Here is a 54,304-nt window from a genome sequence, read left to right on the forward strand (position 1 = left end):
GCTGGTGCGGTACTGGCGAAGGTGTCTGTTCCGAGTACGGGTGGTTGGGGGACGTACCAGTCGATCCATGCCCAGGTGACGTTGCCGGCGGGCGATCAGCTAGTCACGCTGTTCTGTGAGACGGGCGGCTTCAACGTCGACTACCTACGCCTGACTGTCTGACTGGGTCCACCACTCGACGAACCGTGACCATTTGGCCTCCGCGGTTTCGTCGAGTGGTGCCCAGGGGGTCAGGGTTGGTGGGGTGTCCTTGCGGTAGGTCCAGTGGGCGACTACGCGGCCGTTCTGGATGAGGCTGCCTGGCATTCGCTGGGGGGTGAATCTCGGGTCGCGCTTCGCTTGGTACAGGTCGCCGGTCGTCGATCGCCTGCAGTAGAAGAGGTTGTCGAACTCCGGGAGCACGTGGATCGGAGCTTGCTGGTGGGTCGTTGTTGCGGGCTCGAGCTGGTCGGCGAAGGTTTTGGCCTCGGACTTCTTGATGCCTGACCAGTAGGAGAAGTCGTCGACGGTGGCCGGGCCGAATGCCTTCGCAAAGGATTGCGCGAGGTCGCGCAGTCCAGTTGCGGCGTCGACCGGTTCGGGGATCGTTGGCGGGAGGCGGTACGTAGTACGGGCTGGTTGCCAGGCGTTGTCCGGGGCTGATTCGACGATCGGGAGGATCATCCGCAGGGCGAACCCGAGGTGGCGGGGTTCGGCGTCGGGGAAGTGTTTGGCGGCTTCGTCGCCCAGCTCGGCCCGGGATCGCGGGCGGCCGTCGGACATCAGGTCGAGGCCGAAGGCGTGCAGTTTGTCGTAGTCGACCGAGTCCCAGATTCCGCGACAGAAGCCGGCGACGATTCTTCGCAGGGTCGGCTCCAGGGCGGTCCGCCAGAGCCAGTACTGCCGCAGGGTGAGGAGGTGGACGGTGCCTCGCATGACGTTCGACTTCACCAGTTCGTACGACTGCATCCGGTCGGTCAGCTCGGCGAGATCGCTCTTCTCGCCACAGCGGGCCCAGATCGCCACCGGGATCGCGCGAGCGGTCTGCGCGTTGATACCGGCGACCCGCTCGACCAACGCGACAAGGTCCCCGCCGAACGGCTCACCGAGCGCTTGCCCTTGCCACGGGATCGTCTCGTCTTCGTCTGGCATACCTGGATACTACGAACGATGGATGACAGCCCGCGCGATCTGAAGCTGTCGGCCAGGTTGTGGACGTGGTTGCCGAATGGTGATCTTTGGGGTCCAACCTGTGGGTGGGGGAGTGCGTCTCATCAGCGTCGGGAAGTGCTCGATCGGAGGGGAGCTGTCATGAGGGGTTGGAGAATCGGCGTGGCCGTCTTGGGGGTGGCCGGGATGATGCTCGGGGTCGGGGCGCCGGCTGGGGCGGCTACTCAGTCGGGTGTGGGCAGTAGCAAGGTTCAGGCGACGGTGTATGCGCAGCGGATGCTGGCGTGTACCTCGCCGGATTACTGCAATGGCGTGGTGACGGTTCCGCGGGCGTGGCGGCAGGTGAAGACAGCTAGGTGGCAGGACCGGTTCGTGGACCCGTCGGCACCTCGGATGATCCGTTTCGACCTCGATCAGCAGCACCGGATCACGCCGGCCGCAGCAATGAAGAAGCGGGAGGCAGCGCTTCGCGGTACGCCGGGGCTGAAGGTCCTCGGACGTGCGACGAGCACGTTGACGACCGCCCGAGGCGGCAAGGTCAGGATGGCGACGCTCGTCTACACCTACCGCTCCGGATCCACCACGCGCTGGGTGGCGAACCGCTTCGTCAGCCTGTACGACATCCCGGACCAGGCCGTCGAACTCACCGTCGCCGGCCGCCTCGCTGACAAAGCCGTCCTCACCACCACCCTGGCCCAGGCAACCAGAACCTTCACCTTGGTCGGCTGACCGAGGCGGGTCAGCTGCGGATTAGCTGCCATTGCTGGCTGGCGTCACCTGTGTCTGCGAGCTGGACCAGGTTGGCGCCGTCGGCGGTGGAGGCGTCTTGGACGGAAAGCAGCAGACCGCTGCGTACGTTGACGATCTTCGAGTAGCCGCCACCGGCGTCCTCGATGCGCCACATCTGGCTGTCTCCTCCTGTGTCCGGCCATTGCGTGACGGCCGCGCCCGGTGTGGTGACCCCGCCGCCGATCTCGGCCAGCAGGCCGGAGCTCACGCTGGTGAGGTGGTACCGATGGTCACCGAGGTCGGTGAGCACCCACTGCTGGTTCGCCGCACCGCTCTTGCTCCATTGGATCAGCACGGTGCCGGGGACAGTGGAGGCTCCCGGTACGTCGATCGCCTTGCCGCTGCCGCGGTTGACGATGAGAAGCGGCGACTCGTCCGGCTCATCGTCGTACGTCCGCGGCGGCGGCTTGAGCGTCACCGGTTTGCCCGGTGTGACCCGGACACGCTGATTCCATGAGCCATAGCGGACGGTGGTCTCGCGGCCGCCGACGCTGTGGATCGTCGCCTTGGTGACCTGCCGGTCCGACCAGGTGAGATCGATCGTGAAGCCTCCGCGTACGCCGATGCCGGTCGCCGAACCGTTGCCCCAGGCATCTGGTGCGGCAGGGAGCAGTTCGACCAGCCCTGGCCGCGAATAGACCAGCATCTCGAGCATCGCGGTCGGCGTCCCGAGGTTCGCGTCGATCTGGAACGTCGACCGGTTGCCGAAGCTGTACATGTCGAACAGGTTGATACCGGAGCCGTTGCTGTGAGCAACGGACGGCTTCAGGACCGTCAGGACCGAGCGGTAGGCCCTGGTCGCGTTCTTCAGCCGGGCCCAGCAGAGTCCGCGCCAGGCCATCGCCCACCCGAAGCTCGCCATCCCGCGGGCGGTCAGCAGCTTGGTCGCACCCTCGATCAGCGGCGCCGGCGAGGTGTCGGCCGCGATCCGGTCGCCGGGGTACAGACCGATCAGCGGGGACAGGTGGCGATGCGTGGTCTCGCCGAGGTTCTCGTCCGTCATCCACTCTTCGAGCCAGCCTGTCGTCGGGCTGACCTGTGGCAGATAGAGCCGCTCCTGGAGTCCCTTGACCGTGGCGGCGTAGCCGCGATCACGGCCGAGGTCCGCGCACGCGGTCCTCAGGTTGGCGAAGAGCTGCCAGACCAGCTCCTGCGCATAGGTGATCCCCTTGGCATCGGTCGGGCCGTGCTCGGCGGACCAGTCCGCGTCGTCGATCAGGACCTGGCGGGCACCACCGGTTGCCGGATCGGTCACCGTGGTGGTGAGCAGCCGAGCCCGCCAGAACTCGCAGGCGCCCTTCAGCAGCGGATAGATCCGTTCCAGGAAGTCGCGATCCCCGGTGAACTCGTAGTGCTCGAACAGGGTGTTGCACAGCCAGGCACTGCCGGTCGGGTTCCACCACCAGCCACCGCCGCCGTGGACGTTGGTGCTGATCGCGACGGTCCAGCCGGCCACTCGTCCGCTGCTGTTGCGGAACCCGTTGCGTGAGTCCTGGAACAGATCCGTCGTCGTCCGGCTCCACGAAGGGAACTGGCCCAGGCAGTAGCTGGTCAAAGCCTCGTAGCACGCACCCAGACCGGCGCGATCGGTCAGCCAGTAGTTCATCTGGAGGTTGATGTCGGTGTGGTAGTCCGCCATCCAGTCCGGGTCGTTGCGGTCCAGCCACAGCCCCTGCAGGTTGATCGGGACGCTCGAGCGGGAACCGGTGATCGTGAGGTACCGGCCGAACTGCAGGTAGCCGGCCTCGAGTTCGGGATCCGGTACTGCGCCGTACGTCGCGCGAAGAGCGAGGCGTGCCGGAGTGTCGAGCCCCCGCTGGGCCGGCGTCGACGTGCCCAGTGACACCGTCATCGACTCGTAGAGCCGGCGGTAGTCCGCGACGTGCGCAGCCAGCAGCGACGCCCCTTGGCGGTGGATCGCGCGGCGCGCCTTGGCCCGCGCGATGTCGAGCGGGTTGCTCTGTGGATCCCGGTAGCCGCGGGTCGGGTCGGGGAGATAGTTGGTGCCGCCCGAGATGACGATCAGTACCTCGTCGCAGTTCTCGAACACGACGTCGATGCCCTGCGTACGAACGGATCCGCCCACCGAAGCCGCGGAGACCAGACCGGCGTACTTGAGCCCGTTGCCGAGTGCGCCGCTGAAGCCGGCTTCGGTGCCGCTCGCGCTCGTCGGCTCGCCATGGGTCCCCGCCAGCGCGATGCGTCCTGAGTAGGTGCCACCGCCTGACTGGGTGAGGTGTACGACAACGACATCGTCGGGGTGGCTGCAGTAGACCCGGCGACGGTACTCGACGCCAGCTAGCTCATAGCGGACGCCGGTCAAGCCGTTGCTGAGGTCGAGCTCGCGCTCGTACCCCTGCACGGACGACAGGTTGTGCCCGGTGACGCTGACGGTTGCCTTCGCGAGCATGGACAGTGATCCGAAACGGGTCGTGTCGTACGGGAACTGCCCGTCGCCGTCGAGGACGTCGTTGAGCCCGCCGGTCCACAGTGTCGAATCGGTGAGGTACAGGGTGTCGTTCGCCGGGTCTCCCGTGACCAGGGCGCCGATGCGGCCGTTGCCGATCGGCAGGCCCTCCTCGATGATCCGATCCTCCTTGCCGGGCAGCGAGTACCACAGTCTGGTCGCCTCGGACGGAGGGACCAGCTCGGGTCCGGCCGGCGTGCTGTCTGCCGCAGCGGTCTCGGCGAAGACAGGCAGGCCGGCCAGCGCCAGTACGGCGGTGAGCCCGCCGCCGTACCGGATGACGTCGCGGCGAGATGGCTGGACGGAGTCGCCGGGCGAGAGGCGATCGGTCATGGCACTCCTTGAGGGCGGGGGGAGTCCGACTTGCAGCACCTCAATGAATAAAACAGTTCGTTACAGCTGTCAATGAGCAAGTTGTTGCAGCTTTGCTATCGCGGTCATCGGGAAATCACCTACTGCCGCGGCCTTGACCGGGCCCGTGCAGGTGGGTGAAGATCCGGGCACCTCGCACAAATTCAAGCGCATTCCAACAGTTTTCGACTCCTGCCTTCCCGCCCCGATGGATGGAGCATCATGCGACGCGTCCTCAGTACGTCCCTAGGTCTTGCCCTGCTAGTGACCGGCCTCGTTCCCGCGACCGGAGCGGCGGCCGCCGACCCACCGCTGGGAAATCTGGCTCCGACCCCGCCGATGGGCTGGAACTCCTGGAACACCTTCGGCTGCGGCATCAACGAGCAGCTGATCCGGGGGATGGCCGACACGATCGTGTCGTCCGGGCTGGCGAAGGCCGGCTACCAGTACGTCAACGTCGATGACTGCTGGGGTGAGAAGGACCGCGATCCGGCGACTGGCCGTTACGTCGCGAGTCACCAACGGTTCCCGAGTGGGATCAAGGCGCTGGCCGACTACGTGCACGGCAAGGGCCTCAAGCTCGGTATCTACACCAGTGCGGGTACCGAGACCTGTGCGCGCACGATGCCGGGAAGTCTCGGTCACGAGGAGCTGGACGCGAAGACCTTCGCCGAGTGGGGCGTCGACCTGCTCAAGTACGACAACTGCAACGACCAAGGTGTGCCGGCGAAGGATCGGTACCAGGCGATGGGTGACGCCCTGAAGAAGGCGGGCCGCCCGATCCTCTACAGCATCTGCGAGTGGGGCGCCAACCAGCCATGGCTGTGGGGTTCGAGCGTCGGCGGCCACATGTGGCGCACCACTGGTGACATCAGCGCCTCGTGGGGGAGTGTGACGTCGATCCTCGACCAACAGGTCGGGCTCGAGGCGTACTCCGGCCCGAACGCCTGGAACGATCCGGACATGCTCGAGGTCGGCAACCCCGGCCTGAGCTACGCCGAGAGCCGTGCGCACATGAGCCTGTGGGCCTTGCTCAACGCGCCGCTCATCGCCGGAAACGACCTGCGCTCCATGTCCGCGCCGGTCCGAGGGCTGCTGACCGATCCTGACGTGCTGGCCGTCAACCAGGACTGGGGTGGGCGCCAGGGCGCCAAGCGACGCGACGACGGCGACCGGGAGGTCTGGACCAAGCCGATGTCGGATGGTTCGGTCGCGGTGGTGCTGCTGAATCGCGGGTCGTCCCAGCAGACGATCGCCACCACCGCAGCCGAGCTGGGGTTGCCGAAGGCAAAGGCATACACGGTGCGCAACCTCTGGACGAACGCGGTGGCGGCGTCCGGGGGCACGATCCGCGCACAGGTCGGGTCGCACGATGTCGCCATGTTCCGGGTCGGGACCGGCGCGGGTGCGTTGCCGCCGCTGGTCACCGTCGAGGTCGCGCCTGCGAAGCCGTACACGGAAGGCAGCGACCCGACGAAGGTCGCCGTACGGATCTACAACGACGGTACGTCGTCAATCTCCCGCGCCAGGCTGGGGCTCGGAGTCCCTGCGGACTGGTCGACTGTCCCGTCTGGTCCGACCCAGGTCGCCACGGTACGGGCCGGTCAGAGCGGTACTGCGACCTGGTCTTTGACCGCCGACCGCCCCGATCCCGGCCCGGTGGACCTGCGGGCGACTGCGAGCTGGCTGTGGCACAACACGGTCTACGACGGGACCAGCAGCGGACAGTTCTCCGTCGTGACGAGGCCGCCTGCCGGGCAGTCCCAGCTGTCGGATCTCACCTGGTTGTCCGCGCAGAACGGTTGGGGTCCGGTGGAGCGCGACACGAGCAACGGAGAGTCCGCCGCCGGAGACGGTAAACCGATAACCATCGCGGGGACGGTCTACCCGAAGGGCCTGGGCGCGCACGCTCCCGGCGTGATCGGGTACTACCTCGGCAAACACTGCAGCTCCCTGACCGTGACGGTGGGGATCGACGACGAGGTCGCCGACAGGGGCAACGCAAGATTCGAGGTCGTCGGCGACGGCGCCACGCTCGCCTCGGCCGACGCGACCGGTGCCGGTACCGCCGTACCGCTCAGCGCGAACGTCGCCGGTGTCGACCTGCTCGAGTTGCGCACCGCCGACATCGACGGACCAGACTCCGACCATGCCGACTGGGCCGCGCCGGTCCTCACCTGCAGCTGATCGTGGCTCGGTAGCATGCCTCATGGTCAGCCTCATCCAGCTCGAGGTTCTGGTGGCGGCCATCGACGGAACGAAGCTCAGCACGCTCTGAGGTCCAAGCAGAACACGAAGGCCCGAGAACAGATTGCGACGTCTGCCCGGGCCTTCGTGTTTCCTCGACTTTACCCCTCAGGCACGAAATCGCAGCATCGCCCCCACGGCCGACCGACCAGACGCAAGGGTGATGGCTGGTGGTTTCAGTAGTCGGTCGAGGTGGTGACAGCGGCCCACTGGGTGGCCTCGTCGGCCCGCGACGTGGAGGCCTTCGCGGCGAGGTCCAGGGCGTCCTTGCCGAGCAGTAGGCGCAGGGGTGGCTCATTCGCCGCGACGATGCCGACGATTGCGCGGGCGGCCTTTGCCGGGTCGCCGGGCTGGGTACCGTCGGTCTCGGCGCGGTACCGGTTGATCTGGCCGACGGTCGACTCGTAGTCCTCGCCGACCGGGTGAAGAGTCATCGAGGAGCCGCCCCAGTCGGTCCGGAAGGCGCCGGGCTCGATCATCGTCACCTTCACGCCGAACGGCTTCACCTCGTTGTGCAGAACCTCGGAGAAGCCTTCGACCGCGAACTTCGCCGTCTGGTAGGCGCCCATCCCGGGTGTCCCGCCGGCCCGGCCACCGATCGAGGAGAACTGGAGGAAGTGTCCGCCGCGTTGTTCGCGGAACAACGGAAGGGCTGCCCTGGTGACGTTGACGACGCCGTACAGGTTGGTCTCGATCTGGGCGCGGAAGTCGTCCTCGGCCATCTCCTCGATCGGCGCGCTGTTGGCGTAACCAGCGTTGTTCGCCACCACGTCCAGACCACCGAACACATCCACTGCGGCCTGTACTGCGGACCGCGCGGCGGCCGGGTCGGTGACGTCGAGGGCGAAGGTGTGGATCGCCTCGCCGTACTCCTTGACCAGGTCGTCGAGCTGGTCGACGCGGCGGGCGGTGGCCAGGACACGGTCCCCGTTGTCGAGTACTGCCTTGGTCAGCGCGCGGCCGAGGCCCCGCGAACTACCGGTGATCAGCCAGACCTTGCTCATGATGATGGACTGCCTCCTTCAGTTGATCTGTCACATCACTGTAGCACTTAAGGACGAAATTGCCTCAAGGGCGATAGTTACATGGCTTTACTGCCACGCGCGGTAGCTTGGTGCTGTGAGAGCCGATGCAGCGCGAAACCTCGAGAAGATCCTGAGCACCGCCGCCCGGGTACTGGCCGCCGATCCGGCCGCGAGCATGGTGCGGATCGCGGCCGAGACGGGAGTCGATCGCCGGACCGTCTATCGCCAGTTCGAGTCCCGTGAGGCGCTGCTTGCCGCGATCTACGCAGCCCGGTACGACGCGGTCGAGTTGGTCTTCGAGAGCGCCCGGCTGACCGAGGCGCCGGTGGCGGTGGCGTTGCACCGGTACGTCGAAGGCATCATCGACGCCACTCGCCGGTGGCCGGTGGCGTTCGACCGGATGATCGCCGATCCAGCGACCGCGGTCCGTCGCGAGCAACTCGGCGTACGGCTCGATGCCTTTATCCAAAGGGCCATTGACGAAGGACTCTTCCGCGCCGACCTGCCCGAGGGGTGGGTCGAGGCCTTGCTCCGGCAGGTCATCCGGGTCGCCGCGGAAGACGTCCCCCAGATCGAGGTCGCCCAGGCAGCAGACCTGGCCGTATCAGCCCTCCTCCAGGGGGTCGGCCGGACGGTCTCACCAGTTGCTCGGGGTTGACGGTCAGTCCTCGCCGCCGTCGTCGAATTTCGACAGCGCGGCCCGGATCCGGTCGCGTCGTCGATGCGGAGCCGGTACGCCGTTGTCGTCCGTCGCCGGCGGCAGTTCGTAGGGCTCGCGCTGCTCGTGGGCGGTCAGCGCGTAGGCCTCGTACACGGAGATCGGGGTGTGCTTCTCGACGTACCCGCCGTCGGGTAGCCGCAGGATCACTCCGGTCTCGAGTCCGTGGATGACGCGCTCGCGATCAGCGCGCTGCAACGACAGCGCGATCCGGCGGGTGATCCAGAAGGCGATCGCTGGGCCGAGGAAGATCAGTACGCGGCAGACCCAGGTGATCGTGTTGATGGACAGGTGGAAGTGGGTCGCGACGAGGTCGTTGCCGCTGTTGAGCCACAGCACGCCGTAGAAGGTGATGATGGCGACGCCGATGCCTGTCCGGGTCGGCCGGTTGCGGGGCCGGTCGAGGAGGTGGTGCTCGCGTTTGTCTCCGGTGATGAACGCTTCCAGGAAGGGGTACAAGGCAACGAATCCGATGAACAGCGGTGGCATCAGCAACGCCGGTACGACGATGTTCCAGCTGATCGTGATTCCCCAGAAGTGCGACTCGACGCCAGGCATCAGACGGACGGCTCCGTCGAGCCAGGCCATGTACCAGTCAGGCTGGGATCCGGCGGTGACCTCGGCCGGGTTGTACGGGCCGTACAGCCAGACCGGGTTGATCTGCAGCAGCGCGCCCATCATCGCGAGCACCCCGAACACGACGAAGAAAAAGCCGCCGGCCTTCGCCATGTAGACCGGCATTAGTGGGTAGCCGACGACGTTCTTCTCGGTGCGGCCGGGACCGGGGTACTGGGTGTGTTTGTGGTAGACGACCAGGAACAGGTGCACGGTGATCAACCCGAGCAAGATGCCGGGGATCAGTAGTACGTGCACGGTGTAGAAGCGGGAGACGAAGTCGTCGCCGGGGAACTGCCCACCGAAGATGAAGAACGACAGGTACGTACCGATCACCGGCGAGGCGAGGACGAGGCCTTCGGTGATGCGCAGGCCGGTACCGGACAACAGGTCGTCCGGCAGGCCGTAGCCGATGAAGCCCTCGATGATGCCGAGGAACAGCATGACGATGCCGATCAGCCAGTTGAGCTCGCGCGGCTTGCGGAACGCGCCGGTGAAGAAGATGCGGAGCAGGTGGATGCTCATCGAGGCGACGAAGAGCACCGCGGCCCAGTGGTGGATCTGCCGCATCAGCAGACCGCCGCGGATGTCGAAGGAGATCCGCAGTGTCGATTCGTAGGCCTCGGACATGTGCAGGCCTTTGAGCAGGCTGTACGAGCCCTGGTACTCGACGTCGGCCATCGACGGTTTGAACCACAGCGTGAGGAAGATGCCGGTGAGGATCAGGATGATGAAGCTGTACAGGGCGATCTCGCCCAGCATGAAGGACCAGTGGTCGGGGAAAACCTTGCGCAGGTTCTTGCGACCGATCTTGGCGATCCCTACCCGGTCATCGATCCAGCGCACCGGACCGGGCAATTCCTGTTGAGCCATCCGTCACCTCGTTGGCTGCCGTGAAACTTATGCATAATTGATGCACTGTGGGGCGTGGCTGTAAAGCTCCACGCCTGCCGTGCATAAGTTCTGGACGGTTTTGGCGGCAGCGGATCAGTGCCGGCGGTGGCTCAGCGCCGGCCTGCGACCGGCCGGGTGACGGTCAGCGCGTCAGCGGCCTGGTCCAGGCCGGAGAAGGTGCGAACAGATCTCGGCCACCCTGGCCCGGCCGCGTCGACGCGGTGACCACGGGCTGACAGTTGGGAGCGCAGGCGAGCCTGGCCGGGCTGCCGGCGTACCGACCACAACACCACCACCCGCGGCGACAGCCGGTCGGCTGCTGCCACCACCGCTGTGTGATCAGCGTCCGGCCCCAGGATCAAGGCAGGCTGTGAGCGCTCCAGGAGAACTGCGTGCAATGCCGCGAGAGGAAGGGTGTGCCGCTCCTCCGGGCAGCACACCAGTAAGACCGGATCGCGGCCCTCCATCCGCAGCTTGCGTCCGCTCACGTAACGCTCGATGGCGTCTTCGACCGCTCGGCCCAGCACCAGCTCGATGTCGGTGCAGTCGCCCAGGCGGGCGAATCGCTGCTCGAGCGACCGAAAGGCCGGTACCACCAGGTCCGACCAGGTCCGGCTTACGCCCGATCGTGCGAGCGACGCATCCAGGAGACGCGCCAGCGTTGCCACGTGCAGCCCCTCCGCCTCGCGCAGGACAGCTTCCAACCCTGGGAGTTGTTGCCCTTGGCCCAGTTGGCTCAGCCGGGCAGCGTCCGCCGGCGCCATTCCTTGCTGGATCAAGGCCTGCATCCGGCGCAGCCGATCCAGATCCGCCTGCGAGTACCGCCGATGCCGACCCGCAGTACGCAGCGACGGCGCGATCCCGTACCGCCGCTCCCAGCTACGCAGCGTCAACGCCGAAACCCCAAGCACCGCCGCCACCTGCCCCACCGGCCACACGGCATGGCTGAGTTCGACGGCCCGCTCGCTCATCCCCCAACGATGACACGCCCCAGGCCGACCGCCCACAATTGCCGAACTTCGTCTTTGACAGCGGTGCGCTGCGTGCATCCGTGGGACGGCCTGGTGGGGCCGTCCCACGGATGGTTCAGGGCGAGCTGTTAACTCAATGCCACATCTGCATGGCGTAGCCGATCATGATCGGTCCGATCGGCTGGAAGAACGTGGTGCCACCGGCCGAGCAGTTGCCGCTGCCGCCGGAGGTGAGCCCGAGCCCTTCGGCCGCCCCCGGTGTACTGAGTTTGTACAGCGGGCCACCGCTGTCGCCGGGCTCGGCGCAGACCGTCGTTTTGATCAGCCCTCCGACAGTTGTTCCACTGGGTGTTCCGTCGTGGTAGTTCACGGTTTCGTTGAGTGAGGTGACCGTGCCACCGTGCACGCCGGTCGTGCTGCCACTCCGCTTCACCGACTGGCCGACTACGGCGTCGCCCCAGCCGGTGACGGTCAGGTCGGTGCCGGCCACCGTGCGGAGGACCACGATTCCGGCACCCTCGTAGTGAACGAAACCGAAGTCGCCTTGCAGGCCGAAGAATCCCCCCGCACCGCTGCCGAGAAAGCTGGTCCTGGCTTGATCGGCGTACCAGGTCGAGCCAAGGGCCGTGCAATGCCCGGCGGTGAGGAAGTAGTGGTCCAAGTTCGCGTCGAGGACGTTGAAGCCGAGCGAGCAGCGGCCAAGGCCGGTGTAGATAGCCGTGCCGTTCTTCATGACAGGGGTGGCCAGCGTGCTGAACCTTCCCTTGACAGCTTCGACCCTGACGACCGTACCCAGCTTGCCGGCAACGGACTTGAGCTTGGCCAGAGCGGGTCCGTTGACGGACTCGTCCACCGAGACCAGCACCTGGTTGGTAGCCGGGTCGACCCCCCAAGCTGTGCCGGCGATCCGGGCTGAGCGGTCGAGCTGTTCGGTCGCTCTCGTCAGGTCGGTGCGGCTATGAGCGACCAGGCGCGGGATCGCTCCGGCGGCCCGTACGCTCTGGGCGGCGGAGCCGTCGGTGATGGTGACGACGAGCTTGCCTGTCGCCTGGTCGAGATATGAGCCGGCGCTTCGGTCTCCCAGGCTCTTATCGAGCGTGGTCGCGAGCTTGGCCACGTCCTGCTGGCCGATCGACGCGACCGGTTCCGGCGTTGCAGCCTGCGCGCCTGGCGTGATGGCCGCCAGGGCAGCCATCACAGCAATGGCCAGCCCGCCTGCCAGCTTTCGCCGAAGACGGATGTACGGGATGGAATAGTCGCCCTGCATCGTGGTGCCTCGCTCTCACTGTGCGACAGCCCCCTGCCATCGTCTGGATCAGGCTCGCGACAGGGCCTGAAGCCGCGCTGAAGCGACGCTGAAACGCGATCGGCCCTTGTCCGGAAACCCTCTGTGTCCAAGGCCCGGTGTCCGTTAGGCTGATTCCGGGGGAGGGGGCGGGCGATGCTGATTCGGCTGCTCGGAACAATCGACGTCGTTCTCGACGGTGTGGTGGTACCGGTACCAGGCCTGCGGCGGCGCGCGCTGCTGGCAGCGTTGGCCTTGCAGCGTGGGGCCGTGGTCGACAAAGACCTGCTCGTGAGCATCGTGTGGAACAAGGACGCGCCCTCGACCGCAGTCAATACTCTGCAGAGTCACGTGTCCTATCTGCGCGACCTGCTGGGGGACCGGGGCGTGATCCAATTCCGCCGGCCTGGCTACATCTTCGACGCGGACGGCGCCGAGACCGATGTCGAGCTTGCCGAGCGACTCTTCGATCAGGCCATGGGCACCTCACAGCTCAGCGATCGTGTCCGGGATCTGCGCGCGACTGTGGAGCTGTGGCGAGGCCCCGCGCTGGCAGATGTCGCCGGTCTGCCTTGGCTCGAGGAGCACGCCGGTCGGCTTCAGCACTTGCGTGCACGGGTCGGGCACGCCTTGCTGGAAACGCGTTTCGCGCTGGGCGAGCATGCGCGGCTGATGCCCGAGCTGGAGCAGCATCTGCGAGACAACCCCTTCGACGAGCAGATGCACGGCCATCTGATCCTCGCGCTGTACCGCGCGGGACGGCAGGCCGATGCGCTCGCGGCGTACCAGCGACTGCGAACGACCCTCGCCGACGAGCTGGGCATCCAACCCAGCCCGGACCTGCGCGAATTGGCGACAGCGATCCTCCGCCAGGACCCCGCATTGCTGCGGCCGCCAGAGTCACTGGAGCTAGCGGGTCGGCCGGTACCTGCCCAGCTACCCGCTCCGGGCGCCACCTTCACCGGTCGGCGAGTTGACCTCGACCGGCTGGACACTCTGCTTGCCTCAGACCGGGGCAGTCTGGCTATCGGCACCATCGCCGGTACTGCGGGGGTCGGCAAGACCACCCTGGCCCTGCAGTGGGCCAACCGGGTTCGTGACCGGTTTCCCGACGGCCAGCTCTTCGCCGACCTGCGCGGCTACGATGCCGGGCCGGCCGTGCGGCCGATCGATGCGCTGACCGGATTCCTGGCGGCTCTCGGTGTCCCGGGCGATCAGATCCCGGTGCGAGACGACCAGGCCGCCGCCCTCTATCGGACGTTGATGACAGGCCGCAGGATGCTGGTTCTGCTGGACAACGCTCACACCGCGGACCAGGTACGTCCGTTGCTGCCGGGAGAGTCAGGGAGTCTGGTTCTGATCACAAGCCGGGATCGGCTGGGTGGTCTCGCCGCCCGCGAAGGAGCCCTGCCGGTACCTCTGAGCGCACTTACTGAGGCGGAGGCGTACCAACTGCTCGCGCATGTGCTCGGAGAGGCCAGAGTGATCGCCGAGTCAGCCGCCACTGTTGAGCTCGCCAGGGCTTGTGCCTTCCTGCCGCTGGCGTTGCGCATCGCTGCTGCGAACTTGTCCTGGCAACCGCAGCGACGCATCGCCGACTACTTGACCGAGTTGCAGGTCGACAGCCTGCGGATGCTCACCGTTGACGGTGATCCCGAGCAAGGGGTGGCAGCCGCACTCGACGCGTCGTACGAAGCCCTGCCACTCACAGCTCGCCGCCTCTTCCGGCTTCTCAGCCTGGTCCCCGGCCTCGACCTCAGCGTCCCGGCCGCTGCGGCCGTCGGCGCACTCGACGCCGGCGACGCGCGGGTTCTGGTCGACCGCCTGGTCTCGGCCCACTTGCTTGCCGAGCGAGCCCCCGGCCACTACGCCTGGCACGATCTGCTGCGCGCCTATGCCGCCGACCGCTTGGCGGTACAGGATTCGGACGAGGACCGCGGAGCGGCAACTCGACGCCTGTACGACTGGTGCTTCGAGGCTGTCGCCGCTGCAGCGGATCTGCTGTACCCGCACATGCTCTGCCTGTCGCGGACCGCAGGTGAAACCATCTTCGCGGACCACGCGGCGGCGCTGGCTTGGCTCGACACCGAACGCGCAAACCTGGTCGCCGCCGTACGGCACGCCGCCGTACCGGAAACGGCCTGCCTGCTGGCCGATGCCCTGCGTGGCTACTTCCACCTACGGCGGCACTCGTCGGACTGGCTCGTCGTCGGCGAGTCCGCACTGAAGACCGCCACTGCTCTCGGCGACGTCCGAGCCCAGGCCGCGGCGCGGCACAGTCTCGGGACGGCCTACCGCTGCCTGGGAGATTCGCCGACCGCGTTGCACCACTATGACGAGGCCCTGCGACTCGCACGACTCTGCGGCTGGCAAGAGGCTGAGGCGACAGCCCTCGGCAACCTGGGCATCGTGTACCAAGCTCAAGGGCGGTTGAAGGCAGCCATCGGCCGGCTCACCCTCGCCATTGAGCTCGATCGGCGTATCGGCCGGACCGCGGGCCTGGCCAACAACCTCGGCAACCTCGGTGCCGTCTACCTGGATCAGGGGACCTTGGGCGCTGCCGTCGATTGCTTCGACGAGGCGCTCGAGCTGAATCGCCGCTCGGGCAGTCGGCACGGTCAGGCCCTCGCCTTGACGGGTCTCGCGCAGGCGTACCGCGAAGCAGGCCGGGACAAGGACGCGATCGGCCGGTTCACCGAGGCCATGCTGCACTGCACCGAGATCGGCGATCGCGACGGACAGGCCATCGTCCACATCGGACTCGGCGAGGTGGCCCGGGACCTGGGGCAGACCGCTGAGGGTTGCGATCATGCCCATGCGGCACTGGCGCTGGCGCGCGACGGCGGTGATCCGCGGACCGAGGCGCTCGCCCTCAACCTGCTGGCCTCGGCGGTGGCTGATCCGCGGGAGGCATACCGGCACAACACCCGTGCGCACGAGCTCGCCGAGCGGACCACCGTGCCGCGGACCCAGACCCAAGCCATGATCGGGCTGGCGACCGCCGCGCTCCAGCTCGGCGACCTCGATCAAGCCGCTCACCACGCCGAACGCGCCCTGACCCTCGCGGCCCGCTGCGGCTACCGCCTGCTCGAAGGAGAGGCCCGCGCGACCTCGACGAGGATCCACCGACGCCGCCGCAAAACCCAGCAGGCAACCGGCTAGGACGCGGGTTCGCCGGGTCGTGCCGGACGGGCTCAGCGGGCCATTGCGAGTACGTCGCGGACCAGGCGACGGGGGTGGTCGTCGTCGAGCGGCAGGGCGAAGATGACGTTGTAGTACAGCGGCGCGACGATGTGGTCGAGGATCTGCGGGATGGTCGGTGTCTTCTCGCCGCGTTCGGTGGCGCGCCGCACCATCTCCGCTGCCTGCTCCCGGCGGGCGTCGGTGACCGCGCAGTTCGCGACGAGGTCGGCGCGGGCCGCCACCATCGCGCGCAGGTAGCGGGCTCGCTCGGGACGGGTGATGTCGCCGGCGATGATGGTCGCCCACTCCGTCAGGTCCTGCTCGAGGGATCCGGTGTCGGGTACGGACTCGCCGTCCCGCGTCAGGGCTGCGACGGCGACGTCCTCGAGCAGTGCGTGGACGTCGGGCCAGCGCCGGTAGAGCGTCGTCGGGTTGACCCCGGCGCGCTCGGCGATGACCGGAAAGCTGATCTTGTCGGCGCCCTGGCCGACGAGCTCGCCGACGGCGGTGTAGATCGCGGTCAGCACCCGGTTGCTCCGCCCGCCAGGGCGACTCGGTCGGTCAGGCATGCCGCCATTCTAAGCAAAGAAGTTTGCTTTTACGAAGATCCGGGCGCTAGTGTCCTTAGAGCAAAGATCATTGCTTTTGGATGGAGGTTTCCCGTGTTCAGTCGCTCAGTCTCGTTCGTCGTCGCCGGGGCCGCCGGCGCCGCGACACTGACCGCCGCGTCGGCACCGTCGCCGCTCTATCCCGTCTACCAGCGTCTGTGGGGGTTCTCCGCGTTCGTGCTGACGGTCGTCTTCGCCGTCTACGTTTTCGCGTTGCTCGGCGCCTTGCTGACCGTCGGCTCGCTCTCCGACCGGGTCGGTCGTCGCCCGGTCGCGTCCGGAGCGCTGGTGCTGCTCGCGCTGGGCATGGTGCTGTTCGCGATCGCCGGAGGTACCGGTGGCCTCGTGGTCGCGCGCATCGTGCAGGGCCTTGCCGTCGGCGCTGCCACCGGTACGACGACGGCCATGATCATGGACTCGGCGCCGAACTCACGGTTCGGTTCGGTCGTCAGCAGCGCGGTACCGTCCCTGGGCATCGTGATCGGAGCCGTCCTCGCCGGTGCCCTGGTGGAGTTCGCGCCGCTGCCTCGCCAACTCGTCTTCTGGATCCTCGGCGGGGTCTACCTGGTGCTCGCAGCGCTCGTCTGGCTGATCCCTGAGGGCGCCCGTCCGAAGCCGGCCGCGCGGGAGTCGCTCTGGCGGTCGCTGCGGCCGAGCGCCGGGCTTCCGCCGGCCGTGCGGCCGGTCTTCTTCGCCCTGGTTCCTTCGATGGCCGCGACGTGGGCGCTCGCCGGGTTGTACCTGTCGCTCGGGTCGTCCGTGCTCGGCCACGTCCTCGAGGTGCACAGTCATTTCGTCGTCGGCATCGTGCTCGGAGTGTTCTTCGCCGCCGGCGCGGTCGGCACCGTGGTCTCGTCAGTCTCGACGCGTTGGCGCGAGTGGCTCGGGTACGGAACACTCGCCCTCGGCGTTCTGATCACGATCGCGGCGATGCTGCTGACTACGTTGCCGATCTACGTGGCCGGATCGGCAGTCGCCGGACTGGGCTTCGGCGCGACGTTCCACTTCGCCGTCCAAGCACTCGGCGACGCGGCGCCGGACGGCCGGCGCGGGGAGGTGTTCGCGACCATGTACATCGTCAGCTACATCGCCTTCAGCGTGCCCGCACTGGCCGCCGGGCTAGCCGCCGAACGCTTCGGCCTCGAACCGACAGCCGTCGCGTACGGCGCCCTGGAAGTCGCCCTGATCCTGATCGCGACAGCCGCCGGAATCATCCGCGCCCACCGCCAGTTCAGCGAGAACGAGCCACTGACGGATCAGGGCATCCAGTCAACCAAGCTCCACTGAACCAGTTGAGTCTGTAGGGCTGAGGGCGTTGATCTGGCCGTGGTCAGGCGATGTAGTTGACTTCGGCGCGGTCTCGGCTTTGGTAGAGGTCCCAGTAGGTGGCGGCGATGGCGTCGGGTTCCGCTTCGGGAGGGCCGGAGCCGATCCAGGCGCTGATGGCCAGGTGCGCCGCGTAGACGCCGCTGCCGTCCAGGACCTGGTGGAGGTTGAGCACCCAGCTGCGCAGCGCGGCCGCGGCGGCGTTGACGTTGCCCATCGCCGGATGCGGATTGATCGAGCCGCCGCCCGTGGTGAACAGCAGAGTGCCGGTGCCGGCCTCGCGCATGGCCGGCAGCACTTGGGCGGCCGCCGTGACCGCGCCGTACAGGTAGTACTCGATCTGTGGCTGGAGGTTGTCCGGCGTGACGTCGAGCGGTCCGGCCATGTCGAGCTCGCGGGTCGCGGGTGAGTACTCCAGGACGTCGACCGGGCCGAAGACCTTGGTGATCTGTTCGAAGGCAGCCACCAGCGAGGGCCGGTCGGTTACGTCGGCGGTGAACGCCGCGGCGCTTACTCCATGGGATTTGAGGTCGGTCACGAGCGTGTCGAGCTTGGCGGCGTCGCGGGCGACGAGGGCGACCTCGAAGCCGTGGCCGCCGAACAGCTTGGCGATGGACAGCCCCATGCCGGGGCCGGCGCCGACGATGGCAATGACAGGCATGTTCGGTGGTTCTCCTCAGTTGACGTGACGGCGAGCTCGCCAGGGCAGCTAGATCAGAAGTGGAAGAGCCTTTCCAGTTCTCTCTCGACCATACATCAACTGGATAGGCCTATCCAGTTCGGCGTAGGGTGGGGGCATGTCCGCTGACGGTGCCGCCTCTGTCCAGGTCAATGAGGCCGGGCCGTTGCGCCGTGATGCGGAGCGCAACCGTGAGCGCATCGTGGCCGCGGCCCGCCAGGCGTACGCCGAAGCCGGCCTGGAGGTCTCGATGGCCGAGGTCGCCCGTCGCGCGGGGGTGGGCATCGCCACCTTGTTCCGCCGGTTCCCCGCCCGCGAGGACCTCATCGACGCCGTCTTCGCCGACCGCATGGACGCGTATGTGGAGGCTGCCGACAGGGGCCTGGCCGATCCCGACCCGTGGAACGGTTTCGCCGGCTTCGTCGAAGCCATCTGTGGGATGCAGGCCGCCGATCGCGGGGTCGCAGACCTTCTGACAATGACCTTCCCCGCCGCCGAAGCGCTGCAGGTCAAACACGCCCGCGCGCTGGAGAGGTCGATCCAGCTGATTGATCGTGCCAAGGCCGCAGGACACCTGCGCGCCGATTTCACTCACCAGGACTTGGCGATCCTGCTCATGGCCAACGCCGGCGTCGTCGGCGCCACCGGCCAAGCCGCCCCGGATGCCTGGCGGCGTCTGGTCGCCTACATGCTCCAGGCCTTCGCCGCTTCCGGCTCCGCAGCTCAGAACGCAGAACTACCACCAGCACCGACACCAGCCGCCCTGTACCAGGCAACGCTCCAACTTGGAAGCACCAGCCGCCGAGGCTGATCGATCGTTGCTCTGTCACGCCCACTGCAGTACGTCGTCGTGCGACAGCCGGGGCAGACGGGGGAGCCAGGGGGCTTTGCCCGGGTGTCCGATATTCACGACCAGGATCGAGTGCAGCCGACCGTCGGGAAAGAACTCGCTGTCCATCCCGGCGGCGTCGAACCCGCCCATCGGGCCGGCGGCCAGGCCGTGCGCGCGGACCGACAGGATGAAGTAGCCGGCCTGCAGGATCGCGTTGAACTTCGCGGCCTCGGTGCGCAGCTCCGCGTTCGCCGCGAAGGTGTCCTTCAGCTCCGGCCGGAACGGCAGCACCGCCGGGATGTGCTCGTGGAACCGGGTGTCGGTCGCGAGGACGGCCACCGCCGGCGCGGACGCGGTCTTGGCTTGGTTGCCTTCGTTCATGTGCTTGACCAGCCGGTCCCGCGCTTCACCCGGATGCACATAGAGCACGCGCAGGGGCTGGGTGTTCGCCGAGGTGGGACCCCACTTGGCCAGCTCCCAGATGTCGCGCAGCTCCGCGTCCGGCACCGGTGTGTCCGCGAAGGTGTTCGCGGTCCGGGCTTCGGTGAACAGGACGCGTTTGGCCTGCTCGTCCAGCCGGCCGAGCCGAAGCTCGTCCGGATCCGTGTAGTCCGTGTAGTCCTTGGGGTTCATCGTTCATTGCCTTTCGACGTCAGGAAAGTGGGCGCTCGACCAGGTTTCGCAGCACGAGCGCGTTGGGGGCCTCGATCAGCCGGCCTCCTTCGGCCAGGCGTCCCAGTTCGACCGGCGACAGGCCGAGAGAGTCGACGAGCTTCGCGATGCGTTCGCCGGCCTCTTGATCGTCGGAGGCGACGAAGACGACGCGCCGCCCGACGGTGGGGTCGAGCGCTTCGGACAGGACGTTGGCCGGCAGCTGGTTGAAGGCCTTGACCACCGTCGCGCCGGACAGCTGTGCTGCGACGTACTGGGACGACAGCAGGCCGCCGAGGATGTGCTCGGCGTCGGATGCGTAGTGCGCGTTGGTCGCGTCGACGACGGTCTTGCCGGTCCAGTCCGGCAGCGAGCGGCCGAACTCCGCGATCGCCGGGAACGGGATCGCCATCAGGACGACGTCGCTCGCCAGTGCCTGGTCGAGCGGCACGGCGTGGACGCCCGCGCCGAGCTCGTCGGTGAGTTCACGGAGCGACTCCGGCCCGCGGGTGTTCGTGATGCTCACCTCGATACCCGCCCGGGCGAAGAGCCGGGCCAGCGCCGAGCCGACGTTCCCGCTGCCGACGATCGAGTACCGCGGTACAGCAGCCATGATCTCCTCCATGTAGTTAACATGTGAACTAAACGTAGCACGAGTAGTTCACATGTCAACCAAGTTGTGTACGATCGTCTCGTGACGACGACACGGTGGCTGGACGAGCGGGAGGATCGGGCCTGGCGGAGCCTGATGGCGATGCAGGAAGGTCTGGCCGAGTACCTCGACCGGCAACTGCGGACCCGATCCAGCCTGTCGACGCCGGACTACCAGGTCCTGGCGCACCTGTCCGAGGCAGTCGACGGCGGGCTGCGTCCGTTCGAGTTGGGCCGATTGCTGCACTGGGAGAAGAGCCGGCTCTCGCAGCACTTGAGCCGGATGGAGAAGCGCGGCCTGGTGGCGCGCGAGCGCTGTCTCACCGATCAGCGTGGCGCGGTCATCGTGATCTCACCGCAGGGCCGTGCGCTGATCGAGGCGGCCGCTCCGCTGCACGTCGCAGAGGTCCGCGCCGCGGTCATCGACCACCTCACGGCCGAGGAGCTCGAGACCCTCACTGCCATCGGAGACAAGGTGCGGAAGCGGCTCGAAGAGCTCGGCGCCGAGGACTGAGGTCAGAGGCCAGACCTGTCCTGTCAGAAGTCCCAGGCGGCCCGGATTGCTGCCACTTCGCGTTCCGCCTGGCGCTTGCCGATGTGGAGAGCCCGGCCGGCGGTCTCCGGGTCAAGCATTTTGACCGGCGTCTCGAGGTCGCTGAAATCGGGCTCCACGGCTACCAGTCGAGTGGTTTCGCGCAGTTGGGCGACCTCGGCGTCCGCTCTGATGGTCGAAGCGGATCGATTGCTGTCGGCTCCGCCTTCCTGGGCCCCGAGAGGCAGACATGAGACGACCACGAGAACGTCGCTCGGTGGCGCCGCTGTGGCGTTCAGGTGGCTGACCAGACCGCCGTCCATGTAGCGGTTTCCGTTGATGGTGACGGTGGGGAACAGCATCGGTACGACGCAACTAGCGGCAACCGCGTGCAGCAGCGGCACACGGGATTCTTCGCCCCACACGACAAGCTCGCCGGTGCCGGTGTCAATCGCCGTGCATCGGAAACCGGCGGGCCAGGCGACGCCGTCGAGTATTTCGAGCAGGCCGAGGTAGTCGCCTTCGTCGAGGGTGGTCGTCGCTTCCTGTGCTGCGGAGCCGATTGCTCGCAGCGCTTGTCGCGGGTCGGCGGCGAGGCTGGCTTGGCGCGACGCGTTGAGGAAGTTTTCAGAGCCTGCCGTCAGGCTGTCGAAGTCGAGTTTCTGCCCCACTGCCGCCAGCACGGCGAGCGCATCGGTCACGTCGCGACCGCTGGACAGCAGCGCGCCGACCAGGGATCCCGCGGAGGTTCCCACGATTGCCGAGGCTCCTGCCAAATCGACGCCGGCGTCGCGCAGCCCGGTGAGCAGACCCGTCTGCCAAGCGACACCGACGGTTCCGCCGCCGCCGAGAACGACCGTGCGCGTGGGTGAACCATTTCGCTGAGAGGTCATTGCTGTTCCTTCATGATGCGAGGTCGATACCGAAGAGCGATCAAAACCACGGCGGGCCTTCCGGCCCGTGTAAACCTTCTGCTCAACGCTGTTGAGTGAAACCATACACGAGTCGCTCAACGCTGTAGAGTGAAGTTGTGAACGAGACCTCCCGTGACGCCAAACGCGCCCGTACCGCACAGCGGATCCTTGCTGCCGCCAGGCAGGAATTCGCGACCCGGGGTTTTGACGGCGCGACGATCCGGGGCATCGCCGCAGTCGCGGGAGTGGATGCCTCGCTGGTGATGCAGCACTACGGCTCGAAGGCGGCCCTCTTCACCACTGCTGTTCAGCTGCCCAGCGACGACGCGGAAAGCGCCGCCGAGCACCTCCTGGAGGTACTGGCCAACCGACTGCGCGAACTGCCCCCGGAGACGAGCGCACTGGTCCAGTCCATGCTCACGGTGCCGGAAGCCGCCGACTCGATGCGGGCATACCTCGACGAACGCGTCGACAACCTCGCCAGATCCTTGGACGGCGACGACGCACACTTGCGCGCCCTGATCACCGTGAGCGGCATCCTCGGCCTGACGATCACGCAACACTTCCTGAAGTTGCGCGCCTTCGACGACGCCTCCCACGAAGCGTTGCTGCAGGCCGCGCGCGGCTGGACCGCATACCTGTCGCGCGACTCGTAAGGCCGATCAGCAGCACGGCTCACCTTGCCCGCCTGCTGAAAGCGGAGCGGTTTCCGCCGAGCTGAGTGGTGCTGCTACTCGCCGGGGTCGATTTCGTGGCCGGGCTGATCTGGGCTGACCCGCCGTTGCTTCATCTCGGCTTCGGCGAGGTGTCGCCGGCCGCCGGTGAGCTGGTCGCGGGCCGTCTTCTCGAGCTGGGTGAACAGGTCGTAGTAGTTGTCGTCGTACTCCTCGACCAGCTGGAAGGTCCACCGGCCGGAGATCACGTTGCGGCCGATCAGCTCGGTACTGATCCGATCGGCGAGCGCGGTGTGGCCGGCCGTGCGCAGGAACTCGACCGCCTTGTCCAGTTGCAGATCCGCGGACCCGGTCAGTTGATGGAAGGCATAAAGCTGACCCCGTGCCCGGATCACCGTCTCCAACGCCTCCGTGAGCTTGCCGACGGCTTCGACGGTCAGATCGTCAACCCCCGCCGGGCGCTCATGCCCTTCCGCCACCGGAACCCCGTGCACTTCACCGAACTGACTCATGCACCCGAGGTACCCAATTCGAATCGTCCCGGCGACGATTTCGAAGGGGGGACCACCACCCCGGCGCCGCGAACGCGCTACTCGACCGGATCGTTCGGCGTCACCGCGACCATTAGTTCGTTGCTGGCTGGGCTTGCGTTGGCTGGATTGGGAAACGGCGTGGGGGCGGAGGTTTGAGTCCTCGTCTCGGGTGGGTACCGGGTGAGTCGCTCGTCAGGCAGTGCGCGAGTCGGTACGTGCTGACCGGCCGGGAGTGAGGCACTGATGGTGATGGACGCGTATGACAGAGCAGACGCGCGTGGGGAGTCGGTGCGGTGGGAGTGCGATGCGGACCTCGTGCGAATCGTCGTCGGGGGTGTGCTGACCGATGCGACCGCTGCCAGTGCGCGGGAGATGCTGCTGGACGCGTGCGAGCGGCGTACGAAGGGCATAGTCCTGACCATCGAGGCCGAGTTCGACCCGATGAACCCCGACGTGCTCGGGCGACTGATGGATATGGCTCAGAGGCGTTGCTGGGCAGCAAGTCGCCGGCTCGAAGTCACGGCAACGGACCCCATGATCTGTGAAGCCTTGGCAACCATGGGCATCTGGCCTTCGCCCCAGTCCGGATCGCTGGCGTGAACCCGCAGCCTGGTTGCCCTGCGGTACCCGCGCGTGCTCATGATCGGGTCCTGTTCCGGTGGGAGCGGTAGCGGGCGATCACGACTCCCGCGACGACCACGGCGACGGCGAGGACTCCGATCAGTACCAGCGGTGTCCCGGTCCAGTCGTTGGCGTCGCCGTCGGTGTCTCCGGCGGGAAGCGGACTTGGACTCACCGCTGTGAGCCAGTTGCTGACGATCGCTACTGCGACGTACATGGCGACCAACCTTCTTCCTTGACGCGACGCCCGATGTCGTGGCGGTAACCGACCGCGCCCTGGTCGAAACCTACGCAGCAAAACTTATGCACTGGGTCTTGAGCACACAGCGAGCACCGAGAGGGGATTGGACGTAGCTGCCGGCGCGCGAGCGGCGAAGGGGCCGGTTGCGCCTCGTGTCCCCTACGAGCATTCGCCGTCGGCCGCCTCCGCCGCAGGTCCCCGGCCCGGAGGTGAAGCCGACCGAAGACAGTTGGCCGGTACCCGGCGATCGTGATCGGAAACGACCGTGCAGGTCGGATTCTGTTCAGTCGCTGGTCTTCAGGGACGTGGTCGCCGGGCCGTCGAGGACGTTGCCATCGGCATCGAAGCGGGAGCCGTGGCAGCTGCAGTCCCAGGTGGTGTCGGCGGTGTTCCAGGTCAGCGGACAGCCTAGGTGTGTGCAGACAGGGTTGGCTCTGCCGTCGTGTTTGAGGAGCCGGGCAGCGTGGCCGGTGGTGAAGTCCTTGCCGACTTTGAGGTTGTCGGCGATCAGCTTGGCAATGGCGCGAGCGTCCCCGATCCGGCCGGCGTCGTAGAGGCCGGCGGCGGGATGATGCCGACCGGCGATCAGGTCGTTGATGATGCCAGCGGCAACAGTACCGTTGCTGAGGCCCCATTTGTGCATGCCAGTGGCAACGAAGATGTTGCCGCTACCGGCTGATCTGCCCACATAGGGCAGAAGATCGGGGGTGCTGTAGTCGTGGGCCGACCACCTGTACTCGGGCTCGACCGCTGTGTTCCAGGTCGAACTCACCCAGTCGGCCAGGGATCGATAGATCGCGGCGGTGTCCTCCGTCGATCCGACTTCGTGGTCGCCGCCGACCACGATCAGTCCGGTCGGTCCGCCGCCGGGCCAGGGCCGGGTGGACCTGGTGGGGGAGTCGATCGAGATCGCCATCCCGACGGGTGCCTCGACCGGTAGCCGTACTGCGATGCCGTGCGACTGCCTCGGCCGGGTCCTGGCGAAGTACGCGCCGGTGATGCCGATGGGCAGCAGGGTGGCCAGCACCGCCTGGTACGCCGTGATCATGCCGCCCGCCTCGGTCAGGACGTGCACCGCGCCGTCCTTCTCATCCACCTTGACGGCGCGAGTGTGTTCGAAGATCCGTCCACCGGTCCGCTCGACCGCCGTCGCGAGACCGGCGAGATAGCGGGCCGGATGCAGCTGTACCTGATTGTCGAACCGGATGGCGGCTGTCGCAGGCACTCCGACCTCACCGCCGTCGACCAGCTGGGCGGGCAGACCTAGACAAGCAACTGCGGCTGCCTCGTTCTCCAGGGTTCCGGTGGACTCGGTGGAGTAGACGAAGGCTGGTGTCCTGAGCAGCTCACAGTCGATGTCCTCGGCATCGACCAGCGCGGCGACCTGGTCCACGGCTGCCTGGTTCGCCGCGGCGTACTGACGAGCCTTGTCAATGCCATGGCGATCGATCAGCGGGGCATAGCAGGCGCCATGTTGCGAGGTGACCTTGCCGGTCGTGTTCCCGCTCGTCCGCGATCCGATCCGCTGCGCCTCGACCACGACCACCTGTGCGCCGTCGCGCGCCAGCAGCAGCGCTGTCGTCAGACCGATCCAGCCACCGCCGACCACGACGACGTCAGCTGTCGCGTCACCGGCCAAGGCGTCGTAGCGGGGCATCTCTGCCGTTGCCGTCCACACTGAGGTCATGTGGCGCCGGTACCCGCCTGCAATCCTGGCCTGCAGGGAGCCGGCCAGACATACCGTAGGCCGACAGGTACCTGCACCTCGCGGCGGTTGGGTGCCGGAATCGGCGGGTACCCGCCGGAAATGACTGACTCTGCGATTGCGGTTCTCGATATCGACGGCACGCTGATCGATTCGAACTATCACCATGCGCTCGCTTGGTACCGGGCCCTGCGTTCAGTGGGAGAGATCTATCCGGTGTGGCGGCTGCACCGGTTGATCGGTATGGGTGGGGATCAACTGGTCACGGCTGTCGGAGGCGAGGAACTGGAACGCAGGGTGGGCGACCAGGTCCGGGAAGAGCAAGGCAAGGAAGTTGACGCGCTGCTCGAGGAGATGGCGCTGTTGCCTGGTGCTCGCGATCTTCTGGTGGCCATCAAGGAACGCGGGCACCGGCTGGTACTGGCCAGCTCTGCGCAGGAACGTCACGTCGACGTCTTCCTGGACAAACTCGATGCTCGCGGCGTCGTCGACGACTGGACGACCAGCGCTGACGTCGAGAAATCCAAACCGGCGCCGGACCTGCTACAGGTGGCCTTGAAGAAGCTGGGTGTGCCGTCCGACGCCGCGAGCGTGGTGATCGGGGACTCGGTATGGGACGTCAAGGCGGCCGGCAGAGCAGGGATGCCGGCGATCGTCGTCCGCTCCGGCGGGTTCGGCGATGACGAACTGCTCGACGCCGGCGCCAAAGCCATCTACGACACGCCCCGCGACCTCACGGAGGCCCTGGACACCACTCCGCTGGCCTGACTGTTTCCGCCCCGTTCGCGCACTTTTCGATCGCCTGGAGTGGGCACCGGGGCTCAGCGAGAGGTGGTCAACGCCTTGGTGGCCGTGCGCAGGTCGGCGAGCGGCTGGGCCGATGGTGGCCAGCCTGGTCCGGCCGTCATGGTTGTGAAACCGGTTGCGGTTACCAGATTGCGAAGGCGGAGTTGCCCTGGGCGGCGGGCGGTAGCCCACAGGACGACGGTTTGCGGAGCGGCCCGCGGTACGGATTGGAGAATGGCTGCCTCCGTCGCCTCCGGACCGAGCAGCACAACCGATTGGCCTTGCTCCAGAAGGGTCGCGCGCAACACGGTCAACGGCATGGTGTGCCGTTCCTCCGGGCAATGGACGAGCAGGGTCGGCCTGGATTCGGTCAGCTGCGGTCGCCGGTTCTGGAGATAGCGCTCCACCGCGGCTTCGACGGAACGAGCCAGGATCAGTTCGATGTCGGTGCAGTCGCGTTGCTGTTCGTACCGTGACCCCAGGGCCCTGAACGCCGGGGCGATCAACTCGGTCCAGGCACGACTCACGCCGTACGTCGCCAAGCTGCCGTCCAGCAGGTCCGCCAGCTCGGCCAAGGCCAGGGTCTCAGCGGTATCGAGCAGCCGCTGACCGGAGTGATTCGGTGAGGTCGCGTGGTTCGCTGAGTCGGGCTGCTCACTCAACCGGGCTGCGTCGCCGGCGGAGATTCCGGCCGCGATCAGGCGTTGCATCCGACGGAAGCGGTCGACGTCGGCGAGCGTGTAGCGCCGATGCAGGCCGGGCGTTCGCCCCGACGGCTCCAGCCCGTACCGCGCCTCCCAGCTCCGCAAGGTCACGGTTGGAATCCCCAGCAGCGTCGACACCTGCCCGACCGGCAGTACCGCGGCCGTCAAGGTGTCCCGGGGCGACGCGGCCTCAGACATCATCCCTCACCATGGCACGGCGACGACGATCAGCGACAACTGCACAAGTTTGGCTGGGCGGCACTGTCGAGGCGCATCGACTCTCGGGGCGAGAGTGGCGTCGAAAACTTGTGCACGTATTCGAACGGTCTTCGGCTGGGCACTGAGACCTGGACCAGGTTCGACGTGAATCTCACCCTAGGAGTTCATCGACGTGACTACCTTGACGACGCACCGGCCGGCACGTGGCATCGCGGCGTTGGCACTGTTCATCGCGGCGGTGATCGTGGTCGCACTGATCGGGGTGCTCGGCGTGCAGGACACCAGCGGGACATACCAAAACCTGCAGCAGCCCGGTTGGGCGCCACCGAGCTGGTTGTTCGGCCCGGTGTGGTCAGTTCTGTACGCCATGATCGCGATCAGTGGCTGGCTGGTCTGGCGCCAGACTGGCTGGTCGGGCGAGCTACTGCCCTACGCTGCCCAGCTTGTGCTGAACGCGATCTGGACGCCGTTGTTCTTCGGAGCCGGCCACCGTGGTCTCGCCTTGATCGAGATCTGCATGCTGTGGCTGGCGATCGGATGGACCATCGAGTCGTTCCGACGGGTCCGCCCGCTCGCCGCGCTGCTCCTCGTCCCGTACTGGGCGTGGACCACCTTCGCACTGGGCCTCAACGCAGCCATCTGGCACCTCAACCGCTAACGGTCATCCAACGGGCGACGCCTCGGCCACCACCAGTTCAAGTCGCCGAACCAAGCCACCAGCGCCGGGGTGAGTACGCTGCGGACGAGGGTTGCGTCCAGGGCGATTCCGAGCGCGAGGGTCGTCGCGAAGATCTTGACGTCGATCACCGGCACCGTGGACAGCGCGACGAACGCCAGGAAGAGAATCAAGGCAGCCGAGCTGACGAGCCGTCCCGTGTAGCTGAGACCTGCCACTGTCGCATCGGCGGTGGACAGCCCGGAGTCGTGTTCCTCCTTGATCCTGGCGAGGATGAACAACTCGTAGTCCATCGACAACCCGAACAAGAACGAGAACGCTGCCAGCGGTACCCAGAAGGTGATCGTGCCGCTGGCTTCCGCGCCGAACAGTGCCTGTGCGCCGAAGCCCTGTTGCCAGATCAGCACGGTCAGTCCGTAGGCGGCGCCGATCGATACGACGTTCTGAACCAGCGCCTTGATCGGCAACCACACCGAACGCAGTGCCCTGGCCAACAGAAGTACGGTGACCACGACGACGAGCAGCAGTACCCAGCCGGCGTTGCCGTAGATGGCCGTCACCGAGTCGGCGTCTTCTGCGGCGCTGCCACCGATCGTGGTGTCCGGCGCGACCGTACGAATCTCCTCGACGGTTTCCCGGCCGGCAGTACTCGAAGGATCGCTGGAAAGCAGGACGGCCGCGAGCCGCTGATCGCCATGGGCCCAGGTCTTTCCAGTCGGAGCTGCTACCGCCGTCACCCCGCCCACCGCTCGGACCGCGTCGAGGACCTTGGCGTCATTGCTGAGGATCTCGACCGGCCGGAAGACGCCTGGACTGATACCGGCGTCCGTAGCCGTGCGGTAGGCCTTGGCGGCAGGATCGGTACCGGCCGAGATGGCTGCGAGTTCGGGGGAGCCCAGCCGTAGGCCTAGTGCTGGAGCGAACATTGCCGCCAAGGCGGCTGTCGCGAGCAATGCCGCGACGATGCGATGGCGCACCACCAGATTGCCGATCCGTTGCCAGAGTCGGCTTTCGGCCTTGTGTTGCTTGCGACGCGGCCATTCCAGCCGCGGGCCGATGGTCGAGAGGATGACGGGCAGTAGCGAGAGCGCGATGGCCACACTGACCAACGGGATCAGCAGGCCGCCGAACCCAACGCTGCGCAAGAAGGGCACCGGTACGACGACCAGCGCGAGTAGTGAGATGGCAACGGTCACGCCGCTGAACAGGACCGACCGTCCAGCGGTCACCATCGCCATTTCCACGGCCTCGTTGTTGCCGGCGCCGGCAGCCCGTTCCTCACGCCAGCGCATGACGATCAGCAGGGCGTAGTCGATCGCTACTCCGAGGCCGATCAGCCCGACCAAATACTGCACGATGAACGACACGTCCGTTGCTGTGGACAACGCAAGGATCAGCAGGAACGTCGTACTGATCGCCGCCGCGGCCAGCAGCAGCGGCACGATCGCCAGCAGCGACCCGAACACCAAGGCCAGCACGATCATCGCCCCGCCGGCGCCGAACGCTATCTCGACGATGATCGGCCGGTCGGATCCACCGCCGCCCTCGCGCAAGGCCTCGACGCCGGTCACCTGCAACGGTTGCCCGGCCACCTTCACCGTCGCCATTGTCGACGTCAACTGCGGAAGGGCCGCTGCGTACGCCGCGGGTCCCGGCAGCACTGGCGGGTACACCAGCGCGACCGTTGTCCGCCGATCCGAGCTGGTCAACGCGTTCCGCGATGCCGCCTCGGCGGTACCGCCTGAAGTCCCGGCGTCGAGAAACGAGACGACTCGCCAGCCTTCGTCGGGCAACTGGTTCAATGCGCTCGCGAATTGGGAGCGGACTTCGGGGTCATCGACCGTGGCCGGCGCCGGTACGGACAACACCACAGCCAGCGGATCGATCGCGCCGCCGTTGCCGAACTCGGCCAGGATCCGTTCGTTCGTCTCGAAGGCGGGCTGTCCGGGCAGGCCGAAGTCGTAGCTCAGCCGGTCGATCGTCTTCGGGGCGAGAACGCCGCCGACCACCGCGACGGCTACCCAGCCGACCACTACAAGCCATCGCAGCCGCAACACCCAGGTGGTCCATCGCCGCATGACGCTCACTCCCTGAGGAAGGAATCTGACCTCCGGAGCGTACGTGCAATCGCGCCCAAACCTCGGCGAAACTTATGCAGACTCGCCTCGCCAAGGAGGTCTACTTTTCGTCATCGGTACCGACTTCGCCGACACCCTTGCACCGGTCGTGGCCCAGCCGGCCGGGCAGTCGACGCCCCGCAGTAAACTCCCGCGGCGGAGGGATCGACACATGGTGATGGGGATTCAGGACATCGGCGCCTGGGACGCGGAGTTGCACCGTTCCGGCCGAGTAGTCTTCGCGGTCCGGCGCGCACTGGCCTTCGGTGGCCTGGTCGTCGTGCTGGCGCTGGCCTGCATCCCGATCGTCTCGGTCGTCCGGGACCTCGACACCCGCGACACCTGGTTCACGATCCGGTTGGCCGTCCTCGCCATACTGCTCACGGTCTGTATCGCGCTCGCCATCTTGTTCCTTCTCGGCCATCCGCGATTGACCGTGAACGCCACCGGCATCCGCTTCGCTTGGTGGCGGCAGATCCCGTGGTCCGAGCTCGAGGGCACCACCCTCGTCACACCGACCAGCAGCCTCGCCGCTCCCTACCTGACCGTCACCTCCACCCGCGGCACCAGACTCCACATTCCCCAGACCAACGTCGAAGACCTCCGCGCCCTCGCCGCTTGGCTCACCAAACTTCGCACGCAGCACCAACTGAAGACCTCGGGCTCTTCGACTGAGTGATGCACAAGTTCGGCGAAACTTGTGCATCGTCGTCGTGCGGGTGGGTACACAGGCAGCGACACATTCTCCGCAGAAAGAAGTGATCCTGGTGCCCACCGTCTCGCGCACGTTCACCGTGGAGTCTTCTCCCGCCGTGGTCGTCCCGTACCTGGCCGACTTCGGCAATGCCGAGCATTGGGATCCCGGCACCGAGGAGTGCACCCGCAATGACTCAGGCCCAGTTGTGGTCGGTTCGACCTGGCACAACAAGTCCAAGATCGCCGGGGTGAGCACCGAGCTCACCTACACCCTTCAGGAGTTGACCGAGGACCGGGTGGTGTTGATCGGCCGTAACGACACGGCGACCTCCACAGAAACCATCGAGGTCACGCCGTCAGGGACTGGGGCCAGCATCACTTACACCAACGAGATCGACTTTCACGGCGCCGCCAAACTCGCCTCTCCGCTGGCGAAGGTGGTCTTCGAGAAGATCGGCGGCGACGTCGTGAAGCAGATGACCGACGTGCTCAACGCGCTGCCCCGTCAGTCGATGTGACCGTCCGAAGGCAGAAGGATGATGCCGACGACAGCCAGGCGACAACATCTCCAGCAACTGAACAGCCCATAAGTCGACGGTCAGCCGCAAGCCGCGCAGATCAGGAGTCAACCGAACCGAGGGCAGTCCCCAGCGCATCGGACAACGGGTCAGCTCTCCGCTTCGGCTTCTCTGCGTCGGGCGCGGTATTTGCGCATGGAGACCTGCGAGCTGCAGGCAGGGCTGCAGTACTGGCCTGATCCGTTGCGGGTGCGGTCGATGAAGCCGAAGTGGCACGGGGGGTTGCGGCAGGCTTTGATGCGATCCCACTCTCCGCGGGACGCTCGCATCGTCACGGATGCCAGCACCGTCCCGAGCAAGCGCGCGACGCCGCGCTGCTCGCTGACGAGCGACACTCCTTGAGAGTCGATGCGGGCAGTCAGTGGGTACAGCTTGCCGGCCCGCTCGAGGCGACGCTTGGCCAGCTCCACCTCCTCCACCGGCAGGTCCTCGCCGGAGTGTCCGAGGAGCATCGTCACGAGTGCGTCACGGAGTTCGCGTGCGGATGCCGCATCCGCATCCGTCGCGGCGGCGCCGTCCGAGAGGGCGCGCCCGTCCAGCCATGCCGAGAGGGCCGCACCGTCGCCGAAGAGCTCTTGCCTGCCGCCTGCATCGGCGTGTGTGTTGACGAAGTCCAGGAGCAGGTCCTCTGTAACCGTTGTGGTCATGTCCCCAACATTACAGTACGCACGGCTTGACGCGTTAGGTTCTAACGGCTTACGGTCCTCACCATGACAAACACCTCTTCGTCCTCCGCCTCCCGCACCTGGTTCATCACCGGCGCCACCTCAGGCATCGGCCACGAGCTCCTCCAGCAGGCCATCGCCGCCGGTGAGAATGTCGTCGCCGTCGCCCGTGACGTGTCGAGCTTCGCTGGCGAAGCCGGCCCCCACCTCCTGGCAGTCGCTGCCGACGTCCGCGACGAAGCTGCCATCAAGGCCGCCGTCGACGCCGGAGTGCGCAAGTTCGGTCGGCTCGACGTCATCGCCAACAATGCCGGATACGGACTGTTCGGCGCCGTCGAGGAGTCGACCGACGAGCAGGCCCGGGCGATCTTCGACACCAACGTGTTCGGCACTCTCAACGTGATCCGCGCGACCCTGCCGGTGCTGCGCACACAGGGGTCGGGTCACATCCTCGAGGGGTCGTCGTTCTTCGGCCAGATCTCGCAACCCGGCGTCGGTCTGCTGTCGGCCACCAAGTACGCGGTCGAGGGCATCGCCGATGCCCTGGCCGATGAGGTCGGCCCGCTCGGCATCAAGGTGACCATCGTGCAGCCGGGCATGACCGCGACCCCGTTCCTCAGCAATCTCAAGGCCGCGGAGAACACCTACAGCGACTACGACCAGACCGTCCGCGTTGTCGCCGAGGCCATCGGGGCCCTTCCGGCCGACTCCTTCGCCAGTGCCGAGCGGGTCGCCGCTGGCATCCGGACCGCGATCGAGAGCGCCCAGCCGCCGCGACGCCTCGCCCTGAACGGCGCGGGCGCCCAGGCCATGAAGGCCGGCCTCGAGGCGCGACTGCGCGACATCGACGAATGGTCGTCCATCGCCCATACCGTCGACGCCGCATAACAACCGACCCAGCGCCGAGCTGCGCCATCCCTCGCCTTCGCGCGATTCGCGAGCATCGCGGGGGATGGCGCAGTCCTGCGTGAAGAGCCGCCCATAGCGACGCGAGGCCATGTCCCGCCACAGGTCGTTGCCCGCTCCGCGACGCCGCTCACCGGCCCGCTGGAAAGGAGTCGTAGCCCCACACCTCGACGATGTCCGGCAACCGAGTCTCCGATCCGATCAGAGCTCCGCGCGCGTCACGGTTCGATCAGGCCGGCTCGGATGGCATAGCGGGTGAGGTCAAGGCGGTCGCGCATGCCGAGCTTGTGGAGCATGTTCGCCCGGTGCCGTTCGACCGTCTTGACGCTGATGAACAGCGCTTCGCCGATCTCCTTGGAGGAGTGCCCCTCTGCGACGAGCTTGAGTACTTCCTCCTCGCGGACGGTGAGGACCTGTTCCGGCACACCCTCACCGCGCCGGGCGCGGTCCAGGTAGTCGCGAATCAGAGCGGTGACCGCGCCCGGGTAGAGGAAGGGCTCACCACGCATCGCCGCGCGGCAGGCTTCCACCAGATCGCGGTCGGCAACCGACTTGAGGACGTAGCCGGAAGCTCCGGATCTGAGCGCCTGGAAGAAGTACTGCACGTCGTCGTACATCGAGAGCATCAGAATCCGCAGGTCGGGAAGGAGAACGGACAACTCACGGGCCGCTTGCAGCCCGGTCATCCGTGGCATCGCGACGTCGAGAATGGCCAGGTCGACGGGCTGGCGCTGGGCTGCGGCGATCGCTTCCGCGCCGTCACCGGCCTCGGCGACGACGGTCAGGTCGGGTTCGCCGTCGAGGATGAGCCGCACTCCGCGGCGTACCAGCGCGTGGTCGTCGGCGAGCAGGATGCGGATGGGTGTCTGCTCCCGCATCGTCATCCGCCTTCGCGGGCGATCGGTACGGAGAGGTTCACCTGGACGCCGCCCTCGGGAGAGGTCTCGAGGTCGAGGATCGCGCCGATCAGCAAGGCACGCTCGCGCATCCCGCGGATCCCGGCTCCCTCGTGGGCGAGCCCGATCCCGCGGCCGTCATCACAGATTTTCAGCCGGACGACCTCACCGGATCGGCAAAGGCGCAGTGCGACCTCGGTGGCGTCGGCGTGACGGGCCACGTTGGTGAGACTCTCCTGGGCGACCCGGTAGAGCACCAGTTCTGTTTGCTTGTCCAATTCGGGCAGGTCGGGGTCGAAGCTGCGGTGCACCGCAAGCCCCGTGTGGGTGGACAGATCGATGGCCAGCGTGGTCAAGGCGCTGATCAGCCCGAGATCGTCCAGTACGCCGGGACGCAGTCGCCGCGCGAGTCGGCGTACGTCGTCCAGGCTCCCGCGCGTGGTCTCCTGGGCGTGCTGCAAATCCGTGCGGAGGGCCGGATCCTGGGTGTGGTCAGCGGCACGCTTCAGCTCGAGCAGTACCGCGGTCATGCTCTGCCCGACCTCGTCGTGGAGTTCCTGGGCGATGCGGCGCCGCTCGCCCTCCTGGGCCGACAGGGCTCGAGCGCTGCTGGTGGCACGCTCGTTCTCCAGCCGGTCGAGCATGTCGTTGAACGCCCGGACCAGGTCCGGGACACCGCCGTGGCCGTCCACCGACAGGCGCTGCCCCGGGCGGAGCAGATCGACCGTGGCCATCCGCCGGGTCACCCGCTCCAACGGTGCCAGGCCGATGCGCAGCAATGCGGCGTTGGCCACCAACATCACCCCCAGGCCGACGATCAGAACGACAGCCTCCGTCAGAGCCACCGGTACCGACACGGTCACCGGTGCCCACAGTAGCAACGCCGTGGCCGCGCCTAGCACCACCGCATTGAGTCCGAAGATCCGCCAGAACAACGCCATCGCTCGTCGCCTTTCTCCATCACAGCTATGCCCACTATCCGCCCTCTTCGGCGCAGTCCGGGACGGGTTTGCGGTCCGGCTGGAACCGGACGGGCCGTCAGTCTTCGCCTGGAAGGCTGGGATGGCGCTGGGCTGCGACCAAGGCGAGGCCGGCGCCACGGACAGCGGCGTTGTGCGGCGCGGGAGCCGGCCACACCGGGGCGAGCAGCCGTTTTGACAGCCGGTACGTGATCTCCGGACGCAGCGCACCGCCTCCGATGAGCAGCGGCCCACGGTCCAGGGCATCGACGACTTGCGCACCGCAGTCGAGGCGGAGGAGTTGGGTCACCGCTCCGACGATCGACTGCACGAGCTCAGCAAGGCCAGTGGTGGCGCCAAGATCGGAAGTTCCCACCTCGAACCGACTGGCCTCCGTTACGCCCCCGTCCACCAGGAGACCCACCTCCGTCAGGTCGGCTCCGATGTCCACCACCAGCAGTGGCCGGGTCAAGTCGGCGCCTGCTCCGAGTGCGGCGGCTTTCACACTCTCGATGGTCACGACGGTGCGCGCGTCGAGAACTTCCAGCGCCGCGAGGGCCACGCTGCGGTTCAGTTCGGTGCAGCGGAGTGGGGTGGTCAAGACCACGATCGAGTACTGACCAAGGCCGGCCGCCGGGCCGAGAAGTTGATCGAGGCACCGAGTGGCACCCTGCAGGTCGACCACGACGCCTCGCTGCACCGGCCGACAGCCATCGCCCGCGCCTGCCGGGGTGACCGTGGGTGCATCGACCAGCAGGCCACAGTCCGGCATCCACGCCCGGGTGCGGGCGCTGCCCAGGTCGATCGCGATGCCGGACGATCGGCGGGTGGCTGACCATGCGCCGCGCCGCCGTTGCGGGAGCATCCTTGCCAGCGGTGTCACGAGACTGTCTCTTTGAGTTGGTGGCATGGGCCGCAGTAGCGGGCGTGCGGCAGGATGCGCAGTCTCTGCAGGGGAATGGGCTGGTCGCAGAGGTGGCAGTTGCCGTAGTGGCCGGTGTCGATCCGGCCAAGCGCGGCGTCGACCTCGCTGAGGACCACTTTGGCGGCGGTCGCGAGCACGGTCAGTACCTCTACGCGGGCCATTGTGTGCTCGTCGCGGGGCAGGTCGCCGTCGCTTGGCCAGACTTCTGCGAGGTTGTTCAGTTGCTCGCGACGGAACGTGCGCTCGTCAAGAAGGGCGGCCCGCAAAGCCATCGCGTCATCGGGAGCCAGTTGCCCTTCGTCGATAGTGGCGAACGTGTAGCTCAACACATCACACCCTCTACATAAGACTGATCATTCGGGCAGGCGATCGACAGGTCAGGTAGCGCGCTGCTGGCAGCTGACGCAGTAGCGCACGTAGGGCAGGATCTCCAGCCGCTCGACCGGAATGCGACCGTCGCAGTCCAGGCACGTGCCGTAGGAGCCGTCGGCGACGCGATCTTCGGCTGCGCCGATCTCGGTCAGCACCCGCCGGATGGCGGCCGTTTGAGCCGTCATGAGCTCCTTGTCGGCGACGGCCGCGCCGTCTTCGATCGCGCGCAACTGGGTGAGGCGCGAGCTGCGTTCGTGTCCCAGGCGCTGACGAGCCTCGTGCACGGTCATGTTCGGGGAGCGGGCCACGGTGGTCACTGAAGGTGCGTCCTCTCACGGACACGGAAGTGAAGGTCGATGCCGACGCGGCCGCGTGTTCGCTAGCCGTTGCCTCAGATGTGTGTCCTGCATCAACCATCCGCGACACGGCCCGTCACGACCATGGGGGCCAACACCCATTTATGGCCGAGCCCAGGCTGTGTCTCCCCTTGGCAGGAGCGGTTTCTGCGCCGGAACGGAGTCGCCGACGGCCGAGAGCTGTTGTATCAGTGGGTTTGCGGGTCCGGTATCACTGCGGGAATCAGCAATTCGATCGCGCGATCCATCCACCCGTCGCGCGGCGAGCCGAATCTGAGGACCTCTGCAAGGTAGGTCCCGACCAGTACGCCGAGCACCGTGTCGGGGTCGGTGCGCGCCTGGAGCCGGCCCGCCTTGATGTCGACGGTCATCAGTTCGGCCAGCAAACTCAACCGCTCGGCCAGTCGTGCGCGGACAGCGGCGGTGAACTCGGGATCGCTGTTGGAGATGACCGCGGCGGTGGCGCCGGGGCCGAGTCGGTTCGCCAGGATGTCGCTGATCCTGTCGAGAACCCACCGCAGCTTCTCGTTGACCGGGAGATCGGGTGCCACGGGTGCCGGGTCGATCAGTTGCTTCAGGACCGCTTCCATCAGTTCGTGTCGGCTGCGATATCGACGGTAGATCGTCGTCCGGGCCACGCCCGATCGGGCCGCGACCGAATCGATGCTCACCGCCTCGGGGCCCTTCGCGCGAAGCAACTCGCGGGCCGTTTGGAGGATCCGCTGGTCGGTCGACTCGAGGCGGGGCCGGCCGCGTCCCGATGTGCTCTGAGTCATGGGCCCAGTTTGCCGGGAATATCTCACCATCCAATTACGCTACATCATGTGTAGCGATAAATTGACACTGCCACACGAAGGGGAAGCAGATGGTCAGCCTGGAGGCGTTGAGCGCAAGCGACAACATCCTTCTGATGATGCTCGGGGTGACGGTGTTCATCGTCACTGTCCGAGTCGTCGCGCGGGAGCACCGGATCAAGAGGCGAGCCTCAACCAGGCCGCCGGCGACTGTCTCCCGGTCGAAGCTCCACCGCCGATGGCTTCCAAGTGCGGATCCAACCGAACGACTACTGGAGGAGTAATGGAAAAGATAGTGGTTGGCATCGACGGCAGTGAGCCGGCACAGCGAGGACTCGAGTGGGCTGTGGCGGAGGCCTCAGTGCGTGGCGCACGTCTCGTCGTGGTACATGCTTGGCAGCCGTCCGCCGCCGTGATGTCGCCGGTCGGCGCTACCCTGGCCGACCCCGCCTCGCTCGCCGACTCAGCACGATCGACACTTGCCGATTCCGTAGCATCGGTAGACCAGACCGGCCTCGCGATCGCGCCTGAACAGGTGCTCGTCCAAGGCCCCGCTGCGCCGGCCCTGATCGACGCCGCGCGCGGCAGTTCGCTGCTCGTCGTCGGTTCACGCGGAAGAGGTGGCTTCACCGGGCTCCTGCTCGGCTCCGTCAGCCAGCAAATCGCTCAACATGCGACTGTGCCCGTAGTAATCGTTCCCCCGCTGATGACGAACTCTCAAGCGGAGGCATCCGATCACGACCGCGATTCCGCGAAGGTGGATCGCGCCCCGGCCCACTGATACATCCACCTGCCGGGCAATGATCGAAACCGGCGGGATGAGGTCCTGGCCCCCACTCGCCACATCAGAACCCACCTCCCAAGCGAGATGTACTTCTTCTCGCGTGCTGCACTGAATGCACGCCGAAGCCATCATCCGCCGTGGCTTCAAGGTCGCGGTCGCCAAGATCGATCGGATCAGTTGAGCGCGATGGGCGCTGACAGCATCGAGATTGGGCGGTGCGGCACATGGCAGCTCGAGCTGGCCGATCGACCGCTTTCTGAGAGCCGGATACTTCGGCTTCGCGCGACCGATCCGCCCGAGACGCCGGCCCTCGGGGCGAAAGGTGCGGACTTCCAGGTCGGGAGGTTGACGCTGCGGATGCCGGCCTCGACGCCTTGCCGGCGAATGGCGGACACAACTCCTTCTGGAGCGAAGGGAAGTGGTCCGTGCAGCTCGTGTACTGGAAGACGATGGCGGAGGCGGCCGGCAAACCGATCGTGGTCTGGCAGATCCCGGTCGGCATGCGACAGAACAACACCCCGTACCACTATCAGGACGACAAGGTGGACTGGCTGTTCTCGCACCTGGACCGGGTCGCGAACGCCCATGTCGCGGCTCTGCTGTTCGGCCAGGGATCGGACAAATCGACCACGATCGAAACCGACGGCGGCAACCTGTTCGCGAAGACGATCGCCTACCGAAACCCCGGTGGCACGCGGCCCGCTACGTCTACGACCACCTCGCGCCAGAAGTCACTCGGGATAGCTCGGGCACCACCGAAATGTTGCTCTAGGCAAGTTTTCGGTCCATCGCACGAGCGTGTCAGGCTGATTGCGCCGCCGGACTGCTTGCCGCTCCGGGAGGGTCGCGCTCGGCGGGCGGCGTGGAACAGGGCCGGTCGCATCCTGACCGCCTCGCCCTCACCGCAGGCGAACATCGCCAACAACGGCATCGTGACAAAGTTGAGTCTCCGATGGCTTGACTAGTTCAGTGAAAGAACCCGTCGCACTTCAGCTCGAAGCGCGCACCGCCGGCCATGCCCTGCTGCCCGGGCAGTCGGTCAACTGCCCGGGCAAGCTCCAATCCGACCGGCCCGAGAAGATCGGGCGCCAGTTCACCAAGGCAGCCAATGTTGCCCGGCGCAAGTAGGTGGCATTACAACTCCACCCGCCACGCTGCACTGCATCTCGCTGCAGGAATCGGCACTAATAGCGGCAGAGAACCTTGCTGATCCCGTCGCCGGTCGCGCCTGGCTGCTGACTCAGCAGTAGACGTAGCGGGCGGCGACCTTGGTGACGTCGGTGCGGCCCCAGAGAACTCCGTACGACCATTCGCTGTCGCGGCCGGTTTGATTGACTTTCTGACCGTCATATACATAGCCCAAGCCGACACCGTACTTGACCTGGTAGAACATGATGGGCTGGCCCGGCTGCCCGTGAATGGTGCAGGTCACGTAGTCGACCGTGGCCGGCGCGGCCTCAGTGAGCGGGGTCGCATTGGCGACTCCTGCCGGCAGAAGCGCGACGGAGGCCAGGGCAGCTGCGGCAACGGCAGCGCGCCCAAGTGTCCGGGAAGTTTTCGACCTATACACGGGAACTCCTCAATTTGTTGGTGACAACGGACGAAGTCCATCGGCTCCACCGAAGCGGATCAACCCTTTCCAGCCCCATGGAATCGAGCCTTCGCGCGAGCCCGAAACAACGTGGGTGCGGCAGTCAAGCCGGAGCCACCAATCCCTGCGACTTGAGATGCTCAGTGAAATCAGAGAGAACTGCTGGAGGTCGGAGTCGATAGCGGAGCAGCTTGAGATCGTGTACACCCGCGCTGGGGAGACCCTGCTCACGGGCACGCGGGTCAGTGATGGATTGCAGCGGGTACTGGGCGCCCGCCACTGGCGATGGGGCGGCTTCCTCAATGGATGGGAGATCACGTCGTCTCTCGAAAGGCAACTCAAGGTGGCTGCTGTGAAGGCCACCGCGGATGCACTCAGGCGTCTGGGATACGCGGAGTCGGTGAGGAAGTGGCTGCGCCGGTTGGTCGAGTCCGAACGCGAGTGTTGGCGCGGCATCTGTGAGCAACTTGCGGCCAACGGAACGTCCTACTCGTCCGTGACCATCCGCAAGGGCGATTTGTTAAGGATCAGCGGTCGCTGGCACGAGGTCGTACGGGCGAAACGTCGTCAGTCCGTTGCTCGTTTGGGATTCGCCGGGCTTGCGGATGAGGCCTTCGCCCTTGATGCGGACGATGGTGTGGGTGATGTCGACGGTGCCTGCGTCGAGGTCGACTTGGGACCAGAGGACGGCGAGGGATTCGCTGATGCGGACGCCGGTGCCGAGCATGAAGGTGACCAGGTCGGCTTGGACGGCTGTTTCGTCGGTTTCCAGTTGCTTGCGGAGGAGCGTGATCTCCTCGGCGCTGATAGCTCGTGCGGGTTTCTTGGCTGTGTGTTCGATGCTTTCGACTTCGCGGACTGGGTTGACGGTGATGGCGCCGTAGCGGACGGCGAGTCGCATCGTGCCGGAGATGATGGCTCGGCAGGTTTGGCTGTTGGGGGGCGGCGTTCTTCTTGATCTTGGAGATCACGGTGTCGACGCGGGGTGTGGTTGCTTCGCCGATGCGGAGTTCGCCGAGGGCGGGGCGGATGTGGTTCTTGATGGCACGCAGGTACGTGTTGAGGGAGGTGGGGGAGCGGGTTCCGTCGGCGATCTGATCCTTGAACTTGGTGATCCAGAGGTCGAGGAGGTGGTTGATCTTGTGCATGGCGGTGAGCTCAGCGCCATGGCCGGTCTTGGCGCGGTCCTGGAGTTTCTTGAGCAGGGCACGCTCGGCGGTGGTCGCGGTTTTGCCGTAGGCGGTCACGTCTCGGACTTGGCCGTCGTGGTCGCGGAAGTTGGTCTTCGCGCGGACGCTCGCGGGCTTGCCGTTGTCGTCGGTCTTCATGACCTTGGTGGAGATCCGTCCCCAGGAGCCGATGGGCAGCGGTGGTCTCGGCATCTCAAGCCTCCAACCTGTTCGATGGTTGGCTGCTCAACGCCTGGCTCGGAGGAAGATCCAGCTCCGGGAGAATGAGGCGAAACGATGTGAGGTGACACACAGTCACGATCAGGTTAAGGCGTGGGGAAAAGCATGGGCATCCGCAGAGGAGGTCGGCGGAGGGTGCGGGGTCGGTCGCTGCCAGCTCAGTGAGGAGCGACGTCCGGCAAAGAGGGTCGTAAAAGGGTTGTGAACAACACAAAGGCCCGAGAACAGATTGCGATGTCTGCTCGGGCCTCGATGTTGGTGCGCCGCCAGGGACTCGAACCCCGAACCCGCTGATTAAGAGTCAGCTGCTCTGCCAATTGAGCTAGCGGCGCATGTTCTGTTGTGCTTGCGAACGAAGAGGATCGTAGCAGGGGTTTTGGGTGGAAGTGAAATCGGTATGTCAGGGGCGGAGGTCGAGGACGGCCATGGCTGCGTTGTGGCCGGCGATGCCGCTGACGGCGCCGCCTCGGCGGGCGCCGGAGCCGCAGATGAGGAGGTTGGCCACGTCGGTTTCTACGCCCCAGCGGCCGGCCTGTGAGTCGTCCTCGGCCCAGGGCCATTGGAGGTCGCCGTGGAAGATGTGGCCGCCGGGCATGCCGACGGATTCTTCGATGTCGACAGGGGTTTTGGCTTCGATGCAGAGGTTGCCGTCGGAGTCGCGGGCGATGCAGGGCTCCAGGGGCTCGGCCAGGTAGGACTCCAGGCCGGCCAGTACCCGGCGTACGGACTCGGAGCGGGCCATGTCGTTGTCGTCGGCAAACAAGCGGGTGGGGAAGTGGACGCCGAAGACGGTGAGGGTTTGGTGGCCTGAGGCAACCAATTCGGGGCTGAGGATGGACGGGTCGGTGAGGGAGTGGCAGTAGACCTCTGAGGGCGGTACCGAGGGCAGTGAGCCGCCGGCCGCCGACTGGTACGCCGTCTCGAGCTGGCTGTAGTCCTCGTCGATGTGGAAGGTGCCCGCGAAGGCCCGCGTCGGGTCGTCGCCGGAGCGCAGTTGGGGGAGCCGGGAGAGCAGCAGGTTGATCTTGAGCTGCGACCCCTCGGGCTTCGCGGCGACCGGCTGACCACGAAGCCCGGCCAAAACAGTAGGAGCCACATTGGCGAGTACGTAGGAACAATCCACCGACCGCTCTCCGTCACCGCCCATCCAGGTCACGGCCCCGCGGGTGCCGTCGGCCTCCACCGACGTCACGGAGGCGTTCACGACGACAGAGGCGCCAGCACGCCGGGCAGCGTTGGCCAGTGCGTCCGTCACGGCGCCCATGCCGCCAACAGGCACGCGCCACTCGCCGGTGCCGTTGCCGATCAGGTGGTAGAGGAAGCAGCGGTTCTGGATCAGCGACTCGTCGTGCAGCCCGGCGAAGGTGCCGATCACCGCGTCGGTCGCCACCACGCCCCGTACGGTGTCGTCCGCGAAGCGCTGCTCCACGACCTCACCGAAGGGCCGCTCGACCAGCGCCTCCCACAGTGCGGGGTCCACCTGCTTGCGGAGCGCCGCAGCCGACGGGAGCGGCCCCAGCAGAGTCGGCGCGACCACACCGGCCAGCGACGCGACGGAGTCGTAGAAGGACGTCCAGGCCTCGTACTCCGAATCGCCACCAGTCAACGCCGCAAAGGAAGCCCGGGTCGAAGCCCCCTCCGGCCGCTCGACCATCAACCCCAGATCGCGCCCATCCCGGCGTACCGGCGTGTATGACGCCACCGACCGCGACCGGAGCTCCACCCCGAGTCCAAGGTCCGCCACGATCTTGTCGGGCAGCAGGCTGACCAGGTACGAGTACCGCGACAGCCGAGCATCTACGCCTGGGAACACCTGCTGGCTGACCGCTGCGCCGCCCGTATGCCCCTGCTGCTCGAGTACGAGCGTGCTGAGCCCGGCACCGGCCAGGTACGAAGCCGCGACGAGGCCGTTGTGGCCACCGCCGACGATCACGACGTCGTAGAAGTTCTTCATCAGACCGGCCAATCCAGTTCGCGGTACGCGGCGTCCCAGAACATCCACTCGTACCTGGTGGTCGTGGAGAAGTGCCGGTGGCAACGGTCGCGTTCGCCCGGGCCCACCTCGGCGCCGAGCCGGTCTGTCACCGCCAGTACAGACTCTACGACTGCATCGAACTCTTCGGACCCGTATGCCGCGATCCACTCGGCGTAGACCGGGTCCGGCGAGGAGTGCTTCAGCAGCTCCCGGCCGACCTCGCGATAGATCCAGTAGCAAGGCAGTACGGTCGCCACCGCCTCGGCGTACGTACCGGTCGCGCAGACGGCGGTCAGATAGGACATGTACGCCGTAGTGGTAGGCCCGGACCCTGCGGAGTCGACGTCGGCGGAGGTGAGGCCCAGTGAGCCCAGGAGCGAGCTGTGGAGCTCCTGCTCGACCGCGATCGCGTCTGCGGCGTGCCGGGCGAACATGCTGACCGCGTCCTCGTCCACCGCCCGGGCGGCGACCAGGGCGAGTGCACGGGAGTACGAGCGCAGGTAGTGGCTGTCCTGCACGATGAAGTAGCGGAAGGCGCTGTGCGGCAGCGTGCCGTCGGTCAGCCCGGTGATGAAGGGGTGCCGGACGATCCCGGCGTACACCTCGGCGGCACCGGATGCCCACAGCTCCTTGGAAAACGTCATCCCCAGCTCCTCAAGCTCGACTGCCGCCGACCCTAGCCGCACGCGTGTCAGGTCTTACACGACGAATGTCACTTACCGGCCTTACCCTGACGCAATGACGACCCAGGGGGATCACTCGACCAGCGCCGCCGACACCCAGGTGGCGATGCCTCCGGACACCGCGTTGCTGAGCCGGATCCGGGCTTCGGTGATCGGTGACGACCAGGTGATGCCGGGTCCTTACGGGCCGCGCCGGGTCACGTACGCCGACTACACCGCGTCCGGCCGGGCGCTGGGCTTCCTCGAGGACTTCATCCGCGAGGAGGTGCTGCCCCGGTACGCGAACACGCACACCGAGTCGAGCGGTACCGGCCTGCAGACCACCCGGTTGCGTGAGGACGCCCGCAAGATCATCCACGACAGCGTCGGCGGTGACGACGAGACCGCGGTGATCTTCTGCGGCTCCGGCGCGACCGGCGCGATCGACAAGCTGATCGGCGTACTGGGGCTGCGCATCCCGGCCCAGCTGGATGACGAGTACCACCTGACCGACACGATCCCGCCGGAGCAGCGGCCGGTCGTCTTCATCGGCCCGTACGAGCACCACTCGAACGAGCTGCCCTGGCGCGAGTCGATCGCCGACGTGGTGGTGATCGGCCAGGACCAGGACGGGCACATCGACATCCCGCAGCTGGAGAACCAGCTGGTGCGGTACGCGGATCGGCCGCTGAAGATCGGCTCGTTCTCAGCCGCCAGCAACGTCACCGGCATCGTCAGCAACACCCACCGGGTCTCCGCGCTGCTGCACCGACACGACGCCCTGTCGTTCTGGGACTTCGCCGCCGCAGCGCCGTACGTCGAGATCGACATGTACGGCGGTCGCGATGCGGATCCGCTGGCCTACAAGGACGCGATCTTCCTCAGCCCGCACAAGTTCATCGGCGGACCCGGTACGCCGGGAGTGCTGGTGGCCCGTCGTGAGCTGCTGTGCAACCGCGTCCCCGACGTACCGGGTGGCGGCACCGTCGCCTTCGTGAACCCGACTGAGCATCGCTACCTGGACGACCCGATCCACCGCGAGGAGGGCGGCACGCCGGCGATCATCGAGTCGATCCGGGCCGGCCTGGTCTTCCAGCTCAAGCAAGCGGTCGGCATCGAGGTCATCCGGGCGCACGAGGATGCGTACCTGCGGCGCGCCGTCGAGGCCTGGCGTGACGAGCCGGCGATCGAGATCCTAGGCAACCTGGACGCCGAGCGGCTGTCGATCGTGTCGTTCGTGCTCAAGGCGCCGTCGGGCCGGTACCTGCACCACAACTTCGTCGTCGCGCTGCTGAACGACCTGTTCGGGATCCAATCCCGGGGCGGCTGTTCGTGCGCGGGCCCGTACGGACACACGCTGCTCGGCATCGACCTGGCGCGCTCGGCCGAGTTCGCTGAGGAGATCGTGCACGGCTGCGAAGGGATCAAGCCCGGCTGGGTCCGGGTCAACTTCAACTACTTCATCTCCGAGGCGGTCTTCGAGTACGTCGTCGCCGCGGTGAAGCTGGTCGCCGAGGAGGGTTGGCGGCTACTGGGCGACTACCGCTTCAACCCGGCCACCGGGCTCTGGAAGCACTACCGCGGCCCGGTCGAGCCGCCCATGCGGCTGTCCCAGGTCGGGTACGACGCCGACGGTCAGCTCCGGTATCCCCGCCACGACGACAAGGCTCCCGAGTCCGCCCTGGTCGGCTACCTGGCTGAGGCCCGTGCGCTGCTCTCGGCCTGTCAGCAGAAGGACCAGGAGACAGAGGCCAGCGTCAACGAGGACTTCGACCACCTCAGGTGGTTCGACCTCCCCGCTGGTTGCGTTACGAAGTAGCGGTCCGCAGCGCCTGCTCGTACTCCCCGTCAGCGCCCATCGTCCACGGCACCCCGTTGAGGAGCAGGGGTCGCCCGGCGATGGGCGCTTTCGCCGTCGCCAGTACGGAATCGGTCTTCAAGTGGCAGCCGCTGCGGTAGATCCGCTGGGTGACCCGTACTGCGATTGCCCCGCCGCCCTCGGCGTACGTGACCACCTGCGGCTCCTGCGCACATCCAGTTGGCGTAGCCACGATCAGTACGACCTGCTGTGGATTCCCTTTGACAGCCTGTACTTCGAGAACGCCGACCGCCACAGGTCGACGCGCGGCCGAAGGGCTCGAGACTGCTTGCGGCTCCGGCGCCGGCTTCTCCTCGGGTGCCGAGGACCCGAACACCTTCGACAACACGAACACGGTGAAGGCGAGCATCCCGACCAAGAAGGTCACCACGACGGCGATCCCGTACCCGAACCACGCACTGCCCGACGCTTTCACGCCTTGGATCCTCCCATGGACACCGGGCAAAACGACGAAGGCGACCCGGCCCGTGAAGTACACGGAATCGGATCGCCTTCCTGCAAAGGGTGAGTAACGGGACTTGAACCCGCGGCCCCCTGGACCACAACCAGGTGCTCTACCAGCTGAGCTATACCCACCATGTTTCAGCCGCCTGTATCAGCGCGACTGGAGAATCATAGCGATGAAGGTCAGGAACCAGAAATCGGGGTGCTGACCAACGACGCGGCCGCCTTCGCGGTTTCCGTGTCCGGGCCGGGCAGCGGGACGAAGACGGTCTGCCGGTAGTAGCGGAGCTCGGCGATCGACTCGGTGATGTCGGCCAGCGCGCGGTGGTTGCCGTTCTTGGCCGGTGTCGCGTAGTACACCCGCGGGTACCAGCGGCGGACGAGTTCCTTGATCGAGCTGACGTCGACGTTGCGGTAGTGCAGGTGGGACTCGACCTTGGGCATGTCGCGGACCAGGAAGGTGCGGTCGGTACCGACCGAGTTGCCGGCCAGCGCCGCCTTGCGCGGCTCCTTGACGTAGCCGGAGATGAAGTCGAGGACCTGCTGTTCGGCGTCGGCGAGCTCGATGCCGTTCGGCAGTTCGTCGAGCAGGCCGGAGCCGGTGTGCATGTCGCGGACGAAGTCGCCCATCTGCTCCAGCGCAGCCGGAGGTGGTGCGATCACCAGGTCGATCCCGTCTCCGAGCACGTTGAGTTCGTAGTCGGTGACGAGCACGGCGACCTCGATCAGGGCATCCTTTTCGAGATCGAGTCCGGTCATCTCACAGTCGATCCACACCAGCCGGTCGTTCATGGGCACCCACCTTAGCCGTCCCAGGACCGCTGTCCCGCCGATACCGGGCAAACCTCCCGTAGAGATCCGGGCAACACTGTTGCGGCTGCGCTACTGACAGTGTTGTCCTGTTCTACGTACTCGGCGGAGTGCACACGGGGACACGGAGGTGGGGCTATGGAGGGGACCGTCGCGCGGCCGCGGCTGACCAAGCTGCTCAGTGAGGGCGCTCGCCGCCGCTTGCTGACGGTGGTGGCCGATGCCGGGTTCGGCAAGTCCACTCTGCTCAGCGATTGGGCTGCTGAGCGTCCCTGCGCCTGGTACACCGTCCGCGCCGAGGACCGCTCGCTGGCTGCCATGGTCACCGGCCTGGTCGACGCGCTGCGCCGCCAGGTGCCGGCACTGTCCGCTGTGCTCGCCGCTGAGCTCCAGGGACCGCGCGGCCCCGACGCTGATGCCGAGCAGGGCACCAGAGCTCTCGCGTACGCCGCTTCGCTCGCCGATGCGCTCGAGCAGAACCTCAGTGGTGACGTCGTGCTCGTGCTGGACGACCTGCATGAGCTCAACCCCGGTGACCCGGCAACTAAGTTGATCGAGGGGCTGGTGCGGGTGGCGCCGCCCTCACTGCATCTCGTGGTCGCATCTCGGACGGCTATGCCCTTCGGGATCGATCGACTGCGTGGCAGAGGCCAGGTACTGGAGATCTACGCGACAGCACTGGCTTTCACCGTTCAGGAGACCCGCGCCGTGCTCGACGTAGTACTGGGCGAAGGGGCTGAGGAGCTTGCTGAGCCGTTGCAGGCCGCAGTACAGGGGTGGCCTGCTGCTGTGCGGCTGGCTGTCGAGGCGCTGCGGACAGTACCGGCCTCGGAGCGGCAGGGGCGGCTGCGGAGAGCCCTGCGGTCGGATGGACCGCTCTATGACTACCTGGCCGAAGAGGTCTTCGCAGCAGAGCCAGCATCGGTACGCCGGTTGGTTGCCGCGGTGGCCGTATTGCCCAGGTTCACCGCCGAGCTCTGCCAAGCGATAGGCCTCACGGAGAACGCGGAAACCCTGCAGCAGTTGCGTACTAGAGGTCTACTCGTCTCCGCCGGCGAGGTGGACGGCTACGAGCTCAACCCGCTCGTCCGGGACTTCGCCCTCGACAGGTTGTCAGCAGATGAGATCGGGATGGCCGAGCTGACACTGCAAGCAGGGCAGTGGTTCGAGTCCGTCGGAGACCAGCGAGACGCTCTGGCCTGCTACCAGGCAGTGGATTCGGGCCACGTCGCACGGATGCTCACCCACCGCGGGCATGCCATGGTCAATGGCGGCATGGCGGAAACAGTGGTCGTAGCAGTCAGCTCGCTGCCGGACCAGCTACGGGATGCCGCGATGGATCAGCTGGAAGGTGAGGCACGGCAAGTACTCGGCGACTGGCAGGGCGCGGAGAGGTGCTTCGACCGGATCATCGAGCCCGAGGGAGAGATCCCCGTCGGCATCGCGTGGCGGCTCGGGCTGATCCATCATCTGCGCGGCAGAACCGATGTAGCGGTGGCGATGTACCGCAGGGGCCAGATCGACGGGCAGCACCCGGCGGACGAGGCGTTGTTGCAAGCATGGTGGGCTGGAGCGCACTGGCTGCGCGGCGAGTTCGACGAATGCCGGGAGCTCGTCGCAGCGGCGGAGATCTGCGCCAAGGTGTCCGCGGACGACCGTGCGATGGCCATCGTCCACACGGTGCTGGCGATGCTGGCCGCTGTCGACAGCGACCCGCGCGGCAACGCGTCCCACTACCTGCGCGCCTTGGAGCATGCGGAGCGAGCAGGCGATCTCCTGCAGGCGATCCGGATCAGGGTCAACCGCGGATCACATCATGTTGCTGAAGGCGACTACACGTTGGGGCTCGACGAGCTGGAGATCGCACTGGAGCTGGCGGATCGCGCGGGCTTCGCCGTGTTCCGGGCACTCGCCCTCAACAACCGGGGCGAGGCGCTGCTGCGGCTCGGCAGGCTGGACGAGGCCATTGGCGAGCTGGAGGCGTCCCGAGCGCTCTACCAGAAGTTGGAGTCCAAGCGGGTGGCTCAGCCGCTTGCCGTGCTGGGCGAGGTCTACCGCGAGAGGGGGGACAGGGCGATGGCCAGAGCGTGCTACGAGGAAGCAATCGCGATGGCGGACGACACCAAGGACATGCAGTCGCTGGTACCGTCCCTGGCTGGTCTTGCCCGGGTGCTGGCGGTCGAGGAGCCCGAGCGGGCGGCGGAGCTGGCCGAGATCGCCAGGCAGGCCGTGGCCTACGGTCCGGTCCCTGGGCTGTCAGGTGCGCTCGTCGCGTTGGGCTGGGTGACTCTGCAGGCAGGCAACAAGGCGGACGCGGCGGCAGCTGCTGAAGAGTCGGCCGCGCTCTGCCGTCGGCGCCGTGACCGGGCCGGGCTGGCCGATGCGCTCGAGCTGTACGCGGCTGCTGACGGTGGCGAGGTACTGCACGAAGTACTGAACATCCGGCACGAGTTGGGCGATCCGCTGGGACAGGCACGTGCGGAGTTGATGCTGGCCCAGCGTACGCAGGGTGCTGAGGGGCGAGAGCTCGCATTGCGAGCCCACCAGCAGTTCCTGGCCGCGGGAGCTACTCGCTATGCGGCAGCGGCTCTGGCTGCTAGCCAGCAGACAGGGCCGGCTCCGGTGCGCATCGAGTGCCTGGGCGGCTTCCGTGTACTACGAGATGGCAAAGCCGTCCAGCTAGGCGAGTGGCCGTCCAAGAAGGCCCGCGACCTCCTCAAGATCCTGGTAGCCCGCCGATGCCGCCCTGTCGCCCGCGTACAGCTACTGGACCTGCTCTGGCCGGACCAAGGCGAATCAGTCGCATCGCCGAGACTGTCCGTCGCACTGTCGACCGTGCGCTCCGTACTGGACCCAGAGAAGCGCTACCCGCCCGACCGCTTCGTAGGCGCCGACCGCGCGACCATCTGGCTCGACGGCGACCAGACCTCGGTAGATGTCGAAGGCTTCCTCCACGACGCCCGGTCCGGCCTGGATGGCAACAGCATGCCCCTCCTGCGCGCGGCTGAGGCGGGGTACAGCGGGGACTTCCTCGAGGAGGACGTGTACGCCGACTGGGCCGCCGGGATGCGTGAAGAGGCCAGGGCGCTCTATGTCCGGGTGGCTCGGGTGCTGGCCGAGCGGGGGAAGGGCGACCCCGATGCGGCCGCCGGGTACCTGCTGCGGATCCTCCAGCGCGACCAGTACGACGAGCGGGCTCACCTGGGCCTAGTGACCGCCTTCCAGGCGAGCGGAGCCCATGGAGAGGCCAGGCGGGCGTACCGGACCTACATCCAGCGGATGGCCGAGCTAGAGGTCGAACCAGCCCCCTACCCGGCGGTGCCCGCGCGGGTTGCTGCGTCGGCCTTTAAGGCTGTCTGAAGGTTCGTCCGCACCATCTACTCATGGCAGCTCCGGTACACAATGCGGACGTGACCTGCGAGTTCGGGGTCGCAGGCGACGAGCAGCACGGCTTCCACTCGGGCCGTGACTACCGCGCGGCCCCCGGTACGCCGATCAGGGCCACTATGGCCGGGGTCGTTGTCCGGGTGTCGGCTGATCAGGTCGTGGTCGAGTCGAATGCCATCTGGCATCTCTACGACCATCTGGCCGGGCCGGAGGTACGCCAGGGCGACACGGTGGAGACAGGGGATCGCCTTGGCGTGGCTGCCGGCCCACACCTGCATTACGAGGAGCGCGTCACGCCGTACGGGACCGGTGATCACCGGAACCCACGGTTCGACCTGCATCCGAACACCAGGCTTCGGGCGTAACGGGAGGGAATCAAGGGAGGGGCAGCGAATGGTGATGTCGAGCGGGCCGGCCGTGGAGGGAGCAGCCGAGCCGCTCGGCACTACCGTTAGCGGAATGATCGCTACCAGGTTCGCCACTGACCGGCTGGCCATGCTGCCGTTGCGGGTCGAGTACGCCGTGGCGATGGCTCCTGTGCTTGCGGATCCGGGGCTGTACACATTCACCGGTGGTGAGCCACCGACGGCCAAGGCGCTCGACGAGCGGTACCGGCGGCAGGTGGCGGGTCCGGGGCGTCCGGGGGAGTCGTGGCTCAACTGGGTGATCAGCGCCACGCAGTACGACGAGCTGGTCGGCTACGTGCAGGCCACCGTGCTCGGTGACGAGGCGGAGATCGCCTGGGTGCTGGGGACGGCCTGGCAAGGCCAGGGCTATGCCAAGGAGGCCGCCGTCGGTCTCGTCGCCTGGCTGAAGGGTCATGGGGCGAGCCGGATCATCGCTCACGTTCACCCCGACCACACCGCCTCCGCAGGGGTCGCCTCCGCCGCGGGCCTCCACCGAACCGATCAGGTGGACGACGGCGAAAACCTCTGGGTCAGCTAACAAAGAACGAGCCCGGCCGAAGAATCGGCCGGGCTCGCTCAAGCGGTGGTTCAGACCGGGCGGACGTTCTCCGCCTGCGGGCCCTTCGGGCCCTGGGTCAGGTCGAACTCGACCTTCTGGTTCTCATCGAGCGAACGGTAGCCGTCCGCCGCGATCGCCGAGTAGTGCACGAAGACGTCGGCGCCGCCACCGTCCTGAGAAATGAAGCCGAAGCCCTTTTCACCGTTGAACCACTTCACTGTTCCGCTGGCCATGATCTGCTCCTTGTGTGGGGCGGGTAACAGGTCCCGACGGTCGTCGGTCCCCTGGTTGCCGAACGAGCCCTCCCACACCGGACCGAGGCCCAGAAATGAGAAAACGCCCTGCGGATCACAAATCCGCGGGCGTTTCAAAAACGAACGGGGAACTGCAAAACTGCAACCGTCAGAAACGGTAGCACACCGTGGCCGCGCGCACCCGACATGGCCACCCGGCAATTTCACCAGGATCCGCGATGGTCCGGCACGAGCAGGGTGAACGGGATGATCAGTAGCAGTACCGCGGCGAAGACGACGAAGCTGTGCGCCTGGGCAAGTCCGCCGTTGCCGGCGTGGGCAAGCAGGGTGGTCGTCACGGAGACCGCGACGATCCCGCCCGACTGACGGAACATGCCGCGCAATCCGGCGATCGCCGAGATCTGATCGGGAGCAAGTTGCAAACTCGCGTTGTTGGAGGCGGGGATCGACAGGCCCATCCCGACGCCGGTGATCCCCGCGGCGAGAGCCAGCCATCCGTACGGCGTAAGGCCGTGTGGTGCCAGCGCCATCACAGTCATCCCGCCCGCGACCAGCAGGAAGCCACCGATCATGGGTGCTCGATAGCCCGTACGCCGGAGCGCGAACACGGCCAGCCCGGCGACGCAGATCATCCCGACGGCTCTTGCCGTGAGCAACGTCCCGGCCTGCAGCGGCTGGATGCCGTACCGCGATTCGGCGTACAGGGGTACCAGCGCGCCGAAGCCCAGGACGGCCGCGCCGAAGAGGAAGTTGATCGCGTTCATCGCGCCGAAGCCGCGGCCGCGGAGCAGGGTGATCGGGATGAACGGCGCCGCGTTCCGGTTCGCGTGCCGGACGAAGAGGAAACCGAGGGTGACCGCTATCACCTCGGCGGCGATGAACAGCGGATCCGTTACCGAAGCTCCGCTACTGCCCAGCGAGGTGATCCCGTACATCCCGAACAGGATCGTCAACGCCAGCAGGGCCGCGCCGGCGGTATCGACGCGACCGGCCGGTTTGGGCGTGCTGCGAGGGATGAAGCGGGCCCCGAGCGCGATCAGCAGCACGCCGATCGGCACGTTGACGATGAAGATCTCCCGCCAGGACCAGTACGTGACGATGACGCCGCCGATGATCGGGCCGAGGATGCCGCCGATCGGGAAGATCGAGGTGAACATGCCGATCGCCCGGTCCCGCTCGCGGCCGAACTGCTCGGCGACGATGCCGGTCGCGGTCGGCATGAACGCGCCGCCGCCGATCGCCTGGAAGGCGCGGAAGACGACCAGCAGGTAGATGTTGTCGGCCAGGCTGCAGCACAGCGAGGCGACTGTGAACAGCACCGCGGCGCCGAGGAAGACCCGTTTACGCCCGAACTGGTCACCGAGCCGGCCGGCCAGCGGCATCACGATGATCTGGCCGAGGGCGTAGATGGTGATCGTCCAGCCGCTCCAGTTCAGCTCCGCGTGCAGGTCGCCGCGGATGGCGTTGAGCGCGGTCGCCACTATGGTCTGATCGATCGAGACCATCAACAGGGCGATCGCGACGATGCCGAAGACCAGCCGCCGGTGGGCCAGCGGTTCGTCCGCGGCCGGGTCGGCGGTCAGCTCTGCTGAACTCGACGGTTCCATCGATGAACAGACTACATTGCTTGCCAGCAGGCAATAAAGGCCGAAAAGAGATCCCTGAGATGACCGACACCGAGACGTTGAGCAAGCTCCGCGGCGTGATCTCCCGGCTCGCCCGCGAGCTCAACGCCACGGCCACCGCCGAGGGACTGACCCCGACCCAGGCCTCGGTGCTCGGCCTGATCGCCTTCCGCGGCCCACTGGGCCTGACCGAGCTGGCTCAGCTCGAGGGCCTCAATCCGACGATGCTGTCCCGCGTGGTCGGCAAACTGACCGAACTCGGCCTGATCCAGCGCGACCCCAACCCCGACGACCTCCGCGCCATCCGCGTCGAAGCCACCGACGCCGGCCGCCACCTCCACGAACGGGTCAAACTCCTCCGCACCGAAGCCATCGGCACCTGCCTCGACCAGCTCCCGGCGGACACAGCGAAGACCATCATCGATGCGCTCCCCGCCCTGGATGAGCTAGCCCAGGCGATGCGCGCCTCGCACTAGTTCCTGTACTTCGTACTGGTCAGGTGTCAGCGAGACGGTGAGGGCGCAACCCGATCGGCCGCATTCACAGGCAAAGTCGTAAGGCTGCTGTGGCTGGCCGATATCGGCGAGCCAGAGGCGGATCTGACGGCTGGCCGCGAGGTTCTCGATGCGGCGTTGCCGACTCAGCTCCTCGCCGGCTGTGAGTCGCGGCTGCGGACCTAGTCCCGTTCTGACCGCTGTCGTGATCGCTGCCCAGTCGGCGTCCGCGGGGACCTCGATCAAGGGCTGCCCGAACTGCGATGTCTCCTGCCGCACGCGGTCGGCAAGGAGCGCATCGCGGGCAAGCAAGCCTTCGAGGCGAGCGCGTCCCCGGGGATCCTCGACGCGAGCAAGCCGTGCCTCCCGCGCCCGCCGCGTCTGCTCGGCGTCCGGCATCAGCCACACCGCGGCTCGCACCCCATCGGCAACCATCGACGGATATAGCTGCGGCCCTTCAACCAACGCCGGTACTCCGCCCAGCCCACGCCCCCGCACATCCTCGACGACCAGCTCCAGCCGCAACCGCCCGATCCGTACGAACGCGTCGGCCGCAACCTCCGCCCCCTCGGCCAGGTCCTCCTCGAGCGACCGCTGCGCCGGCATCCGCCCCACATGGTCGTAGGTCCACAGATCCACCGGATGCAACGGCAGATCCAGCTCCCTCGCCAGCCGCCGCGCAATCGTCGACTTCCCAGCCCCCGGCGCCCCACC

General features: G+C 66.8%; 56 protein-coding genes and 2 tRNA genes (2 of these 58 only partly in view). 24 read left to right on the top strand and 34 right to left on the bottom strand.

The genetic code is table 11. The features are described from left to right. On the top strand, positions 1-162 hold the end of the coding sequence (locus tag OHA70_RS22895) for a carbohydrate-binding protein (RefSeq protein ID WP_328320876.1). Its footprint begins 2,067 nt before the window's first position; the window shows 162 of its 2,229 coding nt (coding positions 2,068-2,229); its start codon lies off the left edge, out of view; it ends in the stop codon at positions 160-162. On the opposite strand, the gene OHA70_RS22900 is transcribed toward OHA70_RS22895, so the two are convergent. Further along, the gene (locus tag OHA70_RS22900) at positions 145-1,131 is read right to left on the bottom strand and encodes a DNA glycosylase AlkZ-like family protein (protein WP_328320878.1); all 987 of its coding nucleotides are present in this window, start codon (positions 1,129-1,131) and stop codon (positions 145-147) included. The two genes, OHA70_RS22895 and OHA70_RS22900, sit on opposite strands and share 18 nt — an antisense overlap. A 159-nt stretch (positions 1,132-1,290) precedes the next feature. On the opposite strand from OHA70_RS22900, the gene OHA70_RS22905 reads away from it, so the two are divergent. Then, positions 1,291-1,878, top strand: coding sequence for a hypothetical protein (locus OHA70_RS22905; protein WP_328320880.1), 588 nt, complete (start codon positions 1,291-1,293; stop codon positions 1,876-1,878). 10 nt (positions 1,879-1,888) lie between these two features. Here the strand turns inward: OHA70_RS22905 and OHA70_RS22910 are convergent, their stop codons facing one another. Further along, positions 1,889-4,738 carry a glycosyl hydrolase family 95 catalytic domain-containing protein gene (locus OHA70_RS22910; RefSeq protein WP_328320882.1) on the bottom strand — a complete coding sequence of 950 codons (2,850 nt, stop codon included), beginning with the start codon at positions 4,736-4,738 and terminating at the stop codon, positions 1,889-1,891. Positions 4,739-4,978: 240 nt separating this feature from the next. Between OHA70_RS22910 and OHA70_RS22915 the strand changes: the two genes are divergently transcribed. Continuing rightward, positions 4,979-6,943 carry an NPCBM/NEW2 domain-containing protein gene (locus tag OHA70_RS22915; RefSeq protein ID WP_328320884.1) on the top strand — a complete coding sequence of 655 codons (1,965 nt, stop codon included), beginning with the start codon at positions 4,979-4,981 and terminating at the stop codon, positions 6,941-6,943. Positions 6,944-7,179: 236 nt separating this feature from the next. Here OHA70_RS22915 and OHA70_RS22920 read toward each other — a convergent pair whose 3' ends face one another. Beyond that, complete coding sequence (locus tag OHA70_RS22920; protein WP_328320886.1) at positions 7,180-8,007, bottom strand: oxidoreductase; 828 nt, start codon at positions 8,005-8,007, stop codon at positions 7,180-7,182. Positions 8,008-8,122: 115 nt separating this feature from the next. On the opposite strand from OHA70_RS22920, the gene OHA70_RS22925 reads away from it, so the two are divergent. After that, positions 8,123-8,686, top strand: a complete 564-nt coding sequence (locus tag OHA70_RS22925) for a TetR/AcrR family transcriptional regulator (protein ID WP_328320888.1) — start codon at positions 8,123-8,125, stop codon at positions 8,684-8,686. Positions 8,687-8,689: 3 nt separating this feature from the next. On the opposite strand, the gene qcrB is transcribed toward OHA70_RS22925, so the two are convergent. The 3 genes from qcrB to OHA70_RS22940 form a co-directional block, all read right to left on the bottom strand. Further along, positions 8,690-10,234, bottom strand: coding sequence for a cytochrome bc1 complex cytochrome b subunit (gene qcrB / locus OHA70_RS22930; protein ID WP_328320890.1), 1,545 nt, complete (start codon positions 10,232-10,234; stop codon positions 8,690-8,692). Positions 10,235-10,365: 131 nt separating this feature from the next. After that, positions 10,366-11,226, bottom strand: coding sequence for a MerR family transcriptional regulator (locus tag OHA70_RS22935; protein ID WP_328320892.1), 861 nt, complete (start codon positions 11,224-11,226; stop codon positions 10,366-10,368). 133 nt (positions 11,227-11,359) lie between these two features. Next, a complete protein-coding gene (locus OHA70_RS22940; protein ID WP_328320894.1) occupies positions 11,360-12,493 on the bottom strand; it encodes a S1 family peptidase in 1,134 nt (377 codons plus the stop codon). A 174-nt stretch (positions 12,494-12,667) separates the two neighbouring features. On the opposite strand from OHA70_RS22940, the gene OHA70_RS22945 reads away from it, so the two are divergent. Then, positions 12,668-15,673, top strand: coding sequence for an AfsR/SARP family transcriptional regulator (locus OHA70_RS22945; protein ID WP_328320896.1), 3,006 nt, complete (start codon positions 12,668-12,670; stop codon positions 15,671-15,673). Positions 15,674-15,705: 32 nt separating this feature from the next. On the opposite strand, the gene OHA70_RS22950 is transcribed toward OHA70_RS22945, so the two are convergent. Further along, positions 15,706-16,263: a TetR/AcrR family transcriptional regulator gene (locus tag OHA70_RS22950; RefSeq protein WP_328320898.1), complete on the bottom strand. Its 558-nt coding sequence runs from the start codon at positions 16,261-16,263 to the stop codon at positions 15,706-15,708. 93 nt (positions 16,264-16,356) lie between these two features. Here OHA70_RS22950 and OHA70_RS22955 point away from each other — a divergent pair, with 93 nt between their 5' ends. Next, positions 16,357-17,589, top strand: a complete 1,233-nt coding sequence (locus OHA70_RS22955) for an MFS transporter (RefSeq protein WP_328320900.1) — start codon at positions 16,357-16,359, stop codon at positions 17,587-17,589. Positions 17,590-17,632: 43 nt separating this feature from the next. Here OHA70_RS22955 and OHA70_RS22960 read toward each other — a convergent pair whose 3' ends face one another. Continuing rightward, on the bottom strand, positions 17,633-18,289 hold the full coding sequence (locus tag OHA70_RS22960; protein ID WP_328320902.1) for an SDR family oxidoreductase: 657 nt from the start codon (positions 18,287-18,289) through the stop codon (positions 17,633-17,635). 136 nt (positions 18,290-18,425) lie between these two features. On the opposite strand from OHA70_RS22960, the gene OHA70_RS22965 reads away from it, so the two are divergent. Further along, positions 18,426-19,118 (top strand): TetR/AcrR family transcriptional regulator, encoded by a 693-nt coding sequence (locus OHA70_RS22965; protein ID WP_328320904.1) that lies wholly within the window; start codon positions 18,426-18,428, stop codon positions 19,116-19,118. Between the two features lie 15 nt (positions 19,119-19,133). Here OHA70_RS22965 and OHA70_RS22970 read toward each other — a convergent pair whose 3' ends face one another. Both OHA70_RS22970 and OHA70_RS22975 read right to left on the bottom strand, forming a co-directional pair. Beyond that, the gene (locus tag OHA70_RS22970) at positions 19,134-19,772 is read right to left on the bottom strand and encodes a malonic semialdehyde reductase (RefSeq protein WP_328320906.1); all 639 of its coding nucleotides are present in this window, start codon (positions 19,770-19,772) and stop codon (positions 19,134-19,136) included. Between the two features lie 19 nt (positions 19,773-19,791). Next, positions 19,792-20,403: an NADPH-dependent F420 reductase gene (locus tag OHA70_RS22975; RefSeq protein WP_328320908.1), complete on the bottom strand. Its 612-nt coding sequence runs from the start codon at positions 20,401-20,403 to the stop codon at positions 19,792-19,794. A gap of 81 nt (positions 20,404-20,484) precedes the next feature. Here OHA70_RS22975 and OHA70_RS22980 point away from each other — a divergent pair, with 81 nt between their 5' ends. After that, complete coding sequence (locus OHA70_RS22980) at positions 20,485-20,955, top strand: MarR family winged helix-turn-helix transcriptional regulator (protein WP_328320910.1); 471 nt, start codon at positions 20,485-20,487, stop codon at positions 20,953-20,955. Between the two features lie 23 nt (positions 20,956-20,978). Here OHA70_RS22980 and OHA70_RS22985 read toward each other — a convergent pair whose 3' ends face one another. Next, positions 20,979-21,971: a patatin-like phospholipase family protein gene (locus OHA70_RS22985; RefSeq protein ID WP_328320912.1), complete on the bottom strand. Its 993-nt coding sequence runs from the start codon at positions 21,969-21,971 to the stop codon at positions 20,979-20,981. A gap of 32 nt (positions 21,972-22,003) precedes the next feature. Here OHA70_RS22985 and OHA70_RS22990 point away from each other — a divergent pair, with 32 nt between their 5' ends. Beyond that, a complete protein-coding gene (locus OHA70_RS22990) occupies positions 22,004-22,543 on the top strand; it encodes a TetR/AcrR family transcriptional regulator (RefSeq protein ID WP_328320914.1) in 540 nt (179 codons plus the stop codon). A gap of 74 nt (positions 22,544-22,617) precedes the next feature. Here the strand turns inward: OHA70_RS22990 and OHA70_RS22995 are convergent, their stop codons facing one another. Further along, positions 22,618-23,073, bottom strand: coding sequence for a hypothetical protein (locus OHA70_RS22995; protein WP_328320916.1), 456 nt, complete (start codon positions 23,071-23,073; stop codon positions 22,618-22,620). 264 nt (positions 23,074-23,337) lie between these two features. Here OHA70_RS22995 and OHA70_RS23000 point away from each other — a divergent pair, with 264 nt between their 5' ends. Then, positions 23,338-23,694 carry a hypothetical protein gene (locus OHA70_RS23000; protein WP_328320918.1) on the top strand — a complete coding sequence of 119 codons (357 nt, stop codon included), beginning with the start codon at positions 23,338-23,340 and terminating at the stop codon, positions 23,692-23,694. 37 nt (positions 23,695-23,731) lie between these two features. Here the strand turns inward: OHA70_RS23000 and OHA70_RS23005 are convergent, their stop codons facing one another. Then, positions 23,732-23,932 (bottom strand): hypothetical protein, encoded by a 201-nt coding sequence (locus OHA70_RS23005; RefSeq protein ID WP_328320920.1) that lies wholly within the window; start codon positions 23,930-23,932, stop codon positions 23,732-23,734. Between the two features lie 307 nt (positions 23,933-24,239). Continuing rightward, positions 24,240-25,643, bottom strand: a complete 1,404-nt coding sequence (locus OHA70_RS23010; protein ID WP_328320922.1) for an FAD-dependent oxidoreductase — start codon at positions 25,641-25,643, stop codon at positions 24,240-24,242. Positions 25,644-25,763: 120 nt separating this feature from the next. On the opposite strand from OHA70_RS23010, the gene OHA70_RS23015 reads away from it, so the two are divergent. Then, positions 25,764-26,429, top strand: coding sequence for an HAD family hydrolase (locus tag OHA70_RS23015; RefSeq protein WP_328320924.1), 666 nt, complete (start codon positions 25,764-25,766; stop codon positions 26,427-26,429). A gap of 53 nt (positions 26,430-26,482) precedes the next feature. Here OHA70_RS23015 and OHA70_RS23020 read toward each other — a convergent pair whose 3' ends face one another. Then, positions 26,483-27,349 carry a MerR family transcriptional regulator gene (locus OHA70_RS23020; RefSeq protein WP_328320925.1) on the bottom strand — a complete coding sequence of 289 codons (867 nt, stop codon included), beginning with the start codon at positions 27,347-27,349 and terminating at the stop codon, positions 26,483-26,485. Between the two features lie 193 nt (positions 27,350-27,542). Here OHA70_RS23020 and OHA70_RS23025 point away from each other — a divergent pair, with 193 nt between their 5' ends. Then, entirely contained in the window at positions 27,543-28,028 is a 486-nt protein-coding gene (locus OHA70_RS23025) for a TspO/MBR family protein (protein ID WP_328320926.1), read from the top strand. Here OHA70_RS23025 and OHA70_RS23030 read toward each other — a convergent pair. Then, entirely contained in the window at positions 28,025-30,124 is a 2,100-nt protein-coding gene (locus tag OHA70_RS23030) for an MMPL family transporter (protein ID WP_328320927.1), read from the bottom strand. The genes OHA70_RS23025 and OHA70_RS23030 overlap by 4 nt on opposite strands. A 211-nt stretch (positions 30,125-30,335) precedes the next feature. Between OHA70_RS23030 and OHA70_RS23035 the strand changes: the two genes are divergently transcribed. Together OHA70_RS23035 and OHA70_RS23040 are read left to right on the top strand one after the other, a co-directional pair. Then, positions 30,336-30,842 (top strand): hypothetical protein, encoded by a 507-nt coding sequence (locus tag OHA70_RS23035; protein ID WP_328320928.1) that lies wholly within the window; start codon positions 30,336-30,338, stop codon positions 30,840-30,842. 88 nt (positions 30,843-30,930) lie between these two features. Beyond that, positions 30,931-31,377 carry an SRPBCC family protein gene (locus OHA70_RS23040; RefSeq protein WP_328320929.1) on the top strand — a complete coding sequence of 149 codons (447 nt, stop codon included), beginning with the start codon at positions 30,931-30,933 and terminating at the stop codon, positions 31,375-31,377. A gap of 149 nt (positions 31,378-31,526) precedes the next feature. Here the strand turns inward: OHA70_RS23040 and OHA70_RS23045 are convergent, their stop codons facing one another. Then, positions 31,527-32,084, bottom strand: coding sequence for a CGNR zinc finger domain-containing protein (locus tag OHA70_RS23045; protein WP_328320930.1), 558 nt, complete (start codon positions 32,082-32,084; stop codon positions 31,527-31,529). A 63-nt stretch (positions 32,085-32,147) separates the two neighbouring features. On the opposite strand from OHA70_RS23045, the gene OHA70_RS23050 reads away from it, so the two are divergent. Further along, complete coding sequence (locus OHA70_RS23050) at positions 32,148-32,990, top strand: SDR family NAD(P)-dependent oxidoreductase (protein WP_328320933.1); 843 nt, start codon at positions 32,148-32,150, stop codon at positions 32,988-32,990. Between the two features lie 236 nt (positions 32,991-33,226). Here the strand turns inward: OHA70_RS23050 and OHA70_RS23055 are convergent, their stop codons facing one another. The 6 genes from OHA70_RS23055 to OHA70_RS23080 form a co-directional block, all read right to left on the bottom strand. Then, positions 33,227-33,886, bottom strand: coding sequence for a response regulator transcription factor (locus OHA70_RS23055; RefSeq protein ID WP_328320935.1), 660 nt, complete (start codon positions 33,884-33,886; stop codon positions 33,227-33,229). Between the two features lie 2 nt (positions 33,887-33,888). Next, the gene (locus OHA70_RS23060; RefSeq protein ID WP_328320937.1) at positions 33,889-34,845 is read right to left on the bottom strand and encodes a HAMP domain-containing sensor histidine kinase; all 957 of its coding nucleotides are present in this window, start codon (positions 34,843-34,845) and stop codon (positions 33,889-33,891) included. Positions 34,846-34,942: 97 nt separating this feature from the next. After that, positions 34,943-35,773, bottom strand: coding sequence for a rod shape-determining protein (locus tag OHA70_RS23065; RefSeq protein WP_328320939.1), 831 nt, complete (start codon positions 35,771-35,773; stop codon positions 34,943-34,945). Then, positions 35,743-36,114 carry a TraR/DksA family transcriptional regulator gene (locus OHA70_RS23070; protein ID WP_328320941.1) on the bottom strand — a complete coding sequence of 124 codons (372 nt, stop codon included), beginning with the start codon at positions 36,112-36,114 and terminating at the stop codon, positions 35,743-35,745. Before OHA70_RS23070 ends, OHA70_RS23065 begins: the two co-directional genes overlap by 31 nt. A gap of 51 nt (positions 36,115-36,165) precedes the next feature. Continuing rightward, positions 36,166-36,477, bottom strand: a complete 312-nt coding sequence (locus OHA70_RS23075; RefSeq protein WP_328320943.1) for a TraR/DksA family transcriptional regulator — start codon at positions 36,475-36,477, stop codon at positions 36,166-36,168. 227 nt (positions 36,478-36,704) lie between these two features. Then, the gene (locus OHA70_RS23080; protein ID WP_328320945.1) at positions 36,705-37,292 is read right to left on the bottom strand and encodes a TetR/AcrR family transcriptional regulator; all 588 of its coding nucleotides are present in this window, start codon (positions 37,290-37,292) and stop codon (positions 36,705-36,707) included. Positions 37,293-37,381: 89 nt separating this feature from the next. Between OHA70_RS23080 and OHA70_RS23085 the strand changes: the two genes are divergently transcribed. The 4 genes from OHA70_RS23085 (at position 37,382) to OHA70_RS23100 (ending at position 39,222) form a co-directional block, all read left to right on the top strand. Then, a complete protein-coding gene (locus OHA70_RS23085; protein WP_328320947.1) occupies positions 37,382-37,594 on the top strand; it encodes a hypothetical protein in 213 nt (70 codons plus the stop codon). Next, positions 37,594-38,091, top strand: a complete 498-nt coding sequence (locus OHA70_RS23090) for a universal stress protein (protein WP_328320949.1) — start codon at positions 37,594-37,596, stop codon at positions 38,089-38,091. The genes OHA70_RS23085 and OHA70_RS23090 overlap by 1 nt, the downstream gene beginning before the upstream one ends. Before the next feature lie 428 nt (positions 38,092-38,519). Then, the gene (locus OHA70_RS23095; RefSeq protein ID WP_328320951.1) at positions 38,520-39,059 is read left to right on the top strand and encodes a hypothetical protein; all 540 of its coding nucleotides are present in this window, start codon (positions 38,520-38,522) and stop codon (positions 39,057-39,059) included. A gap of 4 nt (positions 39,060-39,063) precedes the next feature. Then, entirely contained in the window at positions 39,064-39,222 is a 159-nt protein-coding gene (locus OHA70_RS23100) for a hypothetical protein (RefSeq protein ID WP_328320953.1), read from the top strand. Between the two features lie 112 nt (positions 39,223-39,334). On the opposite strand, the gene OHA70_RS23105 is transcribed toward OHA70_RS23100, so the two are convergent. The 5 genes from OHA70_RS23105 to tenA all read right to left on the bottom strand — a co-directional run bounded on the left by OHA70_RS23105 (position 39,335) and on the right by tenA (position 43,713). Continuing rightward, a complete protein-coding gene (locus tag OHA70_RS23105) occupies positions 39,335-39,664 on the bottom strand; it encodes a hypothetical protein (RefSeq protein ID WP_328320955.1) in 330 nt (109 codons plus the stop codon). A gap of 548 nt (positions 39,665-40,212) precedes the next feature. Then, the gene (locus OHA70_RS23110; protein WP_442913910.1) at positions 40,213-40,716 is read right to left on the bottom strand and encodes a hypothetical protein; all 504 of its coding nucleotides are present in this window, start codon (positions 40,714-40,716) and stop codon (positions 40,213-40,215) included. A 634-nt stretch (positions 40,717-41,350) separates the two neighbouring features. Next, positions 41,351-41,426, bottom strand: a tRNA-Lys gene (locus OHA70_RS23120). Positions 41,427-41,494: 68 nt separating this feature from the next. Continuing rightward, positions 41,495-43,048, bottom strand: a complete 1,554-nt coding sequence (locus tag OHA70_RS23125) for a phytoene desaturase family protein (protein WP_328320961.1) — start codon at positions 43,046-43,048, stop codon at positions 41,495-41,497. Then, positions 43,048-43,713, bottom strand: a complete 666-nt coding sequence (tenA, locus tag OHA70_RS23130) for a thiaminase II (RefSeq protein ID WP_328320963.1) — start codon at positions 43,711-43,713, stop codon at positions 43,048-43,050. Before tenA ends, OHA70_RS23125 begins: the two co-directional genes overlap by 1 nt. 94 nt (positions 43,714-43,807) lie before the next feature. On the opposite strand from tenA, the gene OHA70_RS23135 reads away from it, so the two are divergent. After that, a complete protein-coding gene (locus OHA70_RS23135; RefSeq protein ID WP_328320965.1) occupies positions 43,808-45,550 on the top strand; it encodes an aminotransferase class V-fold PLP-dependent enzyme in 1,743 nt (580 codons plus the stop codon). On the opposite strand, the gene OHA70_RS23140 is transcribed toward OHA70_RS23135, so the two are convergent. From OHA70_RS23140 to orn, 3 genes are all read right to left on the bottom strand, one after another. Continuing rightward, positions 45,540-46,025, bottom strand: a complete 486-nt coding sequence (locus OHA70_RS23140) for a hypothetical protein (protein WP_328320967.1) — start codon at positions 46,023-46,025, stop codon at positions 45,540-45,542. The genes OHA70_RS23135 and OHA70_RS23140 overlap by 11 nt on opposite strands. Before the next feature lie 88 nt (positions 46,026-46,113). Beyond that, positions 46,114-46,186: transfer RNA gene (locus OHA70_RS23145), tRNA-His, on the bottom strand. A gap of 51 nt (positions 46,187-46,237) precedes the next feature. Then, a complete protein-coding gene (orn, locus tag OHA70_RS23150; protein WP_328320969.1) occupies positions 46,238-46,846 on the bottom strand; it encodes an oligoribonuclease in 609 nt (202 codons plus the stop codon). 156 nt (positions 46,847-47,002) lie between these two features. On the opposite strand from orn, the gene OHA70_RS23155 reads away from it, so the two are divergent. From OHA70_RS23155 to OHA70_RS23165, 3 genes are all read left to right on the top strand, one after another. Continuing rightward, positions 47,003-50,224: a tetratricopeptide repeat protein gene (locus tag OHA70_RS23155; RefSeq protein WP_328320971.1), complete on the top strand. Its 3,222-nt coding sequence runs from the start codon at positions 47,003-47,005 to the stop codon at positions 50,222-50,224. A 23-nt stretch (positions 50,225-50,247) separates the two neighbouring features. Further along, entirely contained in the window at positions 50,248-50,616 is a 369-nt protein-coding gene (locus tag OHA70_RS23160; RefSeq protein ID WP_328320973.1) for a M23 family metallopeptidase, read from the top strand. Positions 50,617-50,710: 94 nt separating this feature from the next. Further along, positions 50,711-51,196 (top strand): GNAT family N-acetyltransferase, encoded by a 486-nt coding sequence (locus tag OHA70_RS23165; protein WP_328320975.1) that lies wholly within the window; start codon positions 50,711-50,713, stop codon positions 51,194-51,196. A gap of 50 nt (positions 51,197-51,246) precedes the next feature. Here OHA70_RS23165 and OHA70_RS23170 read toward each other — a convergent pair whose 3' ends face one another. Then, the gene (locus OHA70_RS23170; protein ID WP_026163488.1) at positions 51,247-51,450 is read right to left on the bottom strand and encodes a cold-shock protein; all 204 of its coding nucleotides are present in this window, start codon (positions 51,448-51,450) and stop codon (positions 51,247-51,249) included. A gap of 224 nt (positions 51,451-51,674) precedes the next feature. Then, positions 51,675-53,078, bottom strand: coding sequence for an MFS transporter (locus OHA70_RS23175; RefSeq protein WP_328320982.1), 1,404 nt, complete (start codon positions 53,076-53,078; stop codon positions 51,675-51,677). Positions 53,079-53,137: 59 nt separating this feature from the next. Here OHA70_RS23175 and OHA70_RS23180 point away from each other — a divergent pair, with 59 nt between their 5' ends. Further along, positions 53,138-53,572, top strand: coding sequence for a MarR family winged helix-turn-helix transcriptional regulator (locus OHA70_RS23180; RefSeq protein WP_328320984.1), 435 nt, complete (start codon positions 53,138-53,140; stop codon positions 53,570-53,572). On the opposite strand, the gene OHA70_RS23185 is transcribed toward OHA70_RS23180, so the two are convergent. Next, positions 53,543-54,304: the 3' portion of a hypothetical protein gene (locus OHA70_RS23185; RefSeq protein ID WP_328320986.1), read on the bottom strand. The gene runs 36 nt beyond the window's last position; only the last 762 of its 798 coding nucleotides appear in the window; its start codon lies off the right edge, out of view — the gene reads right to left on this strand; it ends in the stop codon at positions 53,543-53,545. The two genes, OHA70_RS23180 and OHA70_RS23185, sit on opposite strands and share 30 nt — an antisense overlap.

Origin of the sequence: Kribbella sp. NBC_00382 (genome assembly GCF_036067295.1) — a bacterium.
Lineage (GTDB): Bacteria > Actinomycetota > Actinomycetes > Propionibacteriales > Kribbellaceae > Kribbella.

Bases quoted from the DNA above. Each gene is read 5' to 3' on its own strand.
- OHA70_RS22900 (WP_328320878.1), bottom strand. From the start codon at position 1,131: ATGCCAGACGAAGACGAGACGATCCCGTGGCAAGGGCAAGCGCTCGGT.
- OHA70_RS23050 (WP_328320933.1), top strand. From the start codon at position 32,148: ATGACAAACACCTCTTCGTCCTCCGCCTCCCGCACCTGGTTCATCACC.
- OHA70_RS22910 (WP_328320882.1), bottom strand. From the start codon at position 4,738: ATGACCGATCGCCTCTCGCCCGGCGACTCCGTCCAGCCATCTCGCCGC.
- qcrB (WP_328320890.1), bottom strand. From the start codon at position 10,234: ATGGCTCAACAGGAATTGCCCGGTCCGGTGCGCTGGATCGATGACCGG.
- OHA70_RS22940 (WP_328320894.1), bottom strand. From the start codon at position 12,493: ATGCAGGGCGACTATTCCATCCCGTACATCCGTCTTCGGCGAAAGCTG.
- OHA70_RS23010 (WP_328320922.1), bottom strand. From the start codon at position 25,643: ATGACCTCAGTGTGGACGGCAACGGCAGAGATGCCCCGCTACGACGCC.
- OHA70_RS23020 (WP_328320925.1), bottom strand. From the start codon at position 27,349: ATGTCTGAGGCCGCGTCGCCCCGGGACACCTTGACGGCCGCGGTACTG.
- OHA70_RS23060 (WP_328320937.1), bottom strand. From the start codon at position 34,845: ATGGCGTTGTTCTGGCGGATCTTCGGACTCAATGCGGTGGTGCTAGGC.
- OHA70_RS22915 (WP_328320884.1), top strand. From the start codon at position 4,979: ATGCGACGCGTCCTCAGTACGTCCCTAGGTCTTGCCCTGCTAGTGACC.
- OHA70_RS23005 (WP_328320920.1), bottom strand. From the start codon at position 23,932: ATGTACGTCGCAGTAGCGATCGTCAGCAACTGGCTCACAGCGGTGAGT.
- OHA70_RS22905 (WP_328320880.1), top strand. From the start codon at position 1,291: ATGAGGGGTTGGAGAATCGGCGTGGCCGTCTTGGGGGTGGCCGGGATG.
- OHA70_RS22965 (WP_328320904.1), top strand. From the start codon at position 18,426: ATGTCCGCTGACGGTGCCGCCTCTGTCCAGGTCAATGAGGCCGGGCCG.
- OHA70_RS23065 (WP_328320939.1), bottom strand. From the start codon at position 35,773: ATGCCACCAACTCAAAGAGACAGTCTCGTGACACCGCTGGCAAGGATG.
- OHA70_RS23045 (WP_328320930.1), bottom strand. From the start codon at position 32,084: ATGACCACAACGGTTACAGAGGACCTGCTCCTGGACTTCGTCAACACA.
- OHA70_RS23015 (WP_328320924.1), top strand. From the start codon at position 25,764: ATGACTGACTCTGCGATTGCGGTTCTCGATATCGACGGCACGCTGATC.
- OHA70_RS23135 (WP_328320965.1), top strand. From the start codon at position 43,808: ATGACGACCCAGGGGGATCACTCGACCAGCGCCGCCGACACCCAGGTG.
- tenA (WP_328320963.1), bottom strand. From the start codon at position 43,713: ATGACGTTTTCCAAGGAGCTGTGGGCATCCGGTGCCGCCGAGGTGTAC.
- OHA70_RS23155 (WP_328320971.1), top strand. From the start codon at position 47,003: ATGGAGGGGACCGTCGCGCGGCCGCGGCTGACCAAGCTGCTCAGTGAG.
- OHA70_RS23035 (WP_328320928.1), top strand. From the start codon at position 30,336: ATGGTGATGGGGATTCAGGACATCGGCGCCTGGGACGCGGAGTTGCAC.
- OHA70_RS22975 (WP_328320908.1), bottom strand. From the start codon at position 20,403: ATGGCTGCTGTACCGCGGTACTCGATCGTCGGCAGCGGGAACGTCGGC.
- OHA70_RS22950 (WP_328320898.1), bottom strand. From the start codon at position 16,263: ATGCCTGACCGACCGAGTCGCCCTGGCGGGCGGAGCAACCGGGTGCTG.
- OHA70_RS23090 (WP_328320949.1), top strand. From the start codon at position 37,594: ATGGAAAAGATAGTGGTTGGCATCGACGGCAGTGAGCCGGCACAGCGA.
- OHA70_RS23030 (WP_328320927.1), bottom strand. From the start codon at position 30,124: ATGCGGCGATGGACCACCTGGGTGTTGCGGCTGCGATGGCTTGTAGTG.
- OHA70_RS22920 (WP_328320886.1), bottom strand. From the start codon at position 8,007: ATGAGCAAGGTCTGGCTGATCACCGGTAGTTCGCGGGGCCTCGGCCGC.
- OHA70_RS23175 (WP_328320982.1), bottom strand. From the start codon at position 53,078: ATGGAACCGTCGAGTTCAGCAGAGCTGACCGCCGACCCGGCCGCGGAC.
- OHA70_RS23085 (WP_328320947.1), top strand. From the start codon at position 37,382: ATGGTCAGCCTGGAGGCGTTGAGCGCAAGCGACAACATCCTTCTGATG.
- OHA70_RS23160 (WP_328320973.1), top strand. From the start codon at position 50,248: ATGGCAGCTCCGGTACACAATGCGGACGTGACCTGCGAGTTCGGGGTC.
- OHA70_RS22970 (WP_328320906.1), bottom strand. From the start codon at position 19,772: ATGAACCCCAAGGACTACACGGACTACACGGATCCGGACGAGCTTCGG.
- OHA70_RS22960 (WP_328320902.1), bottom strand. From the start codon at position 18,289: ATGCCTGTCATTGCCATCGTCGGCGCCGGCCCCGGCATGGGGCTGTCC.
- orn (WP_328320969.1), bottom strand. From the start codon at position 46,846: ATGAACGACCGGCTGGTGTGGATCGACTGTGAGATGACCGGACTCGAT.
- OHA70_RS23055 (WP_328320935.1), bottom strand. From the start codon at position 33,886: ATGCGGGAGCAGACACCCATCCGCATCCTGCTCGCCGACGACCACGCG.
- OHA70_RS23180 (WP_328320984.1), top strand. From the start codon at position 53,138: ATGACCGACACCGAGACGTTGAGCAAGCTCCGCGGCGTGATCTCCCGG.
- OHA70_RS22985 (WP_328320912.1), bottom strand. From the start codon at position 21,971: ATGGTTTCACTCAACAGCGTTGAGCAGAAGGTTTACACGGGCCGGAAG.
- OHA70_RS22995 (WP_328320916.1), bottom strand. From the start codon at position 23,073: ATGAGTCAGTTCGGTGAAGTGCACGGGGTTCCGGTGGCGGAAGGGCAT.
- OHA70_RS23125 (WP_328320961.1), bottom strand. From the start codon at position 43,048: ATGAAGAACTTCTACGACGTCGTGATCGTCGGCGGTGGCCACAACGGC.
- OHA70_RS23000 (WP_328320918.1), top strand. From the start codon at position 23,338: ATGGTGATGGACGCGTATGACAGAGCAGACGCGCGTGGGGAGTCGGTG.
- OHA70_RS22935 (WP_328320892.1), bottom strand. From the start codon at position 11,226: ATGAGCGAGCGGGCCGTCGAACTCAGCCATGCCGTGTGGCCGGTGGGG.
- OHA70_RS23165 (WP_328320975.1), top strand. From the start codon at position 50,711: ATGATCGCTACCAGGTTCGCCACTGACCGGCTGGCCATGCTGCCGTTG.
- OHA70_RS22945 (WP_328320896.1), top strand. From the start codon at position 12,668: ATGCTGATTCGGCTGCTCGGAACAATCGACGTCGTTCTCGACGGTGTG.
- OHA70_RS23170 (WP_026163488.1), bottom strand. From the start codon at position 51,450: ATGGCCAGCGGAACAGTGAAGTGGTTCAACGGTGAAAAGGGCTTCGGC.
- OHA70_RS23080 (WP_328320945.1), bottom strand. From the start codon at position 37,292: ATGACTCAGAGCACATCGGGACGCGGCCGGCCCCGCCTCGAGTCGACC.